The following is a 57671-nucleotide window of genomic DNA, read 5'->3' on the forward strand; positions in this document are numbered from 1 at the left end:
CATGGCTTCGGGTGCGCAGCCTGGACAGGCAGCGTCCCAGTCGCAGCGCCACGACCGCCGAGGTCAGCAGTCCCCCGCCGATGAGGGCAATGGACCCGAGCCGTCCCGCCAGTGGGGTGTGATCGGAGAACCCGAACAATTCAAGACACAGCGTTACGACCGAGCCGTCCAGGACGCTGTCCGACGTCGCGGTGACCACCAGCACCACGGCCGCCAACCACGCCACAAGCACGGCGGCAACCGTGGCCAGCCAGGCGGCGACACCCATGGACGGGCTCACCCCGCCACCAGTAAGGCGCCGCAGTACCGGTGGTGCAAGCCAGGCCAGCACGGCGCCATAGAGAACCAGCCACAGCGCCGTCGTCATGATCGCCGCCCCTTCCGTAGCGCCGCCTTCAATTGCGCTGACTGCTCTGTACTCATCTGCTCGACAAAAAATGCCAGCACCGTGTTGGTATCGCCGCCGGAGTCGAATGCAGCTTTCATCAGACGCGCTGACCGCTCCTCACGACTCATCGCCGCCCGGTACACATAGGCCTTGCCGTTGCGCTGCCGTTTGAGCCACCGCTTGCGGTACAGGTTGTCCATGGTCGACAGCACTGTGGTGTATGCAATGGGTCGCTGCTGGGCCAGGTCCTCGAACACGTCGCGCACTGTGACCGGCTCCTGGTGATCCCACACCCAGTCCATCACCACCGCTTCGAGATCGCCGAATCTTCGCTGTTCCATCCGCCGCAACTCCTGCTCGCTCTGACGAGGTGACCGATCAGCACAGCGCGGCACCCTGCAGCCTCCTAATGTAGCCGCCAACAGCCCACATGCCGGGGACCTCACCGCAGCTGCGCCACCGATGTTGACCCCCGCCCCGGCGTGCGCAATCGAATCCAGCCCAAGACACCGGCCCCTCGGGCCCGAAAGCAAATGCTGACGCCCGCTCAGGTGTTACCGAGTTGAGACTGTGACAGGCGTTTCTCCTGATGCAGCAGTGATGTACGTTCCAACTACGTACTAGTCCACTACGTACGTGCATCCGTAGTAGGTCATGGCATACACGTTTGGCGCATGCCCTCCCCGACTCGCGGCCGACGGCTAGCACCCCCTCAGGAGAATTGATGCGGCGCCTCACTTCACTTCTCACCGCCGGGGCGCTTGCTTCACTGCTGGTGCTTCACACCTCAGGCATCGCAACAGCCGCGCACGGAAGCGAACCCAATCGTGACAGCGAGACGGTGGCAGGACTTGTCGCCGCCGTTGCCGAAGCCGATCAGCACGTCGCCGATATCGGCGCGGACATCCAACACAAACAGGAAAGCGTCAACCTGGCACTGGTGGAGGTTGCTGCTGCCCGCGAGACGCTCTCCGAGACGCACCGCAGACTCGCCGAGAGCGAGAAGGCACTCGCCGACAGCCAGACCGCCATCGACGCCACGCAGCAGAGTTTCGACGAGTTCGCCGCCTCGACCTACACGAATGGGCCCTCCGCCGCGCTGCCGCTGGCACGCGGCCCCGAAGACATCCTCTCGGCAGCCTCGACGCAACAGACGTACGTCATCGCCTTCAGCAGAGTCAAAGACGACCTTCACCGAAGCCAGACCGAACGCGCCAACAAACTCTCGACCGCCAAGGCGGCCCGCCTAGTACTACAGCCGTAGATCGTTGCTCGTCGGCGTGTTTGCCTTGCTGGATTGGGTGACCGCGGCATCGTTCGGAGTTTGTGAGAACTAACGATGATGCCGCGGTCGCCGCGGCTTACAGGGTAGACGTTGATCGGTGGCGAAGTGGCTTTGATGAGGTGCTGGATCGGGTCGCGTCACGGTTCGCTCGGTGCGAGCCGCTGCGCAACGCCGGCGCGTTGATGCTCAGGTTGGTCTGTGACATTGACCGTAAGAACTGTTGGACGCTGGCCGAGCGTTGCGGCCACAGCAGCCCGGACCGGATGCAGCATCTGCTGGCGCGGGCGAAGTGGGACGCCGAGGGAGTGCGTGATGATCTTCGCGCCTACGTGGTCGACCACCTCGGCGATGACGAGGCGATCCTGATCGTCGATGAGACTGGAGACGTGAAGAAGGGCACTCATACCGTCGGGACTCAGCGCCAGTACACCGGTACCGCGGGCAGGATCGAAAACGCCCAAGTCGCTGTGTATTTGGCCTATGCGGGGCCCAACAGTCACGCACTGGTGGACCGCGAGCTATACCTGCCGAAGTCGTGGATCGACGACTCGGAACGCCGTCAGTGCGCCGGGGTGCCCACCGATGTCGAGTTCGCCACCAAACCTGCGCTGGCCGAGCGGATGATCACTCGTGCTGTGGCCGCCGGAGTCCCTGCGCGATGGGCCACCGGCGACGAGGTCTACGGCGCCGACCCCGACCTGCGCGCCGCGATCGCCGCCCAGGGGCTGGGCTATGTGCTGGCCGTCGGGTCCAATCGCACCGTCACCACCAGTACGGGCAGCCAGCGAGTAGACGAGCTTGCCCGGTCTCTGCCGCGGCGGGCCTGGCGGCGCGTCAGCGCCGGAACCGGCGCCAAGGGCCAACGCTGGTACTCCTGGACGTTGGTCGAAATCACCGACGCCGAGCCCGGCCACCATCACCTGCTGGTGCGCCGCAACGACAAGACCGCTGAATTGGCCTATTACCGCTGCTACAGCCCCAATCCGGTCACCCTGGCCGACTACGTACGGGTCGCCGGGCGGCGCTGGAAGGTCGAGGAATCGTTTCAAGCCGGCAAGGGCCTGGCCGGGCTCGACGAGCACCAGGTACGGACCTGGACCTCTTGGCACCGCTGGGTCACCCTATCCATGCTTGCCCATGCCTTCCTCGTCGTCACGACCGCCGCTCAACGGCGCAGCGACGAACCCGACGACCAGACCGGCCAGACACTGATCACGTTGACAGTCAATGAATTCCGCAGACTCTTCATCGCCCTGGTATTGCAGCCGCTACACGCGGTTGCCGACGTCCTCGCCTGGTCCACCTGGCGGCGACGACATCAAACGAGAGCCCGCACCTACCATTACCGCAAACAACATCAACAACAATGAACGCTATCTACGGCTGTAGTACTAGGGCGTGTCTGATAAATGCGGCAGCCAGAGGGTGATGGCCCGTAGGACTGCTGCGCCGCGGTAGACGATGGCGAGCTTGTCATAGCGGGTGGCGAGGCCGCGCCATTGTTTTACGGTATTGAAGTTGCGTTCAACGACGTTGCGGCCCTTGTAGTCCTCGGCGTCGAACGCGGGTGGTCGTCCGCCGTGGGTGCCGCGGCGTTTGCGGTGGCCGATCTGATCGGACGGTTCGGGAATGACGGCGACGATCCCTCGTCGACGCAGCCGCTGTCGGGTAGCTCGGCTGGAATAGGCCTTATCGCCACGGAGTCGATTGGGCCGGGTGCGAGCTCTGCCCGGGCCGCGGCGCTCGACTTTCAGGTGGGCGAGCAAATGTTCCAGGACCGGTCCGTCGTTGGCCTGGCCGGCGCCCACGAGCACCACCAGAGGTCGTCCATGGCCGTCGACGAGGTGATGGATCTTGCTGGTCAACCCGCCGCGGGAGCGGCCAATGCCGTGGTCAGGCGGCTCGCTCGCCAGATTCGTGTAATTCGACCCAGCCCCCTGTGTCACGGGTGATGTTTGTGGCGTGCTGATGAGCGCGCGCGATCGTCGAATCCACCGACACCGACCAATCGATAATCCCGGCTTGGTCGGCGGTGGCCAGCAACCGCGCCAGCACCAGATCCCAGGTGCCCTCGGCACTCATTCGTCGATGCCAGGTCCAGATCGTCTGCCACGGTCCGAACACCTCGGGTACGTCTCGCCAGGCGATCCCGCACCGGTACCGATAAATGATCCCCTCGAGCATCTGCCGGGCATCTCGAAAAGGCCTGCCCTTCTTGCCTGTTCGAGCAGGAAGAAGCTCTTCAATCAATGACCACTGAGCATCGGTGAGCAGCTGAAACCGCGACATACCCTAAGTCTCAGCCGAAACACCCGAAACATTTGTCAGACACGCCCTAGACGCCGACGCAGCAGCGGCCGAAGCGCAACGACGACAAGACAGCGCAGTCGCCGAACTCGTTGCCGTCCAACGCGCATTCACAACTCAACAGTCCGACCTCACCCGGTTGGCCGCCGAACGCGACGTCGCACAAACCCGACTCAATGCTGCCCGGCCTGCAGCAGCTACCACGCACCCGCCCACTCCCGCGCCACCCGGCGCCACAGCGCCGCCGAACAGCCTCTGGGACCGCTCCAGCCCGGCACCGGCAGACAGCTCGGACGCCGGCCAGTGGGACACCACCCTCCCGATGGTGCCCAGCGCCAACGTGGCCGGCGACCCAGTAGCCATTATCAACGCGATCCTTAAAATCATGGCAACCTCGGCGCAACTCACCGCCGACATGGGCCGAAACTTCCTCACCAAACTGGGCATCCTCTCCCCGACCGCCGCCGCCGCAGATCCTGGGATCACCAACGGACGGATCCCCAGCCTCTACGGCCGCCAGGCCTCAGAATTCGTCATCCGCCGAGCCATGTCACAACTGGGGGTTCCCTACTCCTGGGGCGGCGGCAACGCCAACGGGCCCTCCCAAGGTATCGATCAGGGAGCCGGCACCGTCGGATTCGACTGCTCCGGACTCATGCTCTACGCCTTCGCCGGCGTGGGCATCAAGCTCGATCACTACTCCGGGTCGCAGTACAACGCCGGCCGCAAAGTTCCGTCATCGCAGATGCGTCGCGGTGACCTCATCTTCTACGGCCCGAACGCCAGCCAGCACGAAGCTATGTATCTCGGCGACGGCATGATGCTCGAAGCTCCCTACACCGGGTCCGTGGTCAAAATCTCGCCCGTGCGCAGCTCCGGCATGACGCCCTACGTCACCCGCTTGATCGAGTACTGACACCTCGCGGCGGGCGATGCGCTGGGCGCGCCTCTGACGGGTCAGTCCGCGCCGGCGTGGCCGCTGCCAACAGGCTCCTCCAGTGCCTCACACCGCTCGGTGCGGCGCGGCCGCGCAGAAGCATGCAACAGGGCCGTCGCGCCAGCAATGGCGACGGCCCATAGCCCAACGACAACGGCACACAGGATCAACCACACTTCCCACCCGAGACTGTTCGGGCTCACGTCCATCAACCACCGCATGTCGGGCCCTCCTCCACACTGAGCGTCACCCAGCCGCAGGATGCAATCGGTAGTCGTCTCGTAAAGATCTGCTGAAGATCGCGCCGCTCCGGCAGTCGTGCGCCGCCGCGCCCGCTTCAGCGGGCACCATATGGGACATGGAGCACCATCCGGCTACACCGCCTGAGCAGGCGAAGGGATACCGCGCGCTGGTCGTCGACGACGAACGTCCCCTGGCCGAAGTGGTGGCCAGCTATCTAGAACGCGAGCAGTTCGAGGCGGTCGTGGCCGGCAACGGCGTCGACGCGATCGCCGTTGCACGCGACCTCGACCCCGATGTCGTCATTCTCGACCTCGGTCTGCCCGGCATCGATGGATTGGAAGTCTGCAGGCAGTTGCGCACGTTCTCCGACGCCTACGTCGTCATGCTGACCGCTCGTGACACCGAAATCGATACGGTGCTTGGTCTCACTGTTGGTGCCGACGACTACATCACCAAACCCTTCAGCCCGCGCGAGCTGGTCGCGCGCATCCGGGCCATGTTGCGGCGGCCCCGCGTCTCGCAATCAACCACCGCAACCGCCGAAATTGAGGTGGTGCCACCGCGTCGCTTCAGCGCGTTGATCATCGACGTCGCCGCCCGTGAGGTACGCATCGACGACGAACAGATCTTGTTGACCCGCACGGAGTTCGACATCCTCGAAGCCCTGTCAGGCCGGCCAGGAATGGTGCTGAGCCGGCGTCAACTTCTCGAAATTGTTCGCGACGGACCCTGGGTCGGCAACGAGCACCTCGTCGACGTCCACATCGGGCATCTGCGCCGCAAACTCGGCGACGACGCAGCCCGCCCGCGCTACATCACCACGGTGCGAGGTGTGGGGTACCGGATGGGGACCGGACAGTGACTCACCCGCCTGCGCCAACACCTCGCCGACCTCGACGGCGAGGCCGTCCCGGTATCGGCCTACGGCTGCTGGCAGCCCAAGCCATAGTGCTGGCAGCCGGGGCCGCGACCACCGCGGTGGTCGCCGCCATTGTCGGCCCTCCCCTGTTTCGCGAGCATCTCCACCGCGCAGGGATGCCGATGGGCTCCCTGGAGGAGGCCCACGCCGAAGAGGCCTACGGCTACGCGACGGTGATCTCGATCGGTAGTGCCCTGGCGGTGTCGGCAGTGGCCGCGCTGGCCGTCAGCTTCTACGTCAGTCGACGGCTCCAACGGTCCATCACCGAGGTTGCCTCCGCTGCCACCGCTGTTGCTCAAGGGAATTACGACATCCGCGTGTCACCGCCGCACCTGGGCGACGATTTCGACGCCCTCTCCACGGCCTTCAACCAGATGGCTTCCCGGCTCCAAACCGTTGATTCGACACGACAGCAGCTCTTCGGAGACTTGGCGCACGAGATCCGCACACCGGTCGCGGTGCTAGAGGCCTATATCGAGGCACTCGAAGACGGGGTGCGCAGTTTGACTCCGCAGACGGCGGCCATGCTGCGCGACCAGACCCGCCGGCTGGTGCGATTCTCCAATGACGTCGCCGCCCTCGCCAAAGCCGAGGAAAGTTCAGTTTCCATGTCGTACGCCCACATTGACGTCGACCACTTAACACACCGATGCATCGCCGCGGTGCAGGAACGCTACGACAACAAAGGAGTCGCACTACGTGTACGCCTCCAGAAAGCACTACCGCCGTTGTGGGCCGACGAGCAACGACTCTCCCAAGTCCTGGGCAATCTGCTGGAAAATGCGCTGCGGCACACGCCGTCCGGCGGCTCAGTCGACGTCAACTGTGTCCGCGACGGCGACCGGTTGCGAATCGCCGTCGCCGACAGTGGCGAAGGGATTGCCGCCGAGCACCTCACCCGGGTGTTCGAGCGGTTCTATCGGGCAGACAGCGCCCGCGACCGCGAGCACGGCGGCGCCGGTTTAGGGCTCGCCATCGCCAAAGCGCTGGTCGAGGCCCACGGCGGATCCATCTCCGTCGCGAGCGCAGGACCCGGCAGCGGCGCAACATTCACCATGGACTTACCCACTGCTCAGATACGCGCCGAGGAGTTCCCTGTTACGGCTGCCTCAACGCGAACCTGACCGGCAGCCCCTCGCCTCGCTACTTGTCCAGCATTCCCTGCATCGTGTCGATCTCCGCTTGCTGAGAGGACACAATGTTTCGCGCCATCTCGACCGCCGCCGGGAACTGGCCGATTTCAATCTCTTCCTTGGCCATCATGATTGCGCCCTTGTGATGAGCAATCATCTGCGTCAAGAAAAGTCGGCTCGCCTCCGCGCCCTGCGCGTTCTGCAGCGCAGCCATGTCGGCTTCCGACATCATGCCGTGGCCGCCGCCCATACCAGGCATGTCGCCCATGTCACCGCTAGGCATCTGGTGGCCGGGCATGTTGTGGCCAGGCATTGCGGTGCTGGTCGGCGCAGGTGCAGGCGAGGACGACGCTCCCCACTCCTGGAGCCAGCCCTGCATCTTCTCTATCTCAGGGCCTTGAGCGTTCTTGATTTCGTTCGCCAGTGAGATGACCTCGGGATCGATGCCTTGCTTGCCGAGAAGCATGTCGCTCATCTCGATCGCCTGCTGGTGATGGGGAATCATGCCTTGAGCGAACTTCACATCAGCGTCGTTATGGGTCGCGTCGTTGCTGGCAACGCTCGGCGATGCCGATGCCGATGCCGATGCTGACGCCGAGGTGCTGTTCGTCGATGATTGAGAGTCAGTTGTCGCATTCGAACAGGCACTGATGAACAGGGCCGACGCCGCTAACGCCGCAAACCCAATTCCGAATCGCTTGTGCTGCATCGCACATCCTTTCTCACACAGCTTCGTGACACCAGGCATCCACGCGGCAAGCGCTCTCGCCGCCTCGGTCCAGCCTCAAGAATCCGAGTATGGGTCGGCTCGTGTTCCGATGAAGATTTGATGAAGACGCCTCGCCGACCCGTCGGTACGCGCACCGCCGCCCAGGGCGCCACATCAGCGTCGCACCGTAGCCAGGCGCCACCCATCTACTATTGCACTACGTAGGTGTCCGCGATCGGAAGGGGTCAGTGTGCAGCTCCGTAGATTCATTGCCGCAATTCTGACCGGAGCCCTGGTCGCGGCCTGTTCGTCGAACGCCCCCGACAGCGCGCCCGCGATCTCTCCGGGCATGGTGCACATCCACGGTCTCGGCATCAATCCGTCCGACGAAAAACTCTACGTGGCAACTCATTATGGTCTCTACACGGTGGAACCCGATCAGGCGCCGCAACGAGTCGGTGATTTGGCGCAGGACTTCATGGGCTTTACTGTCACCGGTCCCGACGATTTCTTGGCCAGCGGCCACCCGGACCCGGCTGATCGCCAACAACCGCCACATCTGGGCCTGATCAAGAGCAGCGACGCCGGGCGATCCTGGGAATCTCTGTCGCTGCACGGCAGCGCCGATTTTCACGCACTCGAGTACCGCCATGGAAGGGTCTACGGTCACGACAGCCAGTCGGGCACGGTGATGGTCAGCCTCGATGAGCAGTCCTGGCAGCGGCGAGCAAAAGTCGCCGCCTTTGACCTCGCAGTATCACCCGCGGATGCCGATGAGATCCTCGCGACCACCCGCCAGGGGCTCCTTCGAAGCACAGACGGCGCAATGACATTCGGCGCAGTCAGCGGTGCCCCGGCACTGGTACTCGTCAGCTGGCCCGAGCGTGGCCCCTTGCTCGGAGCCGACCTCCAAGGAACCCTCTACACCAGCACCAACAACGGGCAGACCTGGCAGCCACAACACGCGCTGAACGCCAAACCTCAGGCCCTATTCGCCGATGGCGACGGTCAGGTCTACATCGCCACAGATACCGCGATCTACACCTCCACCGACGACGGTGCCACGGTGAACGTCCTCACCGCTGTCGAATAAAAGCACGGGCAGAAGACCCACCCTAGAGCCAGGCCCCCCTCGCCCACGAAGAACCGTCAGGCCGGAGGACCACCACCCGCTCACCCATGTCGCCACCACTGACCAGCGGGCCATCTTGGCCGATTCGGCCTCGCCGAGCACATCGCCCAGTGTCCTCGACTCGACGCTGCACGTTGCACACATCGACGCGATCAGGAGAGTGGACTGTGCCATCGCCACTCGTTTCCACGGACTGCGCAAGCGTCGGCCTAGTACCGCCGGACGTTGTGAATCGGTGCGGAGGAAATCGGCGCGACCTTCACCGGCGTTCCGTAGGTCGATGCATGGACCATCATCCCGTCACCGATGTAAATACCCGCGTGGGAGACATCGTCGTAGAAGGTCACAATGTCACCGGGTTGCAGATCTGAGGTGTCCACCGCCTGCCCGCCTTGAGCAAGCGCCTGACTCGACCGGGGCAACGACTTCCCGCTCTGCAGGAACGCCCACTTGATCAGCCCTGAGCAATCGAACGCATCCGGACCGGTCGCGCCCCACGAATACGGTGACCCCACCCGTGTCAGGGCAGCTTGCACCACAGTGGTTCCGCCTCCCCCGGATCCGCCGCCGGTTGGGCCCGGCATGGCCACAATGCTTGGATCGTTCGCCGGCGAGGACGGCGGCACGGGTGGGGGCGGCGGGCCCGGATCGGCCAAGATAGCCCGCTGGTCAGGTGTCAGAGCCTCGTAGCGGGCCTGCACGGCGGCAATCTGCTCCTGCATTCGACGCTGTTTGGCATCAAGGTCCGTTCGCACCGCCGCAGCCTCGTCGGACGCGATCCGTGCTTGTGCTGCCGACTTCGCAGACTGGTCTGCGGCTGCGGCGGCGCGCGCACTCGCCGATCGGAAAGCGGCCATCTGCACAGTCAGCTCCGATGCAACCGTCTTCTGGACCGCCAACTGATCAATGAGTTCCTGTGGAGACGTCGCCGTCAAAGCCGCCGCCAAGGTGTCGGTACGGCCACCCATGTATGAAGGCGGCGGCCAACTTATCGACTGCAGCCTGATATTTCGCCAGATCGGCCGACGCTGCATCGACACTCATGCGGTCAGAGGCCGCCCTTTTTTCCACGAATTGCTGAGCGGCGAGTTTTTCGTCGAGGTCGATTTGCGCGGTGTGAATCTGCTCCGTGGTCTGCTCAGCAAGACGCGACAGTTCGGTCAACTCGGCGAGCGCATCAGCCGCCGGATCAGCGCTGACGTCCGTCGCCAGAAGCGCAGCAAGAACACCGATAGCCACCAAGATGAAGGCGAGCCGTTTACCCATCGCGCGCGATTGGGCCTCAAGCACAGGCAAAGTCACAACAGCGGAAACCTTCGGTGAGGTATGAAAGTACGTAGCAGATACGTAGGTCACGGTTAGGTTACGAGGTCGGGGGGCTGCTGTCTAGCCGGTAACAACGCGGGGCGACGGCCGTCTACTGGAGGTTCTCGACACCCCTCATGTGCCGCGCGCCGCGACTACGCGATATGGCCGAGCTGAGTCTCCGGGCTGTCGCACCAGCTGTGCGTGGCCCCGTTCTCTCGACTGTGCCCCCATCGCACGATTGGCCCAGGTGGTCCGCGGCTGAGGTGACCGCATTCCACAAAGCTCTGCCGTGCGACAGCTGGAGTTCCGCCGACATCGACAATTTCCGACTTTGAAAGTAGTTTAGCCTCAATCCACCGAGTAGCCGGATGAGCGTCGGCTGAGGTGGCTGTTGCAGTTCGCAGCGGTTGTGAGCAGGGGTTATCGGCTGGTCTGCCCAGCTTTTCCTGTGTGCTCCGGTGGCCTTTCGGCGAGGGTCAGGTGGTAGCGAATTTTGGTGGGCTATGGCCGATGACGCTGCGCCACAGTCGCAGCCAGTGCTGCGCCCAAGGCCAGTGGCTGGGTAGGTGCAGGACGGGTCGGCGTTGGGGCCGGGCCAGTCGCGCCGGGATGGTGACGATCTTGCGGCGCAACGTAGCGCCGCGGGCCACCGCATGAGTGCCGCCGGCCAAGACGCCGGCAGCGCGCAACAGATTGTGAGCGATGGCCGCGCAGAGCACCCAGGCGGAGTTCGCCCCGAATCGTCCAGAGGGCATGTGGGCCAGCGGTCCGTCGATCAGGTCGGCGAACACGGTTTCGATGATCGCGTGCTGGCGGTGAGTGATGTCGGCGTCGACGGTCGGTAGGTCGGTGTTGGTGAAGAACGGGTGATACCGCCACGTCGGGAACAAGGCGTCGCGGAAGCGGGCGTCTTTGACCCGACGCACCACCAGGCGAGCGGTGAACCGCTCTTTGGTGGATGCGAACGCGGTGTAGCCGATTTCAGCGACTTCGGCATCAGAGATCCACTCGCCGGTGTCGGGATCACGCACCGCGCCCGGATATTTCACCGGCGTCCACGCGGCTTCGTCGATGGCATTGATGGCCCGGTCGATTGCAGCGTTGCGGGTCATCACCAGCGAGAACTGCGCACCATGTCGTCGGCAGGCGCCGACGACAGAGCGGTTGCCGTAGGACGAATCACCGCGCACCAGGATCGCACCGCTGGCCCCGGCCGCGCGAGCGGTGGTGATGGCCTGGGCGACCATCCGGCCGGCTCCTTTACCGGAGCCGGTCCTGCCGGCCCGCAGGCGCATCCCGGCGATCACCGGTGCCGCACCAGGGGTGCTGATGGTGGTGGCCAACGGTGACAGACCCTTGCGTAGGACCTGCTTGCCGGCGATCTTGGTGTGTCCGTATGAGGCGCCCTGTTTGGCGTGACCATAAACCGGTCGCAGCAGTGAGTCGATGTCGATGAACACCTGGGTCTCGGCGCCGGGCAGCACATCGACCCGCTGGCAGAGTGCAGCCAGATGCTCGCGCAGCACTGATTCGAGTTGGCGTGCGTGTCCGAAGGTGAACTCCCGCAACAAAGTTCCGATGGTCGATGGTGCGTACACACCGTCGAACAGTGTTTCCATACCACCCGAGCGCACGACGTCGAGGTCATCGATGCTGTCGGCGCCAGCGCACATCCCGGCGATCACCGTGGCCAGCTTCGGTGCCGGGTTGGCCGATCCCGACTTGATCTTCGGTGCGGGGATGGAGATCTTGTCGGCCAACAGATCTGGCAGTCCAGTCTGGGTGGCCAGCGCCATCACTGGCACCAGCCCTGCGCACGACACGAGATGCTCATCGTCGAAGACCGCCGACGACGCCGCGAACCTATGGGACACTTGCACTGGAAGTGCCTTTCTGAACTGATCTGATTGATGCGTAGAGAACACCAATCTTTCCAGCTCAAGGGGCACTTTCCTCATTCCGACACCCCACGACCAGGCAATTCATCGGTGGATTCAGGTTTAGAGCTGCGCACATCGGCGAATCGCGTCTTGGTGGTGCGTCGTCGCGATGCAGAGGATCTGGTCCTGACCACGGCATCCAGAGCAGAACAGGCGCGGGAGGCATCCTCGGTGACAGCGCGACTGTTCGTCGCACTAATGCGGCACGATCAACACGCGCAGGATGTGGTGACCGACGTGCTGCCCGAGGTATTTCCGTGGGTAGCGTTTCTGTCCCGCCAGGAGGTTCGCGCGTTCGTCGAAGAATTGGTGTCCACGATGAAGGCGGCCGATTCAATCGACAACCCTGCCCCGGTGGCCCAGGTCATCGATTCCTGGCGGCACACCGCTGAAGTACTGGCCGACCCGGAACTCACGGCCGTCTTGTCGAAGTCCACCGACGCGGATTTCGGTCCGGTGCCGGCACCGTGTCCACCGACGCACGCAGATCAGTCTTCAGACTTTGCAACCCACTGGTCGAGGGCAACCCAGACGCCGGCGCAGCCTGGCCGTACATATCGCGGGCACCACCGAGCGCATCCGCGGTCGCATCAACCAGGCCCTGCAAGGACATGACCGGCAGTATCACCCACGACCAGCGGCAACAGCCACCACCAACGCCAAAATCACAGGTTCGCGCGATTAGCTGCATCAGCACGTGCCGTTGACCCGCACTTCTGAACACTTGTCTCACGTCGAGGTCTCACGAAGTGCTGCAGCACCTACCTGTCGCATCTGGATCCCTCGCAGCTACTGGGCAGCATGCGGGTGGGGGTCGCTAACCCCCCAGAGGCTATAGTATTCTATGCTATAGTGCGGCATGAGTGATCGTAGCGGCGTGCTGCGGACGGTGATGCACGAAACAGGTACTTCCCAGTCTGAGCTGTCCCGGCTCAGCGGCGTACATCAGCCAAGCATCAGCCAGTTCCTTTCTGACAAGGTTGAACTCAGTGATGAGCAGCTCGACCGGCTGTTGTCCTGCATGGGTTATCGGCTCGAAATCACCCGCCAACCAATCACTCCCGACCTCACGCGCTCAGAGCGCCGTTCATGGAAGCTTCACCGCGAGCTGGCCAAACACCTCACACGTTCTACCCTCGCCCAATGGCAACCCGCGGCCGAACGTAATTTAGGACGATTACGGTCCACCGTCACCGGGCAGCCCCACACGCGCAACCTCGACCGTTGGCAGTCCCTGCTGAGCGACGGCGATATCCCCGGTATTCATCGTGTCTTGACTGGCCTCAGCCGTGACTGCATCGAGATGCGTGAGGTCTCGCCGATGGGTGGACTTCTTTCCGATGAGGACCGCATCCGCGTGCTGCGCTCGGTCAGCTAATGCGACGCGACCAGCTCGAACACGCGATCCGGGCCGCCTGCCAAATCGCCGGCCTGACTGAAGTGATCATCGTCGGATCACAGGCGATCCTCGGGACCTACACCGAAGATGAACTGCCCTTCTACGCCACCAGGTCAGCAGAAGTCGACGTGCTGCCGATCGCGGATGGTAGCGACGAAATCGCCCGTCTCGCAGACGAAATCGAAGGAGTAGCTGGCGAGTTCTCCCCGTTTGCGGAGCTTCACGGCTTCAACATCGACGGTGTGGATCTGCAGACCTCGGCCCTCCCCGAGGGATGGCGTGGTCGGCTCGTCAAGGTTCAGAACCCGAATACGGCCGCCCCATCGGGAGAACCTCAGTTCATCGGTTGGTGCCTCGACAAGGAGGACCTGTGTGTGGCAAAACTGTGCGCTCTCCGAGAAAAGGACCAGAACTTCGTCGACGCACTCATCACCGCAAATCTTGTAGACCCGCGTGTGATCACTACCCGCCTTGCAACCGTGCCAGAGGCGCATCGGCCAGCCGCCGAACGAGCTGCACACTGGCTTGACCACCGCACAAAGTAGCCCTGAACCACCCCGGGTTTGATGCACACCTTCTTTCGAGGGAAGGTTGTTTGCATCATGCCGAACAAGTACGACGACGAGTTCAAGGCCCGCGCGGTACGGCTGGTGGCCGACCATGCCGAGGAGTACGACACCCGCACCGCCTGCATCACCGCGGTAGCCAAGCGGTTGGGGGTGAATCGCCCCGGGTTCAGCAGGCTTTCGTGTGCGCCGTGATGGCGGCCCAGGGCGAGCGGGCGGCAAGCTAGGTTGCGCCGTCGAGCGGCATAGCTGTCATGGCCGTCACCGTTCGCCGCTGAGCCTTCCTTGACGATAGCGCTGTTCATCGAAGGGTTGTTGGGTTCGAAGTAGTCGATATGCCAGGCGGCAAGCGTGTCGAGCGAGCGCGACGCGGGCCTGGATCGGGGCCATGCCTCGGGCCCGCAGCTGGGCGTCGCGTTCGGCAAACGACGGTGAGTTCTGTGCTAGCCCCCAGGCGATGCCCATCAAAGCGTCGCGGTGCTCGGCCAGCCCCTGTCGCGAGATCCGCCCTCGACGATTCAGCGTGGCTGACTGATACAGAGCTGGGGCCAAACCTGTTGCTGAGTAGAGATGTTCAGCGTCAGGGAACCGTTCGATCGGAAGGCTGTGCGCGGCGAACGCCGCCGCACGAATCGAGGCAACACCGGGAAGGGTAGTGAGGATCTGGCCATCGGTCTGGGCAAGCAACGCCACGACTTCTACCTCGACAGCGGCGATGTCTGTTCGGAGTCGACAATATCGGTCCAGGTCACGACCCAACCTTTGAGCACGTTGATCAGCATCGGCCGGCGGTGGCAGACACTGACGCCAGCGAGCTACCCAGTATTGAGCGGTATTGGTGGTCAACCGCCCCGGCGCACGACATAGCAGCGACCGTAGCTGCGGTGCTCGTCCTGCGAACGCCGCGGCACAGGCCAGCACCGCAAGACCGGTAGGCGTCTCGACCGCCAAGGATCGACCATGGCCCGCTGGCGCTGACAATCCTGGACACAGCGCGTTGAGCTGGTCATGCAATCGCTGTTGAGCGCTCTTGCGGTCAGCGACCAATCCGCGGCGATACCGCACGGCAGCGCGCAGCGCCTCAACCGCCGCCTGCTGGCCATAGTGTCGGCCGCCACCTTGTCGAGCCATGTACGTCAAGGCAGCACAGTCGCGATCGTCGGTTTTGAACCTGCCCGAACCCAGTTGGGTACGAGCCGATTTCGTTTCCGAAGGCGCAAACAGCCGCACCGAACCAGGGTGACGGCGTTCGAGCTCGACAACCCACGGTCGATGCAGGCTTCCGGTCGCCTCGATCGCGATCACCGGGTCAATCGGACCATGCCTGCTCAGCGCCCGCTCCAGCTCGGCAATGCCTTCTCGCGCGACCGACAATGACATCGGATCAGCCAGCAGGCCGGACCCGTTACTGATCCACACCCGATTGAATGCCTTACCCGGGTCCACGGCGACGATCACCGTCGACGGATCAAGCGCAACCTTCAACACAGACATGAGCAGCCTCCTCCGAACCGGACCTCATCTGAGGATCCGCCCAGCGACTACTCATGGCCTATCAGCTGTGCGCGCCAGCCGCGAGAGCCAGTGGTCGCGGCGCTGCTGGGTGCCGCAAGACACCCTCCGGCAGGACCGCGGCCAGCTCTCCAGCTGGTTGCCGGTGAGCGCAATGTCCATGGACTGTTCACCCTGAGCGCGTGGTGGTCGTCGATTGGCCTGCACCGCCGGAAGCCCCAGGCGCGATGGAACAGCTCGACCCGGCCACCATCGGTCTCGCGCTCGACAGCACATTCAGATGCGAGTGCGGCCACTTACCAACGCGTCACGGCGCACCAACGACGGCTGCTGGCGGACCATCGACCGCGGCAAGAGCAGGTCACGCAGCGCACAGGCTGCGGCTGCGATCATTGGTCAAGTCCAGGGACGTGGTGTACGACGTCGTCGTGTGATTCTTCGAGGTGATGGTTCAGGCGGTCAGTGTCGCCGGGGTGGCCTCCTGTTCGGTCGGGGTGTCGTTGACTGTGCGTGATTTGCTCAGGACGTCGAGGCCGAGGTAGCGCCGGGATTCGGCCCATTCGTCGTGTTGTTCGGCCAGGACGGCTCCGACGAGGCGGATGAGGGCGTTGCGGTCGGGGAAGATACCGACGACGTCGGTGCGCCGGCGGATTTCCTTGTTGAGCCGTTCCTGGGGATTGTTGGACCAGATCTGGCGCCAGATCTGTTTGGGAAACGCCGTGAACGCCAGCAGATCCGGCCGTGCCGCTTCGAGGTGATCGGCGACCGTAGGTAGCTTGTCGTCCAGGGCGTCGATGATCCGGTCATATTGTGCAGCAACGGATTCAGCATCAGGCTGGTCGAACACAGAGTGCAGCAGGGTGCGCACCCAGGGCCACGACGACTTCGGGGTCACCGCCATCAGGTTGGTCGTGTAGTGGGTTCTGCAGCGCTGCCACGTCGCACCGGGCAGCGTGGCGCCGATCGCGGCGACAAGCCCGGCATGGGCGTCGCTGGTGACCAGTTTGACCCCCGACAGGCCGCGGGCGGTCAGAGCCCGCCAGAACGTTAGCCAGCCTGCGCCGTCCTCGGCGGTGGTGACATCGATGCCGAGGATTTCGCGGTAGCCCTCGGCGTTGACCCCGACCGCGATCAGCGCGTGCACGTTGACGACCCGGCCGCCCTCGCGGACCTTGAGCACCAGGGCGTCGGCAGCGACGAACGTATACGGGCCGGCATCGAGCGGTCGGGTGCGGAAGGCCTCGACGGCGGCGTCGAGCTCTTTGGCCATCACCGACACCTGCGACTTCGACAGGCTGGTGATGCCGAGGGTTTCGACGAGCTTGTCCATCCGCCGCGTCGAGACACCGAGTAGGTAGCAGGTGGCGACCACGGTGGTCAGGGCCCGCTCGGCGCGTTTGCGGCGTTCCAGCAGCCAGTCCGGGAAGTAGGAGCCCTGGCGCAGCTTGGGGATCGCGAGATCTAATGTGCCTGCGCGGGTGTCGAATTGGCGGTGCCGGTAGCCGTTGCGGGAGTTGGTCCGCTCGGTGCTGCGTTCGCCGTAGCTGGCGCCGCACAGGGCGTCGGCTTCGGCACCCATCAGGGTGTGGATGAACGTGGCGAGCAGCTCGCGCAGCACGTCGGGATGTGTGGTGGTGAGTCGTTCGGCCAGCACGGTGGGCAGGTCGATATTCTGGGCAACGGTCATCGCGTGGTTCCTTTGCTCGAGTGACTTTGACGGGTCCCTCGAAGAATCACGCGATGACCCTCAATCAGTCGGCTACGACACGCCGGTACCGCTAATCAGGTCCGACTCATACACCACTCTGCTGGACGCAACCCGATCATTGCGCTTTCGCATGCGGTCGATGAGCTGTGGGACCGTGCCGCGCGCCACGAAGTTGGGCATCTTCTGCCGGTGGCAGGGCGGAGCGTCACCCCCGCTGAACTCCTGTCACGGGGTACTGAATCGTCACGGGTTAATGATTAGTGTGACACGCGAAGAACTGCATGAAAGGCTGGAGCACAAGCCAATCGATTGGCGGTAGCGGAACATTCACTAGCAGCTTGGGGGTGTGGTGGCAACGCGTGACTTGTCCGAGGAGGCGCGCTGGATGGGCCACTTCTGGCTTCCCAACGACGCCGACAATCGTCAGCCTGGAGTCCTGACTTACACACCGGGAGATGGGCTGCATTTATCCCTGATCGGCGGGTATAGCGATGCGGCATGGATACCTCAAGACGCGGGAACTCGACAGCTGACGAGTCGAACCCGCCGATGGCCGATCATCCATGGCCATGCGGAGAACGAGCCGATCACGCTGCTGCACTGCGCAGAAGAGCGCGGCCAGATGGCGGGCACGGCTACCGCGATGTACAGGCAGGACATGCGTGCCCAGCAGGCACTGTTCGGAATTCGAATTCCTGCGGAAGACAGTCCATCGTTCTCGTCAATAGAGGTAGAGGTAGAGAATCTCACCGGGTGGGCCTCAGAACCCGACATGACGATCGAAATCGACATGAATGTGCCTCGAAGTTGGCGTGTCCAAACAGAACTCGCGGCATCGCGGTTTGCCGACATTCAAGGCGTCACCGCCGAACTGGGTCGCCGATACACCGTGCCGGACTTCGATCCTCGTCGAGGGAGTCTATCCTTCACGGGAGAAGCTGTGTCGTACATACAGTTTCAATCCAGCGAACCAAGATCGCTCGCCTACTGGCGTCCGTTCGTCAATGTCGTCCAAGACCTAATCTCCCTTGCCATTGACGCGCCATGTGGGATCGTGCGACAAGTCCTAACTCCGTCGACGGAGATCTTTGAGGGTTCTGAAGCCAACGCTCGAATCCATTTGCATACAAACGAATTGGTTGTTCCGCAACCGACGGAACCGGGTGTGGATGCCGCGGAGGCAATCTTCACACTCAAGAACATCGACTTTGCACATGTGCTGCCGAAGTGGTTTGCAGTGCGTCAACAATTCCTGGCGACCTGCAACATGGTGATCGGAGCGATGTACCTCAGTGACCCCGGCTATTTGAACAGCCAAGTCGTCACGGCAGTAACCGCAGCCGAGGCGATGCATCGTGCTTTTGCACCCGATCCGCCGATCCCAACTGCAGAGTTCAAGCGGCTCAAGAACGGCCTTGTCGATAGCTTGCCTGAGGAACGGCGACAGTGGCTGCGCGAAAAACTGGCCCACAACGACCACACATTGCGGCAGCGTCTTGACGACCTCGTCTCGCGACCGGACTCAGAGGTAATAGCTGCTCTATTGCCCAACCCGCAAGCTTGGGCTATCGCCGCGACGAAGGCACGAAACGGCATCGCTCATGAGGGGCACTCCGAAGCAGACCTTTTGCTGATGCACGCGGTAGTGACCGTTACGCAAGCAGTCGTGAAGATGAATCTTTTCGACCAACTCGGCATACCGACGGATCGGCTCAGGTACGCGTTGGCGACGAACAGGAACTTATGCCAAGCGGTGCGACTGGCATGCCAGCATTGGCCCACAATCGAAGAGGGCGCATGAGCGAGTACGCGGAGGATCTGGCGGTCCGCAGCTACCGGCCACCGTGGAGAAATACCTGGCCGGGGAACGGGCGTGGCACCGGTAGCTGCGCGGAACCGGAGCGGCTTCCGCCAGCGATGTGGCCGTCATGAGTCCTACCTGCCAGATTGTCGCCCGCCGCGAGTAGCTTCCCTCACCATGCCGGCATTCTCTGACCTCGTCGCCACCCTCGCCGCGGACCCGCACCTACGGGGCAGGCAGTTCGAGCACATCTGCCGCTGGTACTTGATGAACGACCCGCAGTACCGAACCGCCCTCCGACAGGTCTGGCTGTGGGACGACTGGCCCGGCCGGTGGAGTGCGGACGCTGGCATAGACCTGGTCGCCGAGGACCAGGCGGGGCGACTATGGGCGATCCAGACGAAGGCCTACGACCCTCATTACGCCGTCACCAAGGCCGACGTAGATACGTTCCTGTCGGAGTCCTCCCGGGCCGTGTTCTCCTACCGGCTGCTGATCGCCACTACTGACAGGCTCAGCCCCAACGGCCGCCGAACGGTTGATGCCCAGGAGAAGCCGGTCGGGCTCGTCGGACTCAGCGACCTGCTCACCGCTGAGGTGGACTGGCCGGCCAGCCCGGGGCAGCTTCGGCTCTCACCGCCCCCTAAACCCGCTGAGCCCCACGACTATCAGCGTGAAGCGATCGACGCCGTGATCACCGGCTTCGACACCGCCGACCGCGGCCAGATGATCATGGCGTGCGGCACTGGCAAGACACTCACCGCGCAGTTCATCGCCCAAGAGCTGAACGCGCAACGCACCCTGGTGCTGGTCCCGTCGTTGTCGCTGCTCAAGCAGACGATGCGGGTGTGGCAGGCGCAGGGCCGCCCGGGGGTCGAGGCGCTGCCGGTGTGCTCCGACGAGACGGTGTCGAGCACCGAGGACATCCCGGTGGAGCACGTCAGCGAGCTCGGCCTACCTGTCACCACCGACCCCGCGGAGATCGCCACCTTCCTCCGTAATCCTTCCGGCCCCCGCGTGGTGTTCTGCACCTATCAGTCGTCGCAGCGGATCGCCGACGCATTCGACTTGTGGCAGGTACCGGCGTTCGACCTCGCCGTCGCAGACGAGGCGCACCGCTGCGCAGGGCCGCAGTCCTCAAACTTCGCGGCCATACTCGACGGCGGCCGGATCAGGGCCGACCGGCGGTTGTTCATGACCGCCACACCGCGGTACTTCACCGGCCGGGTCATCAAGGCGGCGGGCGACGAGGACCTCGAAGTCGCGTCGATGGACGATGAGACCAAGTTCGGCAAGGTGTTCCACCGACTCGGTTTCAGCGAGGCCATACGCCGCAGGCTGCTCACCGACTACCAGGTGGCGATCGTCGGGGTCGACAACGCCACGTACCGCGGCTACGCAGACAAGGGCACCCTGGTCACCCGCGACGGCGAAACGATCACCGACGCCCGGTCCCTCGCGGGGCAGATCGGCCTGGCGAAGGCGATGCGGAAGTACGACCTGCGGCGCCTCATCAGCTTCCACTCCCGCGTCGCCCGCGCGCAGGAGTTCTCAGCGGAAATGCCCGCGGTGATCGACTGGATGCCCGCCCACCAACGGCCCACTGGCGGCCTGTGGTCCCGCTACGCGTCCGGTGCAATGACGGCCGGCGAACGCCACCTTCTTCTACAACACCTGCGCCGGCTCGATGACGGCGAACGAGGATTGCTCGCCAACGCGCGGTGCCTCGCTGAGGGGGTGGACGTACCCGCACTCGACGGGGTCGCGTTCATCGACCCGCGACGCTCCGAGGTCGACATCGTGCAGGCCGTCGGAAGAGCGATCCGGAAAGCCGATGACAAGGCAATCGGAACCATCGTCATCCCAGTATTCGTGGACACCGATGCAGATCCCGAAGCTGCACTGAACGATTCCGTCTTCGAGCCGGTATGGGACGTGATCAAGGCGCTGCGGGCACACGACGACGACCTAGCGGAGCAGATCGACACGCTGCGCCGCGAGATGGGCCGACACGGTGCAGCGCCACGGCTGCCGGACAAGATCCACCTCGACGTGCCAGTCCACGTTGGGGCGGAGTTCGCCCACGCCTTCGACACTCGGCTGGTGGAGAAAACCAGTCCGTCGTGGGAGTTCTGGTTCGGACTTCTGCAGCGCTACGTGGACGAGCACAAGACGGCGCTGGTGCTGCAAACGTATGTCACTGCTGACGGTGAACGGCTTGGCACGTGGGTCACGACGCAGCGGCTCCAGCGCTCAAAGGGCCGCCTGAGCGAAACCCGGCAAAAGCTTTTGGACGCCCTGCCCGGCTGGAGCTGGGATCCGAAGGCAGATCAGTGGGAAGACGGGATCCGGCACCTCCGGGAGTACGTCGACGTGCACGGCGCCGCGGGTGTTCGCGACGACCACGTCTGCGATGACGGGTACCGCCTCGGAAAGTGGGTCGGGAAGCAGCGCACGAAGTGGACGACTCTGCCCGCGGACCGCCAACACCGGCTACAAAGCCTTCCCGGCTGGACCCTCGATGCCCGCTCCGCGCTGTGGGAGACGTCGCTCACCGCGCTCGCTCGCTACGCGGCGGAGAACGGCCACGCAAGCCCTCCCCGCGGGCTGTTGGTCGATGGCATTGACGTGGAGTCGTGGGTCAGGCGCCAGCGGCGCACGTGGGACCAGCTCACCGAAGAGCGTCAGCAACGCCTTCAGGCCCTGTCTGGTTGGACGCTCAACATGCTCGACGACAAGTGGGATTCGGGCTACCGGCACCTCGTCGAGTACGTGGAAACGCATGGGAGCGCGCAGGTTCTGCAGACGTATGTCGCCGACGATGGGTATCGGTTGGGAAAGTGGGTCAGCGTTCAGCGGCGCATCTGGGACAAGCTCACCGAGGACCGGAAACAGCGGCTCGTACATCTTCCGGGCTGGACGCTGGACGCGCGAGGAAACTGGTGGGAGGACTGGTTCCGCCGACTTGAGGAGTACGTAGCCGAACGTGGCGACGCCCGTGTTCCCGGGGCATACGTCACGCCGGATGGCGCCCAGCTTGGCTCTTGGGTGAGTAACCAGAGATCGACCTGGAAATCGATGAGCCCCAAGCGCCGGCACAGACTAGAACAGCTTCCGGGATGGACGCTGGACAGCCGAATCGCGTTCTGGGAGGATGGATTCCGCCATCTCGCGGAGTACGCAGCAGAGTTCGGAGCGGCGCAGCCGCCAAGCAACTGCATAAGGGACGGCTTCAAGCTCGGGGTATGGGTCAACACGCAGCGGCAGAACTGGGCCACACTCGACGCGGACCGGCGTCGCCGTCTGGAGCAGCTTCCCGGGTGGGCGCTGAACACCAAGGTCACGCAGTGGGAGGAGGGCTTCGCGCACCTGACCGCGTACGTCGAGGAAAACGGCACCGCTCTGGTGCCCGCCGACTGCCTGTTCCACAAATTCAAGCTGGGCCAGTGGGTAAGTGTGCAACGGTCCGGCTGGGACTCGCTCCGGGCGGATCGCAGGGAGCGACTCGCGGCGCTACCGGGTTGGGCTGTGTCGGTCCGGGACGCCTGGTGGGAGGGCGGCTATGCGCAACTTCAGCAGTATGCCAACGAGAACGGCCACGCCTGTCCGCCCCAGAGCTACACCAGTGCAAGCGGATTCAGCCTCGGCTCATGGGTCGCAACACAGCGGCAAAGCCACGCAAAGGGACAGCTGAGCGAAGAACGCCGGAAGCGGCTGGTCACGCTGCCCGGCTGGGAATGGACACCGCGATCCGGTCCGACTGGACGAACGGGATAGGGGCACAACTCGGACCTGTTCAGCACCGGTACGAGTGGCGGCGGATCCACCTCGGGTAGGTGGAGTAGCCCTTTGGCTGTCGCATGAGATGTCCCAACGTCAGGCGCATCCAGCACGAAAGGCCTGGTGCTACGGCGAGCAGACCAGCGCCGAATCACCCAACGCGCCAAGGGAATCGTCGAATACAGCAAGTAGATCGCGGATCTGGGTGGCGCTGAGTTCATCTTGGTTGACCTTGTCTTTCAGCTGGGTCCATGAGAGCCCGGGCTGAGCGATTAAGACGGTGCCGCGAACCTGTGTCGGGCGGTTCGTGAGCGACCAGGCGGGATGTTCTGGCATCAGACCTAGCATCGCCCGTAGAAGGCCTTCGCTGTCGCTGCCGTCAACCAGCTTCAGTGCTGGGGAACTGGCTCCGGAGTAACGATCGGCCATCTCTTTCCAGAGCCCGCGATCGGTGAGCCACCGCCGGCTCTTGATGGCCTGAGCGACCACGACCTGCATGTCGGTAACTCGCACAGACGGATTCGTTCCGCTAGCGGGCTTCGCGTGCCACAGCTCGATCAAGACCTCATTGGTCCCTCGGAGCTCGAGGACAATCAAATCTGCGATCTCCCCCGAGCCGTCGTTCTCAAAAACCCATCGCCGTCGTGCGGTGGTCGTTCGAGTTGTCAGGTGAGTCCGCAACGTGTGGTGTATCGAATCTCCCTTACCGGCGGGCTTGGCGCTTCGGTCCGTCTCCTTCTCAATGTTGGTGGCACTCCAATCGAGAAAGGTCGGAGTCCAGCGCGTGAGATCCCGCTGTACGCCCGGCGGCTGGTAAAGCGTTGCACCGCCGACTATCTGACCATTGAGGAAGTACACCATCGGGGGCATCGTTGACAACAGGTCAGACAGAAGCCGAGGAGGCTGATGGCCCCTTCTCACAGAAGTAGGTGAGTCGGCGTCCACAACGTTGCCCTGGGTGTTGAGATACCCGGACCAGACGGTTGCGCCCGTGTCAGGTCTTACTGCTGCAAGCATCAGGTGGTCGCCAGAGACGACCGCCAAGTCGTGCTGAAGATCAAGGCGGCCGATTGGGAATCCATCCAGAAGGGTCCATTCACTTGCGAGGAGCAAGAAGTGCATCTCGATGGCCGCAACAGGTACCTCGGGGAAGCGGTCGAGTCGAACTCCACGTGCGACGGACGGAAGCAGAGGCGCGGCGATCTCAGCTAGGGACCAGTAGCGGTCAGTGAAATCCAAGAGGGCACTGTCGTACTCGCGCAGCGGAACGTATCGCGATTCCCAGAATTTCGCCTTCTCGACAGCCAAACCGGTGTTGTAGGCGGCGCTGCCGGCGCCCTCGCCCACCTGTGCCATCGCATGGCCGATTGCAGCCTGTGCTGTGTCGGCTTCGCGCATTCCACGATCGACGCCGCTGCCGGCGAATATCTTGTAACTGGCACTTCCCCGACCACCGCCATACGTGTTGCGCACACCGACGTTCGAGACGCTCAGTCGTGGAAGGGTGTCGAAGGCTCGCTGGAGCCGCTCCGGATCTGCGGGCCGTAGATGTTCGGTCGTGGCGTCAAGCGCCTCGATGACCGTGGGCATGACCGTGCCGTCGCCTGAGTTCACCAATAGGAGCGCACGACGGGACGCGCCCGTGGGCGGGAGGTACGTGATCAGGTGCAGGGCATACTCGGGTGCGTCCAAGCCCGAATCGAGGGTCCACCGGGGCGAACGCATGCCCTGAGTGACTACGAGGAGGGTCCGGTGCTCGGGGGTAACCGTCGAGTACAGGACTTGCCGTCCCCGGATTTCGTCACCAGGCTCCAGGCCCGTAGGAACGCTGCCGTCGACAAACGACGGCGTCCAGTCATCGTGGACCTCGGACACCGTGGCACGGACCAGCGGTCGGATACTCTCCAGCGACAGCTCGGCAGGAGAGCTTGTGAGCTGGTTGACGAAGGCTTTGTCTGCCGCTTCGGCCGCTATCGCGTCGTCGATGATTCCAGGTAGGAGCGAGGGCCAGTCGGCGTCCTCCTGGTAGAGGTCCCATAGCGCGCCTCTCAACCCCGGATAGACGTCAGCATCCTGCACCGTCATAAGGACCGACGGCTGGGGGAAGTCGGGGTGGCTGCGCACAAGTCTGCCGATGAGTTGGATAGTCGACGCTACCGACTTGTGTTTGTCGTGGTAGGCGGCGAGTCGGAGACTTTGCAGATCGAATCCCTCGCCTAGCATGCCGACGACGGCGACCGCTCGGACGGTGCCGTTCTGCAAGCCATCGATGATCTGTGTTCGGCGGGCCTCGCCAAGATCAGATGTCAACGCGGCGACGTCGACCTCGGCCTCCCGGTACAGCTGCACCAGCTCAGTCACTCTCGATCTGGTCCCTGCACGGACGAGCAGCGTGCTTGACGCGTGCTCTGGCCGATTGAGCTCGTTCACGATCGCGTCGCGGATCAGTTCGTCGCACTCGTGGCGCTGTGCAGAGGCACTGACACTGAGCAGTCTCGCCTGGACTCTCTTGTAATACCCGTCAGACATGGCCGCTCGGAGGGGATAGTGGAAGATCATCTCGCCGGGGACGCGCTTGCCGTCACGGCGCCGAGGGGTCGCAGTGAGTAGCACCTTCCTGGCGCCATCGAAGTGGTCTAAGATCGCTCGCCACGTCGGTGCCGGCGCGTGGTGGGCCTCATCAACAATCACTAAGTCGAAGAGGTCAACAGGCGCCTTCGAGCCTTCGCTGTAGTGCTCGGGGCTGATTGACTGGGGCAGCGCTACGACTACATCTGCGTCCTCGCAATCGTGCCAGGACGTCAACCGCCCCTTCACCTCCAAGACTTTCGGGTTCGCGGTACCGGCTAGGGCACCCATCTGACGTAGGACTTCTTGCTTTTTGAAAGCGCTCACGGTCTGACTACGCAGCTGGGTGCTCGGGACCACCACCAACATTCGGCTCGATTTGACCAGGTAGGGAGTCGCGAGAGCGATGGCCGTCTTGCCTGACCCCGTCGGCACCGCGATGAGTGCCGGTTTGACGCGATGGACGGCCCAGTAGCCGAGTAGCGCGCCCAACGCTCCGCGCTGGGGCGGCCGCCACCCCGGAACCTCGGGAGTTTGAAAAAGCCCGAAACCGTGGGACGGCTCCTGGTAGAAGGATGGCACTCCTAAACTGTGCGACCCACCTCACGCGCACTGCCTTCGACACGCCCGTTCTTACGACACTCTTCAAATGCAGAGATCAGGTACAGGCAGTGCTTTCGGGCGTCCAGCCGACCTCGACCCTACGGGCGGCACGCGACCGTCCGTCGTCGCCGATAACACCCGATTACGTCACTGCAACAGCGACAATTGCAGTTGAAAGGCGATGGTGGTCGTAGAGGCTGGAAATTCCGTCGACGACGTAAAGGTTCCCGTTACGAAACTCGGCAGTCGTCGGCTCCCGCGCCGTGGTGCCGTACGAGCGGCGCTCATGCACCGGGCAGCCACGTCGGGAAAACGCCATCATGGGTAATCGCTGATATCCACCATTCTGGGCGGCCTCCGCTCCCTATATCAGTGGGTCGACACGCCGCCAATGAAAGGCAAGGCAGTATGTCCACCGCTTCTCCCCGGTCACGCTAGACAACGAGTATGACCGCCTCCGTCGGAATGCTATCGGCGGCTCAGGGCTGAGCGAGGGTATGAATTCGATACGTGTGCCATACTCCGAACATGTACTTCTAGTCGAATAATGTTGTCTACGAAACGTTCCGAGTATCATGGATATTCTCTATTATCCATGAAACTGGCCGGTGGTGGCGGAAGCTGCCAATGCAGGATAGGTACGCCACAACCGCGGCCTGACGGTCAGCGAGACCACGGCCTCCAAGAACGTGCGTACCTGAGTCGGTCCCGGCGCAGCCGCTCGGACTCCCGGGGACCGATCTGCTCGATGAAGTCACCGTTTACCTGACCGCTTCTTCGGCAGCCGCCGCAACGCCGTGCTGGCTCAGCACCAGGTCAGACCGCCCCCCGCCCTTGAGGGCATCGCGCATCAACCGTGCCGTGTGCTGCTCGCGCGACAGTGTTGCCCAGTAGCGATAGGCCCGACCGTCGCGCGTTCGCGGGCCAGCCAGCCTTTGGTATGCAGATTGTCCATGGTGGACATTACCGTGGTGTAGGCGATTTGCCGTTCGGCGGCCAGTTCCTCGAAAATTTCCCGTACCGTCATCGACGCCTCAGGTCCGTAGTCCCACACGCGTTCCATGATGACCGCTTCCAACTCGCCGAAGCCGCGCACCCGCACCGTTGAACCTCCACTGTTCGACGAAGAGCTTACCGGCCACCATGGCATACGCGCGATTCAACAAGCGCTGAAGCAGGGCGCACATTAAGTGCCCGGGTGGCCGCTGTCGCCGAAACGGCACCAACCGCATGCTGTATCGGCGCGACCCGCTACGCCTGAACGGTGACGGGATCCCCTACTCGCACCATGTCGAAATACCACTCGGCGTTTTCCGGGCTGAGGTTGATGCAGCCGTGGCTGACATTGGCCGCTCCCTGCGCGTCGACCGACCAGGGGGCCGAGTGCACGTAGACACCTCCCCATGTCACCCGCACGCCGAATTCGCCGTCGATAAGGTAGCCCTCCGGGTCGTCAAGGGGGATACCGATGCTGCGTGAGTCGAACACGACGTTGCGCTGCTTCTCCAACACCGTGAAGTCACCGACAGGTGTCTCGAAACCGGGCTTACCCAGTGACGCCGGCATTTCACGGACCACCTCGCCGTCGACTTCGACAGTGAATGTGTGCGCATCGATGTCAGCGATACCGACCACCGCAGCACCGGTGCTGAACTCGGTCTTCAACCCGCCTGCCCGCACTTCGATCTCATCGTGGGCCGGCCAATAGCCGGTCGGCTTCCACTCCAACGTTGCATCGTCGAGCCATGTGAATTCACCGGCCATCGACTGCGAGGTGGTGATGGAAACGGTACGCTCGGCGGCCTCCCTATTGACGACCGGCGCAATGAACTCCACCACCACAGGATGGGCGACCCCGACCACCTCACCGGGGCCCGGAAGGACGCGAATCACGCCGAAAGCGTCGGTGGCCGCAGCTTCGGCGACTGGGGTGCCCGCCGACGGCGCCAGGAAAGCAGCCACCACGGCTGCCGTGGTTAGGAGCCATCGCAACTAACCTTCACCACCTTCGTTCAACCGCGGCGTGCGCCACAACGCTAGTCTACGTACTTACTACGTATAGCAGCTTCCAAACCGTCAGCGGCGAATCATCCCCACCGCACGGTTGAGCCACGCGCTTGATCGCCATACATTCCTTGAGTTGGCGTCAGGGCTCACTGCCACGACACCCTTGCGGCAACCGGCCGATCGGCCGCTAGCCACCGCGCCGCATCGCCGCCTCTCCTAGCAGGTGACGTCGACGTAGATGGTCTTGTACACCACCCGCTCCACGGTGCGGTCGCGCACGTTCCTGCGCATCTCGGTGACGTCGCGTCCTGGTCGAATCGAGCTCACGGCGCACTTCGTAAGAGGCGCGGATCCGGTCTTGCTCACGATGACCGTATATCCGCTGTCCTCAAGGCTTTTCACCGTATCCTGCGCAGAGCCAGGGCCCGATGGGGCAGCAGGTGCCGGCGCGGCGACCAACACGGCCGCGGTGGTGATACCGGCGACTATCGTCACCGTCTTTGCCAATGTAGCCATGTCCACTCCCAATTCGCCGCTGGACCAGCCATTCATCGCCCTGGTCTAGTACGTAGTAGATCAGTAGTTACTAGTCCAAGGTACCTCAACTGCTGACAGTCATACCGGGCTTGCGGGCACGGTTGGATAACGATGAGAACGCTTTTGAGACAGCTACTTTCGACTTTTCGAAAGGATCAGATGGCCGCTATTCGGAAGTCCGCGCATGGGCACGCACCGCGACGGCCGGGCAGTCGCTGCACAGGACGATGGTCCAGCTAGGGCAGTCGATCCGGATTCATGGCGGCTTTGACCGGCGCCGGCTGCAGTCGCCCGCTGCGATTGAGGTAGAAGAGCGCTGATGCCGTCAGCCCGCCAATTAGGCTCAGCGCTGCCCAGATCAGCTCTGGTGCTCCGGCATCGCGTGCGGCTTGCATCAGTGCGCCAGTGCCCAAGTTGCCGGCGAGTATGCCGACACCGATGATGGTGTTGTAGAAGCCGTAATGTGTTGCGACCAACCGGTTGTGGGCGAGTGATACCACGGTGTCCATTTCGAAGGGAAATACCGCTGCTGATCCGACTGCGAGCAGTGCAGCGGCAGAGAGCAAGGCGATTGCGGAGGCCGCCAGGCCGAACCGGCCGCTATCGGGAACGACGGCCAGCGGCACGAACGCGACCGCCAAGATGAGTGTTCCAATGATTAGTGAGCGTCCCGCGCCCCATCGTGCACCGAACACGCGAGTGATGCGCAGTTGTCCGCCCACGGCGATCACTCCGGAAATCGCGAACACCGCTGCAACCAAGAGCGTTTCGGCGTCTGGCGCCAGAATCGCTGCGTGCAGCGGCAGTGCGAGATATACCTGGAAGGACAACACGTAGGAGCCGGTCATGGCCGCTGCGAACAGCAGAAAGGATCGGTTGGCCACCACGGCGCGCCAGTCATCGAGTACGGACGCCTTCTCGGCGTTGAGTGTGGCGCTGTGCTGGGGAAGGGCGAACAACTGGGCAACGGTCAGTAGCGCGAACACTGTCGCCGCCGCTGCCGCGGTGACGCGGAAGTCGAGCGCCATCAGCGCCAGTCCCGCCAGCGGGCCGGCCAGAATGCCCGCCTGGTAGAAGATGTTGAACACTGCGAACGCCTCGACGCGCCGATCACCGGAATCGGCTGCCAGGTAAGCGCGTACCGCCGGGTTGAACAATGCTCCGGCGAAGCCCGTGGCCGCCGAGGCGATCAACACCATCGGCAGTGACTCGGCCACGACCAGCAACCCGAACCCTGCGGTACGCAGTAGGCATCCCGCTACGATCAGCGGTTTGTAGCCCAACCGGTCAGCGAGTGTGCCTCCGATGATGAACATGCCCTGCTGTGAGAAATTACGCACGCCCAGCACGAGACCGACCGCCCATGCTGCGAGCCCCAACGGGCCGGCCAGATATCCCGCCAAGTAGGGCATCAGCATGTAGAAGCCCAGGTTGATGCCGAACTGGTTGATCATCAGCAGCCGGCTCGGCCAACCAAAACTCCTGAACTGTGCGGCCACTGCCCTCACCGCGCCACCGCCACGGGGTCAACCACCCGCGCGCACCGCGTCCACGACTGGACGACGCACTCTGTGGGCTCCGCGACGACCGCGGGCTCTGCACCCGGGGGGCCTGCCAGGATTCCGTGTGCCCGGCAGTAGTCGTCGTTGTAGACGGTGTCGAAGTAGCGTTGCGGGCCGTCGGGAAACACCGCGGCGATCCTTGTACCCTGCGGGTAGGTGCGCGCCGCCCAACCGGCCACCAGCGCGACCGCCCCCACACTCCACCCGCCGCTGGCGTAGTGGGTGGCGGCCAAGGTTCGGCACGCCCACACCGCCTCCGCGGGCGCCACCCAGTGCACCTCGTGGAATGCGCGGTAATCCACATTGCGGGGGTAGATGCTCGAGCCCAGGCCGCGCATCAGCCGCGTGCTTGCCGGCTGGCCAAAAATCGTCGAACCAACGGTGTCCACGCCGATCAGCTGCAAGTCGGGATTGAACTCGCGCAACACCCGCGCCACGCCGGCTGAATGCCCGCCGGTGCCCACGGAGCACACCAAGACGTCGATGGACCCCAGCTGATTCTGCAACTCCAGCGCTAAGCCCCGATACGCGTCGACATTGTCGGGATTGTTGTACTGATCCGGATACCAGGCGGTCGGATCACCGGCCAAAATCTCGGCCACCCGATCGCGCCGAGCCTGCTGCCAACCGCCCCGCGGGTGTGGCTCGGTCACCAGATCCACCTGCCCACCGTATGCCGAAAGCATTCGTTGAACAATCGGTTCCATACCGGGATCAGCGACCAGCGTCACCGGATGCCCGTATACGGTGCCCGCCAGCGTAAGCCCCAGCCCGAGTGTGCCGCTGGTGGATTCGACGATCCGGCCACCCGGCTGCAGATCGCCACGGGCGAGGGCACGCTCCACCATGTGCATGGCCGGGCGGTCCTTCATCCCGCCGGGGTTGAAGCCCTCGAGTTTGGCCCAAAAGCCCCGCTCTTCAGAGCTGAACGGAGCACCGATCCACAGCACTGGAGTGCGGCCGACCAGCGTGGCAGGCCGGCGGTGATACCGGCCGACGGCGCGGCGACGTGAGGCGGACAGGTCGGGCGTGTGTACGGATAGGACATGGTTCATGGGGTTTCCACGCTTCTGCGTCGGAGCCGCAGCGCTGAAGAGGACGCGGCTATGGATGGTGGGCAGCAGACATCGACCCGAGTCCGCTCAATGCGGACAGGTCATGCGCCGCCCACTCAGCAGCGTGTGATACAGAACCGGGTGAGCCGATCACGACCCCAGAGCACAGCCCGGGCCGCCGGCGGCGGGCCACGCATGGATGTGCCGACCGCGGCGCCCCACCAGCCCAGCGCCAAAGCCACGGCGGTGACCAATCCAAGCGCAAGGGGCAGGGTCATGACCCGGGGCAGCACAGCCGCGGCAATACCGTGGTGCAGGTCGATGATGGACCCGTCCAGACAATGTGGGTGATCGACGACTTCAGCGAACTGAGACCCGAGTGCCGATACCACAGCATGGGGTCCGTGCGGCGCCGGAGGATCCACACAGGTGGCTGCCCACCCGGTGACAGCGACCAGCATCCACGAGATCACTGCCAGCCCGATCAGTCGGCGCAGCAGTATCGTGGTTCGCGAGCCCTCGTGTTTCACAACGTTGCCCACAGTAACAGCGCGCACGCACGCCACGGCCCGCGCGCGAAGTTGATTCCGTGTTGTTACCGGGTCGCGATTCTTCAATTTCGCCTCACCAGGCCCGCCCCGGGCGTACCGCCATCAGAGTTTGCAATCTGCCTGCCCGCCACCGGATCTCTTCATCCGGCGCCACCCACCCGGCCACTTCTTGAGGAATCGTTCCTGCATATACGTACTATTTGCTTACGTACACAGTTTGGCAGCATTGGGCACCCATTGGTATTCGACGCGTCAGCGCTCGTCGCACTGCTCGGAACACAAGGCGTGCATGAACAAGTCACCGACGCCGGAGATGTTACGGATATCACTGAGTCATTCTGGCGAAGATCGACGCACGGCCCTCAGGTCCTGTAGTTCAGGCTGGTCATCATGCCGGCCTCCTGGTGATAGGTGTTATGGCAGTGCAGCATCCATATCCCCGGGTTATCGGCATCGAAGACCACCGTGAGTTTCTGCATCGGAAGCACATTGACGGTGTCCTTGCGGGGGCCTGGCCGCCGCTGGTCGGCTGTCACTACTTCGAAGGTGTGGCCGTGCAGGTGCATCGGGTGCCACATCATGGACATGTTGTTGAACGTCACCGCGACGCGCTGGCCCTGCTGCACGTTCAGCGGTTCGGTAGCGGCGAACGGCCGACCATTGATCGTCCAATCGTAGGTGGCCATTGATCCTGCGAGGTCGGCGGGCAGTGCCACGTCGGCGGTGCGGCTCGGCAGCGTCACGCTGGGCGCCGCGCTCACCTGCTCTACCGTGCCGACGCGGCCAGACAACTCCGGTGGCCGGAAATCCGGCGCAGCAGGCGCACCGGCTCCGGTGACCAGCAGCGCTCGCGCCACGGCGTTCTTACCTTCAGCGGCGGCGACGAGCGGAAAGACCCCGTCACCGGCGGTGACCACCACGTCATAACGCTCCCCCATCCCGACCAACACAGCGTCAAACTCAGTCGGAACCACCGGGAAGCCGTCGGTATGTGTGACCATCATCGAGTGGCCGGTCAGCGCCACCCGAAACGCGGTATCCGAGCCGGCGTTGATGAGCCGGATACGAACTCGTTGGCCAGGTTTTGCGCGAAACGTGCTCGGAGCTTGCGGGATTCGGCCGTTCATCAGGTAGTACGGGTAGGTGATATCTCCGGCGTCGCCACCGAGCAGTTCGCTGCCGCCCGTGCCGCCCACCCCGGGCACCGTCGTCGCTGATCCGGGCATATCGCCCATGTCTCCCATCCCCGGCATATCGTGCGCAGGCGGGCCCATGGCGCGAAGCCCCTCATAGAGCTGTTGAGGGCTCGAACCGACGCCGTCGGTCCAGTCGTCCAGCATCACCACCCATTCGGCGTCATAATCGCCGGGCTCGGTCGGGTCGTCGACGATCACCGGAAGGTACAGGCCGGTGTCGGCCTGCAACCCGGTATGGGGATGCGCCCAATAGGTTCCCGGGTGCGGAACCGAGAATCGGTAGATGAAGTCGCGTCCGGCATCGATGTTGGGCGTCGCCGGAGCGGCACCGTCCATATCGTTGCGCAGCGCAATGCCATGCCAGTGAACCGACGTCGGCTCGCTCAATCGGTTACGAACGGTGACCGCCAACTCGTCGCCGACGCTGGCCCGCAGCAGAGGCCCCGGCACGGTGTCGTTGTAGGACAGCGTCTCGGCAATCACCCCGCCGAGGTCGGCGCGGGTGCGCTGGGCGGTCAGTGTTGCGCTGACCGTGCGTCCGCTGTGCGGGCGACGCGACTCCGCGACCGCGACCGGATCCGGTTGCGGCGTCTGGTTGGCTGAGCGCGTGCAACCCGCCAACACCATCCCAGCCGCAGCGGTGACCCCCAGAAACCGCCGTCTGCTCAAACCGCCGCCCGACGCCACGAACTCGCTCATCACACGCCGGCTTCCCGGAGCCCGGGTTCACACTCATTTGGGCGTCCACCGCCCGCCCACCGGTACCACATCATGTCTATCCGGTCTCCTTCCCGTCTTCACCGTGCGCTCGGGTACCCACCGAATTGATGAAGAGGATATGAAGATTCGTTAAAGACGCCATCGGTTCAATACACCGCTGAATGATGGAAGTAGAGCGCCGCTGCCACCGATGCCACGATGTCTAGCCTCTTGGCGCCAGCACCCCGGACCTGGCGCCAAGCTGCCAATGCGCTGTTCGATGCGGACCATGTGGCACGCGTTTGGCGCCGCAAACCAACGATGGTGTGCTGGCGCACGATCCGGTTATCCGCGCAGGTCGATGATGGACCCGTCCAGACAATGTGGGTGATCGACGACTTCAGCGAACTGAGACCCGAGTGCCGATACCACAGCATGGGGTCCGTGCGGCGCCGGAGGATCCACACAGGTGGCTGCCCACCCGGTGACAGCGACCAGCATCCACGAGATCACTGCCAGCCCGATCAGTCGGCGCAGCAGTATCGTGGTTCGCGAGCCCTCGTGTTTCACAACGTTGCCCACAGTAACAGCGCGCACGCACGCCACGGCCCGCGCGCGAAGTTGATTCCGTGTTGTTACCGGGTCGCGATTCTTCAATTTCGCCTCACCAGGCCCGCCCCGGGCGTACCGCCATCAGAGTTTGCAATCTGCCTGCCCGCCACCGGATCTCTTCATCCGGCGCCACCCACCCGGCCACTTCTTGAGGAATCGTTCCTGCATATACGTACTATTTGCTTACGTACACAGTTTGGCAGCATTGGGCACCCATTGGTATTCGACGCGTCAGCGCTCGTCGCACTGCTCGGAACACAAGGCGTGCATGAACAAGTCACCGACGCCGGAGATGTTACGGATATCACTGAGTCATTCTGGCGAAGATCGACGCACGGCCCTCAGGTCCTGTAGTTCAGGCTGGTCATCATGCCGGCCTCCTGGTGATAGGTGTTATGGCAGTGCAGCATCCATATCCCCGGGTTATCGGCATCGAAGACCACCGTGAGTTTCTGCATCGGAAGCACATTGACGGTGTCCTTGCGGGGGCCTGGCCGCCGCTGGTCGGCTGTCACTACTTCGAAGGTGTGGCCGTGCAGGTGCATCGGGTGCCACATCATGGACATGTTGTTGAACGTCACCGCGACGCGCTGGCCCTGCTGCACGTTCAGCGGTTCGGTAGCGGCGAACGGCCGACCATTGATCGTCCAATCGTAGGTGGCCATTGATCCTGCGAGGTCGGCGGGCAGTGCCACGTCGGCGGTGCGGCTCGGCAGCGTCACGCTGGGCGCCGCGCTCACCTGCTCTACCGTGCCGACGCGGCCAGACAACTCCGGTGGCCGGAAATCCGGCGCAGCAGGCGCACCGGCTCCGGTGACCAGCAGCGCTCGCGCCACGGCGTTCTTACCTTCAGCGGCGGCGACGAGCGGAAAGACCCCGTCACCGGCGGTGACCACCACGTCATAACGCTCCCCCATCCCGACCAACACAGCGTCAAACTCAGTCGGAACCACCGGGAAGCCGTCGGTATGTGTGACCATCATCGAGTGGCCGGTCAGCGCCACCCGAAACGCGGTATCCGAGCCGGCGTTGATGAGCCGGATACGAACTCGTTGGCCAGGTTTTGCGCGAAACGTGCTCGGAGCTTGCGGGATTCGGCCGTTCATCAGGTAGTACGGGTAGGTGATATCTCCGGCGTCGCCACCGAGCAGTTCGCTGCCGCCCGTGCCGCCCACCCCGGGCACCGTCGTCGCTGATCCGGGCATATCGCCCATGTCTCCCATCCCCGGCATATCGTGCGCAGGCGGGCCCATGGCGCGAAGCCCCTCATAGAGCTGTTGAGGGCTCGAACCGACGCCGTCGGTCCAGTCGTCCAGCATCACCACCCATTCGGCGTCATAATCGCCGGGCTCGGTCGGGTCGTCGACGATCACCGGAAGGTACAGGCCGGTGTCGGCCTGCAACCCGGTATGGGGATGCGCCCAATAGGTTCCCGGGTGCGGAACCGAGAATCGGTAGATGAAGTCGCGTCCGGCATCGATGTTGGGCGTCGCCGGAGCGGCACCGTCCATATCGTTGCGCAGCGCGATGCCATGCCAGTGAACCGACGTCGGCTCGCTCAATCGGTTACGAACGGTGACCGCCAACTCGTCGCCGACGCTGGCCCGCAGCAGAGGCCCCGGCACGGTGTCGTTGTAGGACAGCGTCTCGGCAATCACCCCGCCGAGGTCGGCGCGGGTGCGCTGGGCGGTCAGTGTTGCGCTGACCGTGCGTCCGCTGTGCGGGCGACGCGACTCCGCGACCGCCACCGGATCCGGTTGCGCGGTCCTGTCGGTTGAGCGCGTGCAACCCGCCAACACCATCCCAGCCGCAGCGGTGACCCCCAGAAACCGCCGTCTGCTCAAACCGCCGCCCGACGCCACGAGATCACTCATCACACGCTGCATTCCCGGCGACCGGGCCCAAACCCACCTGGCACCCACCGCAAGTCCACTAGTACCACATCATGTCGGATCCGGTCTCCTTCCCGTCTTCACCGTGCGCCGCGATACCCACCGAATTGATGAAGAGGATGTGAAGATTCGTTAAAGACGCCATCGGCGTTCAATACACGACTGGATGATAGACGTAGAGCGCTGTTGTCGTGGGTGCCCCGATGTGTAGCCTATTAGCACCAGTCCCCCCCCCCCCCCCCCCCCGGGGCCGGGGCGCCAAACGACCAATACCGTTGGTCCTATCGATGGCCATGTGGCAAACGTTTGGCATTGCAAACGAACGATGTTGTGCTCGAGCACTATCCATTATTCCGCGAACATGTGGGTCACTGTGAACAGCCCACCCGCATCCTGAATGTCGCGACACTCTTGGCAGCGTTGCGAGGGGTGCCGGCGACCATCGAGTCGGACACCTCACCCGACCACCGTCCGCAACCGGCCTGCCCGCACCAGGCCGCTTACACAGTCTCCCCACTGTTGATGGCACCCGGTGCGCGCCAGCCACATACCGGCTCCAGGCACAGCGCTCGACGCCCAAAAACTCATCGAGTCTTTAACGCCGATCGGGTCTTCAACGAATCTTCATAGGAACTCGATCGATTCGGTGCATATCGCGGCGCACAATGAAGTCGGGTAGAGGAGATCGAACCCGACATTAAGCCGGCACTGGCAAGTGCTCGCTTACATCAGATGGCTGGAACGCTAGCCAACGATCACTGACAGGATCCGCTCGTGACGGTCAAGATCAACGTTATGGCAGGTGCAGCCGCCGCTGCCGTTGCGGCAAGTGCCCTGTTCTCTTTGCCGGGAATTGCGTCGGCCGCGGCCCACCTGGAGGGCCAAACCTACGCCGAGGTCACGGGGGTCATCGCGCAGGAGGGCGGCACGGCAATCATCGCGACCCGGGTCGGCGACAGGCTTCCCCTGAGCAAGTGCATCGTCACTGGCGTTTCGAAATCGACATTCGTGAGACCTCCGGTCGTCCAGGCTGTCCCTGGCCGTGACGGGCGGTACGGACGTCAAGGAGTCCGCTACCGAGTGGTCTCCAACGAATACCGGCTTAGCCTCAATACCGTTCAGTTAGTGGCTGATGACGGTGACGCTGGGTGGGTGTTCGGGTTGTGGCCAGTGTTGGTGCGCTGATCTTTTGACATGCCACTTGGGCATTTTGCGTTTGATCACGCGGGGAGCTGACCGTGTGCGGCGTGCCGGGTTGATGCGGTCGAGGAGGCGACGGAGGAACGCCTGCCAGTGAGGGTCGGCGGATCGGCGCCGGTTAGGGGGAAAAAGCGCCCTGATGGGCGACGGATTGGCGCACGACGCGCAACGCGGCGGTGAAGCTGAGTCGGTCCGGGTCGTGTCCGCTGTGGTGTGCGGCTTGGCTCATCAACGAGCGAATCGCGTAGTGGCAGCACAGGTATCCCCAGATCTCCTGCAGGACGAGGTCGGGCGACTTCGACCGCAGCACCACCTTCGACCCACGCTGGTGGGTCTTGAGTTCGTCGAAGACGCTCTCGATCTCCCAGCGCTGGGCGTACGCGGCCGCCAACTCGACCGCGGGTGCGGTGTCCGGGTCGGTCAGCGTGGTGAGCAACCGGTAGGCCACGGGGTTGTCGCGGCCGTCGTCGACGGTGTAGTCGATGACGCGAGCCAGCATTGGCTCGCCGTGTCGGTCCTTGGCCGCGCGCAGGTGGGCCAGCCACGAACCGTCGGCGAGATCCTCGACGTGAGTGGGGGTCGGGCCGTTGCGTCCGGTGCTCACGCGCCACAGCAGATCGGCTCCGGTATCGGAAGCGTTACGCCACAACGCGTATGAGAAGAATCCACGATCAGCCAGCACGAGCATTTCCGGTGTCAGTGCATCGAGCACGTGCTCGACCATCGTGGACTCCGCGTCGCGGTAGGCGCCGATCGTGGCCGCGAAGATCGCATGAGTGCCGCACTCGGCGACCGCCAACAACCGCGCCTGCGGAAACGCCGACTTCTCACCCTTGTTCACCCCCGGACGCCCGAAGAACTCCTCATTGACCGGGCTATCCGCCACATCCAGGCACGTCCCGTCGATCGCGACCACCCTGCGTCCGGCCACCCACGTCCCCGGCGTATCCGCCGCGCCCAACGGACGAGCGACCCTCGCGAACAACGCAGCCAACGGCTGGGACCCCAATCGCTCCCGCGCCTGGAAAATGGCCGACTTCCCCGGCAACTGATACTGCTCACGCCACCCGGAAGCCCACGCTAAACCATCCGTGAGCTGGGATAACACATCCTCGTAGGAGCCATCGGAGTACAGGCCCATGCCGATGGCGAAATACGCCATCACCCGTGCCGGCAGTGCACGATGACGCACCTGAGTACGCCCCGTCGCCTCGATCACCTCATCAACCATCGCCGGCGGAAACACCCTCGTCAGGACACCCACAGACACCAGATCCGACAACCGACGATCCGATTCAGGCTTCCGCCAACCCGCGCGAGGCATACCAACAAACTACACCCATGTAGTCTTAACTGAACGGTATTGGGCTTAGCCTGAACTGTAATGCCCCCGCTGCGACAGCCAACACCCCGGGCAACTCGGCGGCAAGCCCTGAAGGCCGGGAAGCCAAGAGAGAGCAGCAAGCTCAGGAATGAAGACGTACTGCGGAAGGTCGGCATTGGTGCAGGCAGGCAGAAAACGAACACGCTGAATGGTTTCCTCGTCGAATGTGAGGTGGATAACTAATACACGGACCCCAGGCGCGGCGACACCACTATCCTGGGTAACCGCGTTAGCCCGCAGCATCACCAGACGAGGGCTGACACTCACGTCGAACTGGTTCAAAGTTCTTGGCGCGAAGCCGGGCCGGAACGGACGACCAAGACTGGGGCCGGTCGGAAGCGCCAATGCGCGGAGGACACTGGGGCAAGCTGTGCCCCGCCGACGCACTGGCCGACGGGGCAATCTCCCTGGGGAGGCCGACCGCCCAGCCACCCAGAGAAACGCGCAGCTCGCTTCCTGGTGCCGTTGGCGCTGGCCGACAAGGTCCATATTGCCGAGCCGCGGATCGCGTCCGGGTAGGCGAAACTGGCCACGCTCATTGCGGGGATGTGCGCTGGGGCCGACAGCATCGACGACATCGATGTGCTGCGCTCGGGTGGCATGAAGACCGTGTTCGGTGGCGAATACGCCCCGTCGACGGTGGGAACGTTGTTGCGGAAGTTCACCTTCGGTCACGCCCGGCAACACGAGTCGGTGCTGCGCAACCATTTGGTGGCGTTGTGCGGGCGAGTCGAGTTGATGCCCGGGGCCGATGGGCAGGTGTTCATCGACATCGACTCGCTGCTGCGCCCGGTCTACGGTCACGCCAAGCAAGGCGCTTCTTACGGACACAGCAAGATCCCCGGCAAGCAGATCCTGCGCAAAGGTCTCTCGCCGTTGACAGCCACGACCAGCACCGCAGGCGTCGCGCCGATGAGCGCCGAGATGCGGTTGCGCGCCGGAAAGACCGGCTCGGGAAAGGGCGCCGGGCGGATGGTCGCCTCCGCGATCAGCACCGCCCGCGCCGCGGGAGCCAGCAGACATCGACGTGGCCGGCGCCATCCAAACCTATCTGCTGGCTGAGCGCCCCGAGACCGACGCTGATGCACTATTCGTGGTCGCCAAAGGTGCCCACCGCGGACAGCCACTGACCCCGGCGGGAACTGCGTACCGTGTTCCGCTATCACCGCGAGCGCTCCGGCGTCGCCGAGGGCCACCCCCACACATTGCGGCATACGTTCAGGACCGCGCTGGCCGAGGCGGGAGTCGACCTGTCGGTGATTCAGGCGCTGATGGGTCAAGATCATGTCGACTCCGCTGCCGCCTACATCCATTTGGCCTCATCGTTTTGCGCGCGGAGTTCGATGCCGCCCGCGCTCGGCTACGCGCCCGCCCCTGAGGCCGACCTGCTCGCCGCCTACGCCGAGCATTGCGACCGGCTCGGGTTGATTAGTGTGAACCTTGGTCCGGCCGCGCGCACGTTCCTGCGGCACTGGCCCGACCCGCAGCGGTGGGCCGGCCAGCCGCTCAAGACGCGGTTGGCGATGTCTGATCTCACCCGGTCGTTCGTGATGTACTTGATGCTGGCCGGGCATCTGCGGCCGGGTTATGACTACCTGATCCGCCGCAAGCTGCGCGTGTTCTGGTGTCACCTGCCACCGGGACCGTTGGGAGGACCTGGCCAGATTCCTCGCCGCCGCCGAACTCGGTTTCACCGAACACACCCGCAGCGCCACCGCATCCCAGGTGATCGGCCGACTACTCATCCAGAGCGGAAAGCGACTCGATACATTGACCGACAACAACTTCGACGACTTGTTGGCTGCCAGCGCGGCGCGACATGGCCGAGAAAGGCCAGCCGCCATTACAGCAGCGCGGCGCACACTGCCCCAAGTGATGTTCCATCTCGGCGTATTCGCCGAGCAGCCGGTGAACGCAACCAGCCTGCTACGGCAAAGCTTTGCCGAGCGTATGCGGGATGCCACCCCCGCCCTGCGGGACTCGTTGGTGGCCGACCTCGACCGGCTCACCGCCAGCCATACCCGCAGCACCGTCACCGGCACCGCGAGCCGACTCAACCACTTCGCCGCGCACTTGGCCGCGATCGACCCAGCATGCAGCCGGGCCTCGACGTCGGCTCCGCTGCGATACCAGACCAGCGGGTGTGCACGGCAAAGCTGTGCCGGTTATGTGGATTCCGCATAACGGCATCAGGTGGACGGCCGGGTTATGCGCCCTGTCGGATCGTTTCTGGTGGCTAGGGGTTGCTGCGGATGTCCGCATAGCACGGGCGCGGCGTCAACGGCCCAGCGAGTCGAACCAGCCGATCAACGACGCATCCGAGGTCCAGTCCGGCAGCACGTCCGGGGTCGGTGGCTAGGCGTTCTCGATCGCTTTGCATTTGGTCTCGGCGTCGGCGCGGGCGTAGATCTCGGTAGTGGACACGTCGGCGTGGCCGAGCAGGTCGCGAATGTAGTTCAGGTTGACGCCGGCCTGGATCAGGTGCATCGCCCGGCTGCGCCGCAGGGTGTGGGGCGTGACCGACAGTCCGGGCGCCCAGCCGGGGTCGTCGGCCCGGACGGCTCGCACGTGGCGGGCGAGGATCTTGGCGATGCCGGATCTGGTCAGTCTGGAGTGGTTGGGCCCGTGGAATAGCGGGTCGGTGTCGGCGCCGAGCCCGGGGTGCGGTTTGCGGTGCTCGAGGTAGTCGGCGATGAGCCCGGCGATCGGGCCCATCAGGGGCACGTATCGGATCGTGGAATCCTTCCCGTGGATCGTCACGGTGACCGGGTTGGCGGGGCGGATGTCGGCAACGTTGAGGTCGCAGACTTCTTGTGCGCGGGCGGCGGTGTCGTAGGCCAGGGCGAGCAGCACGGTGTCGCGGATGGCGCGTGTACTGGCGGTGCCGGGCTGGGCGAGCAGTACCTTGATCTCGTCGCCGGTCAGGTGTCCCGCATCCGGGGCGGGGGTCTTCTTCCGCCGGATCGCCAGGATCTGGGTGATTTGGTCGAGCCGGTCGGGCTGCTCGACGGCGGTGTAGCGGCAAAACGACTTGATCACCGCCAGGCGCTGGTTGCGGGTGGCTGCCGAGCAGTTGCGCTCGGTTTCCAGCCAGTCCAGGAACCGCAGGATGTGGGGCCGGTCGATGTCGGCGAGGCGCAGTTTCTCTGGAGGTATGCGCTCTGCGGTTTTGAACCAGATCAGCAGGAGTTTGATCGCGTCCCGGTAGGAGGCGATGGTTCTCGGCGAGGCCGCGCGTTCCCCGGCCAGGTGATCGGTGAAGAATTTCGCGAGCTGGCGCCCGGCCAGGTCCGGGGGCGGCGCCGGCCGCTGCTGCGGTGTCATGACTGGTCCTCGGCCGGTGCGGGGATGACGTAGCCGAACCGGATTTGATGGGCTATCACCTCGGGATAGGCATCGGCGGTCAGCCGCAGGTAGTACTGGGTGCCGCGCAGGTCGGCGTGGCCCAGGTAGCAGGCCAGGTAGGGCAACATCGCGGCCACATCGGTGCCGGCTTCGGCCCAGCGCCGCAGGTTGGCGACGGGGAATCCGTGACGCAGCGAGTGCCGATGCGGGCCGCCGGTGAAATGCGGGATTTCGGCGTCGGCCAAATTGCTGCGGAACCGGACGTAGACGCTCGCCTGGTTGATCGGGCTGCCCGGCGCCCTGCTGCAGAAGATGTGAGCGTCGGGTTCGGGCACCGGGTGCGCGGCCCCGATGTAGGAACCCACAGTCGCGGCCAGCCGGCGGGTGATCGGGATGGTCCTGACCGCACCGTTTTCGAGTCCCGGATCTTCAGCGTCCCGGACTGCGTGTCCACGTCCGAGACGGTCAGGTTCAGCGCCTCGGAGATGCGCAGCCCGGCGCCATACAGCACCCGAAAGAACACCGGGTCGACCATCGCCTTGTTCGAATATGAGGACATCGGCTGGGAATCGATTACAGCGAACGATCGGCGCACCTCGTCGTCGGTGAACACTTAGGGCACCTGATGACGGGCACGGACCAGGGTTGCCGCGGCCGGCATGCAGGCCTGCCAGCCGGCGGCTTGGGCATGAGCGGCCAGTTGGCGCAGGACCAACTCGTTGCGCCGCAGGGTGCTCGGCCGCAGGTGACGGTCGTAGAGGAACCCCGTCGACCGCTTCTTCGGTGATCGACCCGTCCGAATAGCCTTCCCTCCGGCAGTGGTCGGCGAATTGGCGCAGCACCCGTTCCGGGCTTTTTAACCGGTATCCGCCGGCGTGACGCACAACGACCAGGCCGGGCAGTGTCATTAGCCCACTGTTTGCATGGGATCGATCACCGTAGCGCAGCGGGTCCATGACGTGACGACCTCCTGGGTGGGATCGTCGATCACGTTCGGCTGCTCGGGCGGCTGTGTTAGCAGCAAGTCATGGCGACGGCAGTAGTCGTCGTTGTAGACAGTGTCGAAATAGCGTTGTGGCCCATCGGGGAAAACCGCGGCGATCGTCGTGTCACTTGAGAAGGTGCGTGCCGCCCAACCCGCGACCAGCGCGACCGCGCCTACACTCCAACCGCCCGTTGCGTAATGGGTGCCCGCCAAGGTACGGCAGGCCCACACCGCCTCCGCCGGCGCCACCCAGTGCACCTCGTCGAATGCGGCGTAGTCCACGTTGCGTGGATAGATACTCGAGCCCAGCCCTCGCATCAGCCGGTTCGCGGCGGGTTGACCGAAAATCGTTGAGCCGATGGTGTCCACGCCGATCAGGTGTAAGTGCGGATTGAACTGACGCAGTACCCGCGCGATGCCAGCGGAATGGCCTCCGGTTCCGACCGAGCACACCAGCACGTCGACCGTGCCCAGCTGAGCTTGGAGCTCCAGGGCCAGCGGCCGGTATGCGTCGACGTTGTCGGGGTTGTTGTACTGGTCGGGACACCAGGCCTCGAGGTCTTCGGCCAGCAGTTCAGCGACGCGGTCTTTGCGCGCCTGCTGCCATCCGCCCGTCGGGTGCGGCTCGGTGACCATGTCGACGTCGGCGCCGTAGGCCCGCAGCATCGACACGATGATGGGCTCCATACCCGGATCGGTCACCACGGTCACCGGATGGTGATACACGATGCCGGCCAACGCCAACCCTAAGCCCAGTGTGCCACTTGTGGATTCGACGATGCGCGCCCCCGGACGCAGGTTCCCGCGTGCTCGGGCGCACTCCACCATGTGCATTGCGGGGCGGTCTTTCAAGCCACCGGGATTGATGCCTTCGAGCTTGGCCCAGAATCCGCGGTCCGCGCTGCTGAACGGCTCAGAAACCCGCAGTACCGGTGTGCGGCCGACTAGGTTGTCCGGTCGTTCGTAGCGGCCCAATCCGCGGTACTGCGCCGCATGTAGTTCGGGCGCATGGATAGACAAGGGATGACTCATGTGATCGTCGCTTCTCCATCGATCGGGGACGAGCCTCGGGGGCCCGTCCGCTCGGGTCTTATCGACCGAGTCAATCGACATGTCGCGCGTCGCCACACCCAAGTTGCGGGTATTCCGGTCGCTGGAAAAGGCGCCAAACCATGCGACCGCCGTCGCGACCACAGCCGTCCAGGATGCGGCCAACGTGCCGCTAGCCACCAGCCAGCTTTCCCAGCCCCAGTACGGCACCATGTATCGACCCGGCCTTCCTTTCGATCTCCAAGGTGCCCGCCCACGTCCGCTGATTCAGTGGAGGTTTTGTGAAGATTTGCTCAAGACCCGATCGGCTGGCGCCAGTGTGCCGCCGCGAGCGGAGTATCGGTGTAGTTGGTGCCTGTTCACGGGCACTATGGACGGCATGGATGGCACGTCAGCTCAGGGAGGTCTGGGCGCGCCGGGCTACCGGGCATTGATCGTCGACGACGAGGCGGCGCTCGCCGAAGTGGTGGCCAGTTATCTGCAGCGCGAACAGTTCGAAACCCGCACCGCCGTTGACGGCTCGGAAGCGGTGGCTCTGGCGCGTGAGTTTGATCCCGACGTGGTGGTGCTCGACCTGGGGTTGCCCGGCGCCGACGGGTTGGAGGTGTGCCGGCAGCTGCGCAGCTTCTCTGATGCCTACGTGGTGATGCTCACCGCCCGTGACACGGAAATGGACACCATCGTGGGGCTGACCGTCGGCGCCGACGACTACATCACCAAGCCGTTCAGTCCACGCGAGTTGGTGGCCCGTATCCGCGCTCTGCTGCGCCGGCCGCGCACGGTGGCCGGAGGCGACCAGGCCGCGCCGCCGCGGCGCTTCGGGAAGCTGCAAGTCGACATCGCCGCCCGAGAGGTGCACCTCGATGGTGAGCCGATCCGGTTGACTCGCACCGAGTTCGACTTGCTGAGTGCGTTGTCTGCGCGCCCGGGCGTGGTCTTGACTCGCCGCCAGCTACTCGAAACGGTGCGGAACGGACCGTGGGTCGGCGACGAGCACGTCGTCGACGTCCACATCGGTCATTTGAGACGCAAGCTGGGCGAGAACGCGAGCACCCCGCGCTATGTGCTGACCGTGCGCGGCGTGGGATACCGGATGGGAGGCGGACAATGAGCACGCCTGCGAACGCCCAACGAGCGCCGGTGCGCGCCTGGTGGCGCCCGGGGATCGGCATGCGACTACTGGTCGCTCAAACCACGGTGTTACTGGCCGGTGCGCTGACCACCTGGATCGTCGCCGCCATCGTAGGGCCACCATTGTTTCGTGACCACCTGCGCCAGGCCGGCGTCGCGCCACATTCGGCCGAGCAACATCATGCCGAGGAGGCCTACCAGTACGCCATGGTCGCCGCGGTGGGCGGCGCATTGGCGGTCTCGGCACTGGCGGCCTTCGCGGTCAGCTGGTACATCAGCCGGCGCCTGCAGCGCTCCGTCACAGAGGTAGCCTCAGCAGCGACCGCGGTCGCCGACGGCCGCTACACCGTGCGGGTAGCTCCACCGCACCTCGGGCAGGACTTCGACGCGCTGGCGGCTGCGTTCAATCAGATGGCCGGGCGCCTGCAGGCAGTGGACGCCACCCGCCGCCACCTCTTCGCTGACCTGGCCCACGAAATCCGCACCCCGGTAGCGGTGCTGGAAGCCTATATGGAAGCGGTCGAAGACGGTGTCGAGTCACTGACTCCGACCACCGTTGCCATGCTGCGTGATCAGACACGCCGGCTGGTGCGTTTCGCTCAAGATGCCGCCGCTCTGGCACAAGCCGAGGAAAGCTCCGCATCGATGACGACGACTGACACCGACATCGCCGAGCTGGTCAGGACCGCGGTCAGCGCCGCCGCCAAACGCTACCGAGCCAAACAGGTAACGCTGTCCGCACACCTGCCACCCCGCGTGCCTACCGTTTCGGGCGACCCGCAGCGACTCGCTCAGGTAATGGCCAACCTGCTTGACAACGCATTGCGGCACACACCGCCGCACGGCCACGTCGACGTCCGCGTCCACATAGACCGTCACCAGCTCGAAGTCAGCATCTCCGACACCGGTGAAGGCATTCCCGCCCAACACCTTCCGCACGTATTCGAGCGGTTCTACCGCGTGGAAGCAGAACGCACCCACGACAAGAGCGGAGCCGGCATCGGATTAGCAATCGCAAAAGCACTCGTCGAGGCACACGGCGGCTCCATCACAGCACGCAGCCAAGGCCCGGGCACCGGAGCCACGTTCATCATCACACTTCCGGTCGCCACGTCCGAGCACCGCCGACCAGACTTGCCGAGGCCAGCGTCTCAAGACCTGCACGTCCGACCCTAATTGGACAATCTGTCCACGTCCGCGGCCGGGCTATGTAATTAGCGGCGTGTCGTGTCAGATCGGTCTGTCTCCCTGGGTTTACCGCGGCGTTTGGCGGCGGTGGGCCAGGCGTTGGCGCGCAGAAGTCGTAACCCGTTGAGGCCGACGAGGATAGTGGAGCCTTCATGGCCTGCCACAGCCAGCGGCAGCGGGAGATGTCCGACGAGGTCCCAGGTGACCAGGACCGCGATGAACGTGGCGGCAATGATCAGGTTGGCGGCCACGACACGGCGGGCGCGGCGCGCCAATTCAAGGACGGCGGGAAGAGTGGCCAGGTCGCGGGTGATTACGGCGTCGGAGGTTTCCAGCGCGAGGTCGGAGCCGCTTCGTCCCATGGCGACGCCGATGTGGGCGGCGGCCATGGCCGGGGCGTCGTTGACTCCATCACCGACCAGCATGACTTTGGCGCCGCTGGCTTCAAGCTCGCGGACGGCGCTGACTTTGTCCTCGGGCAGCAGCCCGGCCCGGACATCGGTGATGCCCAGATCGGCGGCCATGCGGGCCGCTGCTCGGCGGTTATCGCCGGTAAGCAGGATCGGCTGGGCGCCGGTGAGCGTGGCGAGGTGAGCAACGGCGTCGGCCGCCTGCTCGCGAGGACGATCGGATAATCCGAGGACCCCGGCGGGGGCCTCGTTGACGCGCACGATCACGGCGGTATGGCCGGTGTCTTCCAGTTCGCGAGCGGTGGCGTGGGCGGCGGTGTCGTGATCTTGGAGTAGGGCGGGGCTGCCGACTTCAACGATGTTCTCACCGATGCGGGCTCGCACTCCGCGCCCGGGGGTCGAGGTGAAGTCGGTGGCCGCGACCATGGTGAGCTGTGCGTGGTGGGCGGCGGCCGCGATAGCGCGGGCCAGCGGATGCTCGGAGGGGTGTTCGGCGGAGGCCGCCAACCTTAGCAGTGTGGTGTCGTCGAGGTGGCCCGCGGGCAGGGGGCGAATGTGGATGAGTTGCGGCGTTCCCTCAGTGAGTGTGCCGGTCTTGTCGAAAGCCACGTGGGTGATGCCGGCGAGTTTTTCCAGTACGACCGCGGATTTGACCAGCGCGCCGTGGCGGGCGGCGTTGGCGATCGCGGCCAGCAGTGGCGGCATGGTGGAGAGCACCAGGGCGCACGGTGACGCCACGATCATGAATGTCATGGCCCGCAACAGCGCTGATTGCAGGTCGGAGCCCACCAGCATCGGGATGACGAACAACGCGATCGTGGCGGCCACCATGACGACTGAGTAGCGCTGTTCGACCTTTTCGATGAACAGCTGGGTGCGGGCCTTGCTGGCGCTGGCCTGGTCGACCATGGCCACGATGCGGGCGATGACGGTGTCGGCGGCTGGGCGCCAAACCCGCACCCCCAGGCTGCCGGTGCCGTTGACGGTGCCGGCGAACACCTCGTCACCAACGGTCTTGTCGACGGGCAGGGCTTCACCGGTGATGGTGGCCTGGTCGACCTCGCTGGCACCCTCGAGGACCACGCCGTCGCCGCCGATGCGTTCACCGGGACGGATCAACAGCACGTCGCCGACGTCGAGAGTCGCGGTATCAACAATCTCCTCACCCGAATCGGTGATGCGGGTGGCGGTTTCGGGCGCCAGATGGAGAAGTCCGCGCACGGAGTCTTCGGTGCGTTTGGTCGCCGCCGCCTCCAGCGCCCCGGAGGTCGCGAAGATGACGATCAGCAGGGCGCCGTCGAAGACCTGGCCTATGGCGGCCGCGCCGATGGCCGCGACCACCATCAGCAAATCGACATCAAGGGTCTTGTCCAACAGGGCTTTCAGCCCTGCCAGGGCGGGTTCCCAGCCGCCGGCGGCATAGCAGGCCAGATACAGCGCCCAGTACAGCCAGACCGGCCCCCCGGCGAGCTGCGCCAGCGACCCCGCCCCGAACAGTGCGGTCGCAGCCACTGCCCACCGCACCTCCGGTAACGACCAGGCGGTGGATCGGCGCGCCGGCCAGGAGTCGATCGGGGAGCGCTGCAGCGCGGTGGTGGCGTGTTGCACGTCAGTGGTCACCGGATTCATAGCTGCCGCATTCGCGTATATACGCAAATGCGCGCTCAGATGGGCAGATCATCACGCAGACGGCGCTATACTTTGGCCGTGCACTCGTCCTTTGCGGGTTTCTCGATGCCCACCCAGGAGCAGGTCACCAGGGCCGCGGAGACATTTCGCATGCTCAGCGACCCGACCCGGGTCAAGGTGTTGTGGGCGCTGCTGCAAGGTGAAACGTCGGTGGCGTGCCTGGCCGATCTCGCTGATGCCGCGCCCACAGTGGTCAGCCAGCACCTGGCCAAGCTGCGGCTGGCCGGCCTGGTCAAAAGCCGCCGCGACGGAACGTTCGTCTACTACTCGCCCGCCGACACCGACGTGCTGCGAGTGCTCAGCCAAGCGCTCTTCGGCGCCGACACCATCACCGCCGACCCCACCACCGCAGAACCGGTTAGCCGACGCCGCCCGTCATCGCGACGCTAGGTCATTCACGTCAATGCCTAAGCATGACATGGGTTTCGCGATCAAAGGGTACTGAACGGGGCAGCAGTCGATTTGTGCGGCATCAGCGTTGATCGGCGTCATGATGCACGAGGCGATCGATCATAATCGCGGCTACCACTGTGTCGGACAACCTTTTTCCCAGCGGCCGAACGCAGACTGAGGGTCACCATGACCGAGCCCGGCTGCTAGCCCGGATTTTGCGTGGTAATTGGTGTGGGTTCGGTGTGATGCCGAGTTGTGTTGTTGGGTAGTGGTTTTCGTGTGGTGGCGTAGAGGTGCTGTCCCGTGTCGCCGGGTGGGGCGGGCTTTCCTGGGGCCTGTGGGTCCTTCATCGTTGATGGGTCCGATGGGGTGGGGTGTTATCCGAAGGCGGTGCGGACGCGGTGCCAGGCGGCGGCGATCGCCGCCGCCCAGCGCCAGGTGGCATCGATGCGTAGCCGCAGTTGGCGGGCGCCGCGGGTGATACGGGCGGCCACGTGCAGGACCCGGTAGCGGAACGTGGTGATCTCGACGCGGGCCAGAGCGCGATCGCTGGCGAACCCGATGAGGCGGGTCCAGGTGACCAGGTCAGCGGCGGCCAGGACGATTTCGAGCCAGGCAGCATTGGCCCAGAAGGAGTGGCAGGGCAGGTTACGCAGCCCGGTGGCTTTGAGTTCGCGGATACGGTCCTCGACGCGGGCGTGCTGGCGGTGCCGTAGTTCCAGACCGGCGACCTGACCGGGTACGACACCCGGTGGTGTGTCGGTGATGAACGCGGTGACCCGCATGCCGTCGGCGTCGGTGAACCGCAACTGCGCGCCGGGGTGGGGGCGTTCTTTACGCAGGATCAGCCGGGTCCCTTCGGGCCAGGAGGCCAGGTTGACCAGGTCGGTGGCTTCAGCGACCCACGCGCCGTCGCGGATCCCGCCGTCGGTGTCGATCGCTGGATACCAGCAATCGCCGAGGTTGAGGGTGTCCACGGCGTCCTGGACGCGGGTATCGACGGGGTACCCGAAGGAGAACCCGGCCCCGGCGGCCCGGCACGCTGCGGCGAATTTGTGGGTGGATCCGGCGGTATCGCAGCGCACCAACACCTTCGGGGCCTCGGGGTTGTCGGGATCGTCGGGGTTGGGCCGCCACGCCGCTGGCAGCGATGCCAAAGCCTGGTGCAGGACGATGATGTGGTCGGAGGCGGTGTTGGAGCCGGCGTTACCGTTGCGCAGCAACCCGGCCAGGGCTTCGCCGCCGGCGATGTCGGGGCGGTCCAGAAACGCCAGCAGCGGGTGCAGCCCGAACGTTTTCTTCCAGGTCGGCGCAGCCCCGGCCTTGTTGTCGGAGTGATCGATCACCAGCGTGGCATCGATGTCGATATGCAGCCAGCCGCCGGTGGTGGGGGCGGCTCCGACAGCCCAGGCCGCTGCCCGCGCCGCGGCTCGGGCTGCGCGCACCCCGGGTAGATGCGCGGCATCGATCCGCTCATCGATCAGCCGCCACATGGTGGTCGTTGAGGCCTTGGCCCCCAGGACGTGCTCCCGGTCACCGCACAGCTGACCGACCGCGTCGATGCAGTCCGCGCCGTCGGCGACCGCGGCCGCCAGATCAGCGAACACCTCCCCAGGCGCATACACCCACGGGCCGCGGTAGGTGTCGGCCAACGCGGCCGTGACCTGCGCCGATAAGCCGGTCCGGTCGGCAAGCTCACGCAGCATGCCCATCCCGGCATGCGACACAACGCCATGGCCGTCGGCGGAAACTTTCACCGGCGATGCCGCCGCGATATTCTTCACCTGCGAAGTGCCTTCCCGTCAGGGTTTTTGAACCGTAGAGAAGTCCAATTATTCCTTGCAGGACAGGCACTTTCGCTTATCTACACACCCCCACAGTCAACATTCCACGAAAAATCCGGGCTAGCGGCGGATCTTTTTCAGCTGGCGCTAGGAGATTAGCGTGGTGCGCGGTCGACAGGCGCGTGATCCAGTTGCTGGCGGTGTTGAAGAGTACCGGGCGTGGGCAGCTTTCATGCCCGAGCCCGATCGCCCAGTGTTTTGCCGAGGCCTGGGTCGTCCGAGCAGGATCACGTTTTCGGCTTTCGGCACAAAAAATTCCGGTGACCCAAGTGGGCCAACACATCTCGCCGCAGCGAAGACGGCGATCGAGGTTCAAGCCCTCCAAACTTCTTGACCTGCGGATCGCTGCAAGGGTCCCCGCGCCGGCGGGAATCACCGGCACGGGGACATCGAGGAGAGCTCGACGCTCCTAGCTTTCTGGCACCCCTACAGCGAGCCGAGGATCTGCTCCATGGTCTCGATCTCTTTTTGTTGCGAGGCGATGATCGAACGTGCCATCTCGATCGCCGCCGCGAACTGGCCGTTGTCGACCTCAGTCTGCGCCATCGCGACCGCACCTCGGTGATGCTCGATCATCTGCGTCAAGAACAGCCTGCTCGCCTCGACACCCTGCGCGTTACGAAGCGCGGTCATGTCTTGCTCGGTCATCATGCCGCCGCCGCCCATATTGCCCATGTCATGGCCGGGCATGCCCGGCATACCGGCGCCCGGAGACGTCGTGGAAGACACGCCCCATTCTGATAGCCAGCCTTGCAATTGCTGGATTTCCGGGCCCTGAGCCGCCTTGATTTCGTTGGCCAACGACACCACGCGCCCATCGATGCCCTGCTTAGCCAGCAGCATGTCGCTCATCTCAATTGCCTGCTGATGGTGTGGGATCATCCCTTGGGCGAAGGTGACATCGGCGTCGTTGTGCGCTTGAGCTTGGGCGCCGTTGCTTGCAGAAGCGGATGACGACGGGGTGGCCACCGCCGAGGTAGTCATCGACGACGTGTCTTGTTCGCTTTGTGAGCTGTTACTGCAGGCGCTCAATGCGAGCGCTGCCGCCACTGCAGCGACGGCGATGCCGATTATCCGGTTCATTTGCACGCGAATTCCTTTCGTTGCGCAGCTAGCCAGCCTGCAGGCAAAACCTAAAGGGTCGGGTCCATGTTCGATGAAGAATCGGTAAAGACCCTGACCGCCGGAGCTAGCGTTTCTGTCGCCGATCCCTTAGTCGTGATGGCCCGCCATGTGTCCGGAGGAAAACATGTGCACACTGGCCAGCACTCGGCCGACCCTCGGATCGGGAACGAAACGAGCCACGTTCCACGGTGCCTCAAACCGCTCCAACGTAGTCACATGACGACGGTCGATGGCTTCAACGATCATGTCGACCGGCATAGCCATCCGGTGGGTGGCGTGCAATGCGTCGAAGGCCACCACTCGAAGCGCCTGGACCTTCTGCGGCTAGGGCGTGTTCAACAGCCGTCGGGCTGCGCGTCAAGTCGTGTACGAGGAATAACAAGACAGCATCGACCTCGTTGGGAAGCGGGGCGACCGCAGCATCCCCGGTCACGACCTCAAGCCTCCCACCACTTCATAACAGCCCAAGCGTCGCGATAATCGGCCGCGATCACCGGGGCTCATGCGCCCGCCGCAACCGAGTACCGAAGCAACTCTGCGAGCGTCAGTCGTGCGCCGCGCAACACCGCGGCGCCGGCGATTCGCTGGGGTACGACCCCAGCTGACCTCATTACATACGTAACAACTACGCATACCCAGTAGCAGCTGAGGATTTCACCCTGACGCGCCAGACCCTCCCATCACCGAGTGTATCAGGTGCACTCGGCCCGCTCGCGCCGCGCAGTCAACCCACCTTTGCGCCGCGGGGTAGTTACGATGTACGTATCGATGCAGTAGCCGCTTCGGTGGCGACACGCTCGTGTTGTAGGTCAAAGGCGACGTTCAAACCTTTACCGAGCCTTCCACGAAGGAGCAGGAAAGCAAAACACCGAGCGGCGACCATGAATGGCGGTTACGTGTGCAACGCGGCGGGACGGCGCAGGACATCGAGGCTTGCAGCCCGTCGCATCTGCGTTGAGACGACGGCAGAAAAGGGGTAGCCATGCTGCTGCGGCGGCGGACTTCACGGATCGGTCGGCGGAACACTCGGCTCGGGCTCATCGCCGGGACGGTGGTGGCCTTGACGGTGCTGCTCATAGGATGCAGCAGCAACGCGGCCCCGCGGCCACCGCAAGTGATCGCAGACAAGGGCGACCCGTATAGCGAATTACTGGTACCTACGCTGCAATCCTCAGTGGCAGACGGTGCCGTCGGTGTGGCGGTGGACTCTCCTGTCGCGGTGACCGCCGGCGACGGCGTCCTCGGCCCGGTCACCATGGTCAATGCAGACGGCATTCCGGTCGACGGGCAGCTCAGCCCAGATGGAGTGACGTGGGCCACGACCGAGCCACTGGGCTACAACAAGCAGTACACGTTGCACGCCGAAGCGCTCGGACTCGGCGGCATCACACGCAACAGCATGACATTCCAAACGCAGTCGCCGAAGAACCTGACGATGCCTTACGTCATGCCCAACAATGGCGAAGTCGTCGGCGTCGGCCAACCCATCGCCGTCCGCTTCGACGAGGACATCCCGAACCGTCTGGCTGCCCAGAACGCGATTTCGGTCGTCACTACTCCGCCGGTGGACGGAGCGTTCTACTGGCTCAGCAGTAGCGAGGTCCGCTGGCGTCCGGCCGAGTACTGGAAACCCGGCACTACCGTTGAGGTTTCGGTCAAAACGTATGGTGTCGACCTCGGGAACGGCTTGTTCGGCCAGGACGACCTCAGCAGCCGGTTCACCATCGGCGACCAGATCATCGCCACCGCCGACGACACCACCAAGACGCTGAGCGTCAGGCGCAACGGCGAATTGGTCAAGACCATGCCGATGTCCATGGGTAAAGACAGCACACCCACTGACAATGGCGCCTACATCATCGGCGACAGGTACCCGAATCTGATCATGGACTCGTCGACCTACGGCGTGCCGGTCAATTCGCCAGACGGTTACCGGCTCGACGTCGATTGGGCGACGCAGATGTCTTACAGCGGCATCTATGTGCATTCAGCACCATGGTCGGTCAACAGTCAGGGTCGTGCCAACGTAAGCCACGGCTGCCTCAACGTCAGCCCCGCGAATGCCGTCTGGTTCTACGAGAACACCAAGCGCGGCGACATCGTCGAAGTCGTCAACACCGTGGGTCCAACACTGTCCGGTACCGACGGTCTTGGCGATTGGAACATCCCGTGGGAACAGTGGCGAGCAGGAAATGCGAACCTCTGAGCTACACCGAACAGTACCGATCAACGCTGCATAATCATCACAGGCGGCTGTCGGGGACAGACCCCGGGAGATGGCACGCGCCCATGCGATCAGCCTTGATCATTATCTCTACGGTTACCGCATTGCTGAGCAGCGCACGCTCAAGTGCCGACAGCCCCTATGGCCGATCCAACCCCAGGGGTCTTGCGCACATCCACGGCATGGGCGTGGATTCCGACGGCGTGTTGTATGCCGGCACGCACTACGGCGTGTACCGACTCGCCGGGGAGCGCGACCCCGAACTCGTCGGCGACCTCGTGCAGGACTTCATGGGATTCACCGTCGTAGGACCGAATCATTTCCTGGGCAGTGGGCATCCCGGCGCAGACAGCCGCGACGCTCCACCGAACCTTGGTTTGATCGAAAGCACCGACGGCGGCCAAACCTGGCACACACTGTCGATGACCGGCGAGGCCGATTTCCATTCCCTCGACTACCGGCATGGACTGCTCTTTGGACTCGACAGCGGAACCCGATCGGTGATGGTAACCGCAGACAAAAAGACGTGGGAGCGACGCGCGGAGGATCAGCGCCGTCGACATCGCGGTGTCACCCACCGAGCGGAACGGCGTCCTCGCCACGACCGGCACGGGCATGTTGCGCAGCGTCGACCAGGCTAAGACCTTCACACCTGTCGTCGGCACACCCCCTCTGATCTTGCGGAGTTGGCCCGACGACGGACCCTTGATCGGGGTTACCCCGACCGGGATGGTGTATGCCAGCCAAGATTCGGGGGCGACGTGGCAGGTGCGGCGCGATCTGGGTGAGCGCCCGCAGGCTGTGGAGTCAGCGGGGCGCGGCCTGGTGTTCGTTGCAACCGAGAAGGGCATCCAGCGCTCGACCGACAGTGGAACCACGTTCGAAACGTTCTACACCTTCGATGCACCGTGAACGGGCTTAGTCGCAACCCCGCTGCGACGTTGACGTCGCTGCATACCGCAACCAACAGCGCGCCACACAAAGCGCATCGGCCGAAGCAGCACGGAATCCGATTTGCCCCGCCGCTTATGCACGTACATGAGGTTCAGTGCGAAAGGCACGCGGCAATTCCCTCTTGATGGATAACATTCGTTATCCATGAATAATCCCGCCCTTGCGCTTGAGGCTGCGATCCGCACCTTCGGTCTGTACCTCGAGCAGGACGATTATCGCGAGCTTGGTCACCACCGACGCCGCCTCAGTGCGCCGCCAAGCCTGCGACGTCCGCGCCGGAGACTTTAACTCTGCCCGCCATCACGACCTTCCCCGAGCCCTTTCCGGCCCGCGCCGACACCGCGGCCATTTCTCATCCCGCGCGAAACCATTAGCCCTTCGCCGACCTCTATCCCCGGCGGACCGTCGTCTGAACTGGCGCTGCTGAGCTACAGCGACCTACTGCGGTGGTCCTTTAACGGTCACGGTCAGCGCGAAACGATTGGCCAGCACCGCATCTGCTGGGCCTACACGGCGAGTCTGCGTCCTGCCTGTGTGGTTTGGCGCCACCACGGTGCAGCCGCCCCGCACCGCGGTGCCCCTCCAGCGCGGCTGAGCGTTCCAGCGGCAGCCTCGTGTAAACGCTTTCAGCTCATGCAGCTCAGCATTGCGACAACACCCGCCGCGCCGCACGAGGCCCCGCCCGGGGTCCCCCTTACGGCGCCAAGTTTCCGTGTCTCAGCGAAACTCTGCGCCGACCAGCGTGGGCTGGTCGCCAAGCAGCGCCGCCTGCACCGCGGCGGCCTCCCTGCCATCGCGCACCTCATCGCGCAGCGCCACCGATCGTTCGCGCTGCACCCCGCGGCTGTCGAAGCGCCGCATCGTTAGTTGGCCACCGCCGCCACCCGTCCGCGCCACACGTTCCAGTTGTCTCCCTGAACCACCCCGGGTTTGATGCACACCTTCTTTCGAGGGAAGGTCGTTTGCATCATGCCAAGGAAGTACGACGACGAGTTCAAGGCCCGAGCGGTCCGGTTGGTCACCGACCATGCCGAGGAGTACGACACCCGCACGGCCTGCATCACCGCGGTCGCCAAGCGGTTGGGGGTGTCGTATGAATCACTGCGCCGCTGGGTCAACCAGACCGAGGTCGACACCGGCCAACGTGACGGGGTGCCCACCGACGTCGCCCGTGAGAATAGAGAGCTGAAGCGCAAGAACCGCGAGCTTGAGGAAACCATCGAAATCCTCAAGGCGGCAACAAGTTTCTTCGTGCGGGAGAGCGACCCGCGACACCGTTGATTTGTGCGTTCATCGCCGAGCATCGTGCTCGGTTCGGGGTCGCTCCGATCTGCCGCGTGCTCACTGAGCACGGCTGCCAGATCGCCCCGAGAACCTTCTACGCCTGGCTGACCCGCCCCCCATCCGCTCGGGCGCTGTGGGACACCGTCATCACCGAGGTGCTCGCCGGCTTCTACGAGCCAGACGAGCACGGCCGACGCAAACCGGAGTCACTGTACGGGGCTACCAAGATGTGGGCTCACCTGCACCGACAAGGCATTGTGGTGGCCCGCTGCACCGTGGAGCGCCTCATGCGGGCCAACGGCTGGCGCGGGGTTACCCGCCGCAAGAAGGTCCGCACCACGATCGCCGATCCCGCCGCGGCGCGGGCGGCCGATCTGGTCAAACGCCGGTTCCGGGTGCCCGCGCCCAACGTGCTGCTGGTCGCGGACTTCACCTACGTACGGCTGACCAACGGAACGTTCGTCTACACCGCATTCGCCATCGACGCCTACGCGGGCCGGATAGTGGGATGGACCTGCTCGGCCAGCAAGGAGGACCGGTTCGTGCGTCAGGCGATCCGCCACGCCGCCCAACTTCGTATCGACGAGGGTAATCCATTGTTGGGCAACACTATTCACCATAGCGATGCGGGCTCTCAATATACGTCTGTGCGGTTCGGCGAGACCCTGGCGCTGTCTGGACTGGTGGCCTCAATCGGGACAGTCGGCGATGCCTTCGATAACGCTCTGGCGGAGACGACCATAGGGCTCTACAAGACTGAAGCCGTCCGCGATGACTCGCCGTTTCGGCGCGGCCCTCTGAGCCGTCTGACCGACGTGGAGCTGCTCACCGCCGAGTGGGTGCACTGGTACAACGCCGACCGGCTCATGCACCGCCTCGGTCGCATCCCACCCCTGGAGTACGAAGCCGTCCACTACGCTACAAACGCGGCCAACTCAGAGGCTGCACACCAGTAACCGGTGTGCATCAAACCCGGGGCGATTCACCCTGAGCGCGGGCAACGACGTGTTGCTGCGGGTCTATGTCCGACGCGATCTTTTGACACAACGGGTTGTCGCACTCATACAGACCCCGCACCCCCGCTACCGCACTGCCGCCTGCAACCGCCAGCGAGTA

The 57671-nt window shown here is 64.2% G+C and carries 44 protein-coding genes and 6 pseudogenes (1 of these 50 cut by a window edge); 22 read left to right on the forward strand and 28 right to left on the reverse strand.

Annotated features, from left to right (window positions below; all coding sequences use genetic code 11):
* Together DYE23_RS17700 and DYE23_RS17705 are read right to left on the reverse strand one after the other, a co-directional pair.
* Positions 1-367, reverse strand: the 5' end (the start) of a protein-coding gene (locus tag DYE23_RS17700) for a M56 family metallopeptidase (RefSeq protein WP_115327790.1). It extends 554 nt beyond the left edge of the window; the window shows 367 of its 921 coding nt (coding positions 1-367); it begins with the start codon at positions 365-367; the stop codon falls past the left edge of the window.
* On the reverse strand, positions 364-729 hold the full coding sequence (locus tag DYE23_RS17705) for a BlaI/MecI/CopY family transcriptional regulator (RefSeq protein WP_115327791.1): 366 nt from the start codon (positions 727-729) through the stop codon (positions 364-366). The genes DYE23_RS17700 and DYE23_RS17705 overlap by 4 nt, the downstream gene beginning before the upstream one ends.
* Positions 730-1112: 383 nt before the next feature.
* On the opposite strand from DYE23_RS17705, the gene DYE23_RS17710 reads away from it, so the two are divergent.
* Both DYE23_RS17710 and DYE23_RS17715 read left to right on the forward strand, forming a co-directional pair.
* Positions 1113-1652 (forward strand): hypothetical protein, encoded by a 540-nt coding sequence (locus tag DYE23_RS17710; protein WP_235660444.1) that lies wholly within the window; start codon positions 1113-1115, stop codon positions 1650-1652.
* A 62-nt stretch (positions 1653-1714) separates the two neighbouring features.
* Entirely contained in the window at positions 1715-3043 is a 1329-nt protein-coding gene (locus DYE23_RS17715; RefSeq protein ID WP_435404789.1) for an IS701 family transposase, read from the forward strand.
* A gap of 21 nt (positions 3044-3064) precedes the next feature.
* On the opposite strand, the gene DYE23_RS17720 is transcribed toward DYE23_RS17715, so the two are convergent.
* A protein-coding gene (locus DYE23_RS17720; RefSeq protein ID WP_372516200.1) for an IS5 family transposase occupies positions 3065-3962 on the reverse strand; the annotation gives its coding sequence in 2 pieces (ribosomal slippage) (positions 3065-3617 and positions 3616-3962; 900 coding nt in all).
* Between the two features lie 52 nt (positions 3963-4014).
* Here DYE23_RS17720 and DYE23_RS17725 point away from each other — a divergent pair.
* From DYE23_RS17725 to DYE23_RS17740, 3 genes and pseudogenes are all read left to right on the forward strand, one after another.
* Positions 4015-4896: pseudogene (locus DYE23_RS17725) on the forward strand (NlpC/P60 family protein); the annotation flags it as partial.
* Positions 4897-5275: 379 nt separating this feature from the next.
* Positions 5276-6022 carry a response regulator gene (locus tag DYE23_RS17735; protein ID WP_115327793.1) on the forward strand — a complete coding sequence of 249 codons (747 nt, stop codon included), beginning with the start codon at positions 5276-5278 and terminating at the stop codon, positions 6020-6022.
* Positions 6019-7203, forward strand: coding sequence for a HAMP domain-containing sensor histidine kinase (locus tag DYE23_RS17740; protein WP_115327794.1), 1185 nt, complete (start codon positions 6019-6021; stop codon positions 7201-7203). Before DYE23_RS17735 ends, DYE23_RS17740 begins: the two co-directional genes overlap by 4 nt.
* A 19-nt stretch (positions 7204-7222) precedes the next feature.
* Here the strand turns inward: DYE23_RS17740 and DYE23_RS17745 are convergent, their stop codons facing one another.
* Positions 7223-7921: a DUF305 domain-containing protein gene (locus DYE23_RS17745; RefSeq protein ID WP_115327795.1), complete on the reverse strand. Its 699-nt coding sequence runs from the start codon at positions 7919-7921 to the stop codon at positions 7223-7225.
* A 250-nt stretch (positions 7922-8171) separates the two neighbouring features.
* Between DYE23_RS17745 and DYE23_RS17750 the strand changes: the two genes are divergently transcribed.
* A complete protein-coding gene (locus DYE23_RS17750) occupies positions 8172-9014 on the forward strand; it encodes a F510_1955 family glycosylhydrolase (RefSeq protein WP_115327796.1) in 843 nt (280 codons plus the stop codon).
* Between the two features lie 248 nt (positions 9015-9262).
* Here DYE23_RS17750 and ripC read toward each other — a convergent pair.
* Positions 9263-10319, reverse strand: a pseudogene (gene ripC / locus DYE23_RS17755) (peptidoglycan hydrolase RipC).
* Between the two features lie 518 nt (positions 10320-10837).
* Positions 10838-12241, reverse strand: coding sequence for an IS1380 family transposase (locus DYE23_RS17760; protein WP_115326499.1), 1404 nt, complete (start codon positions 12239-12241; stop codon positions 10838-10840).
* Between the two features lie 108 nt (positions 12242-12349).
* Here DYE23_RS17760 and DYE23_RS17765 point away from each other — a divergent pair, with 108 nt between their 5' ends.
* The 4 genes from DYE23_RS17765 to DYE23_RS30910 all read left to right on the forward strand — a co-directional run bounded on the left by DYE23_RS17765 (position 12350) and on the right by DYE23_RS30910 (position 14461).
* A complete protein-coding gene (locus tag DYE23_RS17765) occupies positions 12350-12916 on the forward strand; it encodes a hypothetical protein (RefSeq protein ID WP_235660445.1) in 567 nt (188 codons plus the stop codon).
* Between the two features lie 244 nt (positions 12917-13160).
* On the forward strand, positions 13161-13679 hold the full coding sequence (locus DYE23_RS17770) for a helix-turn-helix domain-containing protein (RefSeq protein ID WP_115327797.1): 519 nt from the start codon (positions 13161-13163) through the stop codon (positions 13677-13679).
* Positions 13679-14245, forward strand: a complete 567-nt coding sequence (locus DYE23_RS17775; protein WP_115327798.1) for a DUF6036 family nucleotidyltransferase — start codon at positions 13679-13681, stop codon at positions 14243-14245. The genes DYE23_RS17770 and DYE23_RS17775 overlap by 1 nt, the downstream gene beginning before the upstream one ends.
* A 57-nt stretch (positions 14246-14302) precedes the next feature.
* Positions 14303-14461, forward strand: coding sequence for a hypothetical protein (locus tag DYE23_RS30910; RefSeq protein WP_172527802.1), 159 nt, complete (start codon positions 14303-14305; stop codon positions 14459-14461).
* Positions 14462-14527: 66 nt separating this feature from the next.
* Here DYE23_RS30910 and DYE23_RS17785 read toward each other — a convergent pair whose 3' ends face one another.
* Entirely contained in the window at positions 14528-15760 is a 1233-nt protein-coding gene (locus DYE23_RS17785; RefSeq protein WP_115327800.1) for an IS110 family RNA-guided transposase, read from the reverse strand.
* A gap of 469 nt (positions 15761-16229) precedes the next feature.
* Complete coding sequence (locus DYE23_RS17790; protein WP_115326326.1) at positions 16230-17465, reverse strand: IS256 family transposase; 1236 nt, start codon at positions 17463-17465, stop codon at positions 16230-16232.
* Between the two features lie 406 nt (positions 17466-17871).
* Here DYE23_RS17790 and DYE23_RS30655 point away from each other — a divergent pair, with 406 nt between their 5' ends.
* Both DYE23_RS30655 and DYE23_RS17800 read left to right on the forward strand, forming a co-directional pair.
* Positions 17872-19287, forward strand: a complete 1416-nt coding sequence (locus tag DYE23_RS30655) for an ApeA N-terminal domain 1-containing protein (RefSeq protein ID WP_147292294.1) — start codon at positions 17872-17874, stop codon at positions 19285-19287.
* Between the two features lie 177 nt (positions 19288-19464).
* Positions 19465-23064, forward strand: coding sequence for a DEAD/DEAH box helicase (locus tag DYE23_RS17800; RefSeq protein WP_115327802.1), 3600 nt, complete (start codon positions 19465-19467; stop codon positions 23062-23064).
* Between the two features lie 129 nt (positions 23065-23193).
* Here DYE23_RS17800 and DYE23_RS17805 read toward each other — a convergent pair whose 3' ends face one another.
* From DYE23_RS17805 to DYE23_RS17850, 10 genes and pseudogenes are all read right to left on the reverse strand, one after another.
* Positions 23194-26217: a DEAD/DEAH box helicase family protein gene (locus DYE23_RS17805; RefSeq protein WP_235660446.1), complete on the reverse strand. Its 3024-nt coding sequence runs from the start codon at positions 26215-26217 to the stop codon at positions 23194-23196.
* 684 nt (positions 26218-26901) lie between these two features.
* Positions 26902-27340, reverse strand: a pseudogene (locus DYE23_RS17810) (BlaI/MecI/CopY family transcriptional regulator).
* Between the two features lie 149 nt (positions 27341-27489).
* On the reverse strand, positions 27490-28203 hold the full coding sequence (locus DYE23_RS17815) for a L,D-transpeptidase (RefSeq protein ID WP_435404790.1): 714 nt from the start codon (positions 28201-28203) through the stop codon (positions 27490-27492).
* Between the two features lie 258 nt (positions 28204-28461).
* Complete coding sequence (locus DYE23_RS17820; RefSeq protein ID WP_115329015.1) at positions 28462-28761, reverse strand: hypothetical protein; 300 nt, start codon at positions 28759-28761, stop codon at positions 28462-28464.
* A 257-nt stretch (positions 28762-29018) separates the two neighbouring features.
* Complete coding sequence (locus DYE23_RS17825; protein WP_115327804.1) at positions 29019-30236, reverse strand: MFS transporter; 1218 nt, start codon at positions 30234-30236, stop codon at positions 29019-29021.
* A 50-nt stretch (positions 30237-30286) separates the two neighbouring features.
* Positions 30287-31399 carry a PLP-dependent cysteine synthase family protein gene (locus tag DYE23_RS17830; RefSeq protein WP_115326480.1) on the reverse strand — a complete coding sequence of 371 codons (1113 nt, stop codon included), beginning with the start codon at positions 31397-31399 and terminating at the stop codon, positions 30287-30289.
* 116 nt (positions 31400-31515) lie between these two features.
* Complete coding sequence (gene lpqS / locus DYE23_RS32075) at positions 31516-31965, reverse strand: putative copper homeostasis (lipo)protein LpqS (RefSeq protein WP_494337390.1); 450 nt, start codon at positions 31963-31965, stop codon at positions 31516-31518.
* 347 nt (positions 31966-32312) lie between these two features.
* On the reverse strand, positions 32313-33845 hold the full coding sequence (locus DYE23_RS17840) for a multicopper oxidase family protein (protein WP_115327806.1): 1533 nt from the start codon (positions 33843-33845) through the stop codon (positions 32313-32315).
* Between the two features lie 345 nt (positions 33846-34190).
* Positions 34191-34451 (reverse strand): putative copper homeostasis (lipo)protein LpqS, encoded by a 261-nt coding sequence (gene lpqS / locus DYE23_RS32080; RefSeq protein WP_494337391.1) that lies wholly within the window; start codon positions 34449-34451, stop codon positions 34191-34193.
* Positions 34452-34798: 347 nt separating this feature from the next.
* A complete protein-coding gene (locus tag DYE23_RS17850; protein ID WP_115329016.1) occupies positions 34799-36331 on the reverse strand; it encodes a multicopper oxidase family protein in 1533 nt (510 codons plus the stop codon).
* Between the two features lie 792 nt (positions 36332-37123).
* Between DYE23_RS17850 and DYE23_RS30660 the strand changes: the two genes are divergently transcribed.
* Complete coding sequence (locus DYE23_RS30660; protein ID WP_147292295.1) at positions 37124-37534, forward strand: hypothetical protein; 411 nt, start codon at positions 37124-37126, stop codon at positions 37532-37534.
* 133 nt (positions 37535-37667) lie between these two features.
* On the opposite strand, the gene DYE23_RS17860 is transcribed toward DYE23_RS30660, so the two are convergent.
* A complete protein-coding gene (locus DYE23_RS17860; RefSeq protein WP_011891513.1) occupies positions 37668-38873 on the reverse strand; it encodes an IS4-like element ISMfl1 family transposase in 1206 nt (401 codons plus the stop codon).
* 531 nt (positions 38874-39404) lie between these two features.
* On the opposite strand from DYE23_RS17860, the pseudogene DYE23_RS17865 reads away from it, so the two are divergent.
* The 3 genes and pseudogenes from DYE23_RS17865 to DYE23_RS17875 form a co-directional block, all read left to right on the forward strand.
* Positions 39405-39950 (forward strand): annotated as a pseudogene (locus DYE23_RS17865) (transposase family protein); the annotation flags it as partial.
* A 134-nt stretch (positions 39951-40084) separates the two neighbouring features.
* Positions 40085-40192, forward strand: a pseudogene (locus DYE23_RS31485) (tyrosine-type recombinase/integrase); the annotation flags it as partial.
* Positions 40193-40703: 511 nt separating this feature from the next.
* Positions 40704-41117: a hypothetical protein gene (locus tag DYE23_RS17875; protein WP_147292296.1), complete on the forward strand. Its 414-nt coding sequence runs from the start codon at positions 40704-40706 to the stop codon at positions 41115-41117.
* A gap of 171 nt (positions 41118-41288) precedes the next feature.
* On the opposite strand, the gene DYE23_RS17880 is transcribed toward DYE23_RS17875, so the two are convergent.
* From DYE23_RS17880 to DYE23_RS17890, 3 genes and pseudogenes are all read right to left on the reverse strand, one after another.
* Positions 41289-42257, reverse strand: coding sequence for a tyrosine-type recombinase/integrase (locus DYE23_RS17880; RefSeq protein WP_115327809.1), 969 nt, complete (start codon positions 42255-42257; stop codon positions 41289-41291).
* Positions 42254-42837, reverse strand: a pseudogene (locus DYE23_RS31490) (tyrosine-type recombinase/integrase). The gene DYE23_RS17880 and the pseudogene DYE23_RS31490 overlap by 4 nt, the downstream one beginning before the upstream one ends.
* A gap of 348 nt (positions 42838-43185) precedes the next feature.
* On the reverse strand, positions 43186-44295 hold the full coding sequence (locus tag DYE23_RS17890; protein ID WP_115327811.1) for a PLP-dependent cysteine synthase family protein: 1110 nt from the start codon (positions 44293-44295) through the stop codon (positions 43186-43188).
* A gap of 388 nt (positions 44296-44683) precedes the next feature.
* Here DYE23_RS17890 and DYE23_RS17895 point away from each other — a divergent pair, with 388 nt between their 5' ends.
* Together DYE23_RS17895 and DYE23_RS17900 are read left to right on the forward strand one after the other, a co-directional pair.
* On the forward strand, positions 44684-45424 hold the full coding sequence (locus DYE23_RS17895) for a response regulator (protein WP_115327812.1): 741 nt from the start codon (positions 44684-44686) through the stop codon (positions 45422-45424).
* Complete coding sequence (locus DYE23_RS17900; protein WP_115327813.1) at positions 45421-46620, forward strand: sensor histidine kinase; 1200 nt, start codon at positions 45421-45423, stop codon at positions 46618-46620. The genes DYE23_RS17895 and DYE23_RS17900 overlap by 4 nt, the downstream gene beginning before the upstream one ends.
* Positions 46621-46658: 38 nt before the next feature.
* On the opposite strand, the gene DYE23_RS17905 is transcribed toward DYE23_RS17900, so the two are convergent.
* Positions 46659-48671: a heavy metal translocating P-type ATPase gene (locus DYE23_RS17905; RefSeq protein ID WP_115327814.1), complete on the reverse strand. Its 2013-nt coding sequence runs from the start codon at positions 48669-48671 to the stop codon at positions 46659-46661.
* A 78-nt stretch (positions 48672-48749) separates the two neighbouring features.
* On the opposite strand from DYE23_RS17905, the gene DYE23_RS17910 reads away from it, so the two are divergent.
* The gene (locus DYE23_RS17910; RefSeq protein ID WP_067387074.1) at positions 48750-49121 is read left to right on the forward strand and encodes an ArsR/SmtB family transcription factor; all 372 of its coding nucleotides are present in this window, start codon (positions 48750-48752) and stop codon (positions 49119-49121) included.
* Between the two features lie 380 nt (positions 49122-49501).
* Here the strand turns inward: DYE23_RS17910 and DYE23_RS17915 are convergent, their stop codons facing one another.
* The 3 genes from DYE23_RS17915 to DYE23_RS17930 form a co-directional block, all read right to left on the reverse strand.
* The gene (locus DYE23_RS17915; protein WP_016341434.1) at positions 49502-50908 is read right to left on the reverse strand and encodes an IS1380 family transposase; all 1407 of its coding nucleotides are present in this window, start codon (positions 50906-50908) and stop codon (positions 49502-49504) included.
* A 486-nt stretch (positions 50909-51394) separates the two neighbouring features.
* Positions 51395-52051, reverse strand: a complete 657-nt coding sequence (locus tag DYE23_RS17925; RefSeq protein WP_067387076.1) for a DUF305 domain-containing protein — start codon at positions 52049-52051, stop codon at positions 51395-51397.
* A 129-nt stretch (positions 52052-52180) separates the two neighbouring features.
* Positions 52181-52393 (reverse strand): hypothetical protein, encoded by a 213-nt coding sequence (locus DYE23_RS17930; protein WP_067387077.1) that lies wholly within the window; start codon positions 52391-52393, stop codon positions 52181-52183.
* A gap of 688 nt (positions 52394-53081) precedes the next feature.
* On the opposite strand from DYE23_RS17930, the gene DYE23_RS17935 reads away from it, so the two are divergent.
* Entirely contained in the window at positions 53082-54299 is a 1218-nt protein-coding gene (locus DYE23_RS17935; RefSeq protein ID WP_115329017.1) for a L,D-transpeptidase, read from the forward strand.
* Between the two features lie 140 nt (positions 54300-54439).
* Here the strand turns inward: DYE23_RS17935 and DYE23_RS31495 are convergent, their stop codons facing one another.
* Positions 54440-54934, reverse strand: a complete 495-nt coding sequence (locus DYE23_RS31495) for a hypothetical protein (protein WP_235660448.1) — start codon at positions 54932-54934, stop codon at positions 54440-54442.
* Between DYE23_RS31495 and DYE23_RS31500 the strand changes: the two genes are divergently transcribed.
* Positions 54933-55229, forward strand: a complete 297-nt coding sequence (locus tag DYE23_RS31500) for a beta propeller repeat protein (RefSeq protein ID WP_235660449.1) — start codon at positions 54933-54935, stop codon at positions 55227-55229. The two genes, DYE23_RS31495 and DYE23_RS31500, sit on opposite strands and share 2 nt — an antisense overlap.
* A gap of 759 nt (positions 55230-55988) precedes the next feature.
* Here DYE23_RS31500 and DYE23_RS17945 read toward each other — a convergent pair.
* Entirely contained in the window at positions 55989-56132 is a 144-nt protein-coding gene (locus tag DYE23_RS17945) for a hypothetical protein (RefSeq protein ID WP_174905245.1), read from the reverse strand.
* 108 nt (positions 56133-56240) lie between these two features.
* Here DYE23_RS17945 and DYE23_RS17950 point away from each other — a divergent pair.
* A protein-coding gene (locus DYE23_RS17950) for an IS3 family transposase (RefSeq protein ID WP_110783669.1) occupies positions 56241-57511 on the forward strand; the annotation gives its coding sequence in 2 pieces (ribosomal slippage) (positions 56241-56514 and positions 56514-57511; 1272 coding nt in all).
* Positions 57512-57671 lie beyond the last annotated feature (160 nt).

The sequence above is a fragment of the Mycolicibacterium gilvum genome, from assembly GCF_900454025.1.
GTDB lineage: Bacteria > Actinomycetota > Actinomycetes > Mycobacteriales > Mycobacteriaceae > Mycobacterium > Mycobacterium gilvum.

Excerpts from the sequence above, each read along its gene's own strand:
- DYE23_RS17705 (WP_115327791.1), bottom strand. The coding sequence starts at position 729 with ATGGAACAGCGAAGATTCGGCGATCTCGAAGCGGTGGTGATGGACTGG.
- DYE23_RS17710 (WP_235660444.1), top strand. The coding sequence starts at position 1,113 with ATGCGGCGCCTCACTTCACTTCTCACCGCCGGGGCGCTTGCTTCACTG.
- DYE23_RS17735 (WP_115327793.1), top strand. The coding sequence starts at position 5,276 with ATGGAGCACCATCCGGCTACACCGCCTGAGCAGGCGAAGGGATACCGC.
- DYE23_RS17745 (WP_115327795.1), bottom strand. The coding sequence starts at position 7,921 with ATGCAGCACAAGCGATTCGGAATTGGGTTTGCGGCGTTAGCGGCGTCG.
- DYE23_RS17770 (WP_115327797.1), top strand. The coding sequence starts at position 13,161 with ATGAGTGATCGTAGCGGCGTGCTGCGGACGGTGATGCACGAAACAGGT.
- DYE23_RS17775 (WP_115327798.1), top strand. The coding sequence starts at position 13,679 with ATGCGACGCGACCAGCTCGAACACGCGATCCGGGCCGCCTGCCAAATC.
- DYE23_RS30910 (WP_172527802.1), top strand. The coding sequence starts at position 14,303 with ATGCCGAACAAGTACGACGACGAGTTCAAGGCCCGCGCGGTACGGCTG.
- DYE23_RS17785 (WP_115327800.1), bottom strand. The coding sequence starts at position 15,760 with ATGTCTGTGTTGAAGGTTGCGCTTGATCCGTCGACGGTGATCGTCGCC.
- DYE23_RS17790 (WP_115326326.1), bottom strand. The coding sequence starts at position 17,465 with ATGACCGTTGCCCAGAATATCGACCTGCCCACCGTGCTGGCCGAACGA.
- DYE23_RS30655 (WP_147292294.1), top strand. The coding sequence starts at position 17,872 with ATGGGCCACTTCTGGCTTCCCAACGACGCCGACAATCGTCAGCCTGGA.
- DYE23_RS17800 (WP_115327802.1), top strand. The coding sequence starts at position 19,465 with ATGCCGGCATTCTCTGACCTCGTCGCCACCCTCGCCGCGGACCCGCAC.
- DYE23_RS17820 (WP_115329015.1), bottom strand. The coding sequence starts at position 28,761 with ATGGCTACATTGGCAAAGACGGTGACGATAGTCGCCGGTATCACCACC.
- DYE23_RS17825 (WP_115327804.1), bottom strand. The coding sequence starts at position 30,236 with ATGATCAACCAGTTCGGCATCAACCTGGGCTTCTACATGCTGATGCCC.
- DYE23_RS17830 (WP_115326480.1), bottom strand. The coding sequence starts at position 31,399 with ATGAACCATGTCCTATCCGTACACACGCCCGACCTGTCCGCCTCACGT.
- DYE23_RS17840 (WP_115327806.1), bottom strand. The coding sequence starts at position 33,845 with ATGAGCGAGTTCGTGGCGTCGGGCGGCGGTTTGAGCAGACGGCGGTTT.
- DYE23_RS17850 (WP_115329016.1), bottom strand. The coding sequence starts at position 36,331 with ATGAGTGATCTCGTGGCGTCGGGCGGCGGTTTGAGCAGACGGCGGTTT.
- DYE23_RS17860 (WP_011891513.1), bottom strand. The coding sequence starts at position 38,873 with ATGCCTCGCGCGGGTTGGCGGAAGCCTGAATCGGATCGTCGGTTGTCG.
- DYE23_RS17880 (WP_115327809.1), bottom strand. The coding sequence starts at position 42,257 with ATGACACCGCAGCAGCGGCCGGCGCCGCCCCCGGACCTGGCCGGGCGC.
- DYE23_RS17890 (WP_115327811.1), bottom strand. The coding sequence starts at position 44,295 with ATGAGTCATCCCTTGTCTATCCATGCGCCCGAACTACATGCGGCGCAG.
- DYE23_RS17895 (WP_115327812.1), top strand. The coding sequence starts at position 44,684 with ATGGACGGCATGGATGGCACGTCAGCTCAGGGAGGTCTGGGCGCGCCG.
- DYE23_RS17900 (WP_115327813.1), top strand. The coding sequence starts at position 45,421 with ATGAGCACGCCTGCGAACGCCCAACGAGCGCCGGTGCGCGCCTGGTGG.
- DYE23_RS17905 (WP_115327814.1), bottom strand. The coding sequence starts at position 48,671 with ATGAATCCGGTGACCACTGACGTGCAACACGCCACCACCGCGCTGCAG.
- DYE23_RS17925 (WP_067387076.1), bottom strand. The coding sequence starts at position 52,051 with ATGAACCGGATAATCGGCATCGCCGTCGCTGCAGTGGCGGCAGCGCTC.
- DYE23_RS31500 (WP_235660449.1), top strand. The coding sequence starts at position 54,933 with ATGTTGCGCAGCGTCGACCAGGCTAAGACCTTCACACCTGTCGTCGGC.
- DYE23_RS31495 (WP_235660448.1), bottom strand. The coding sequence starts at position 54,934 with ATGCCCGTGCCGGTCGTGGCGAGGACGCCGTTCCGCTCGGTGGGTGAC.
- DYE23_RS17945 (WP_174905245.1), bottom strand. The coding sequence starts at position 56,132 with ATGCGGCGCTTCGACAGCCGCGGGGTGCAGCGCGAACGATCGGTGGCG.